General features: G+C 73.7%; 41 protein-coding genes and 1 pseudogene (1 of these 42 only partly in view). 22 read left to right on the top strand and 20 right to left on the bottom strand.

The features are described from left to right. Positions 1-511: pseudogene (locus ABT354_RS07700) on the top strand (DEAD/DEAH box helicase); the annotation flags it as partial. Between the two features lie 140 nt (positions 512-651). Further along, positions 652-1,533 carry an alpha/beta fold hydrolase gene (locus tag ABT354_RS07695; RefSeq protein ID WP_351490415.1) on the top strand — a complete coding sequence of 294 codons (882 nt, stop codon included), beginning with the start codon at positions 652-654 and terminating at the stop codon, positions 1,531-1,533. Positions 1,534-2,005: 472 nt separating this feature from the next. On the opposite strand, the gene ABT354_RS07690 is transcribed toward ABT354_RS07695, so the two are convergent. Then, positions 2,006-2,542 carry an HPP family protein gene (locus ABT354_RS07690; protein ID WP_351490413.1) on the bottom strand — a complete coding sequence of 179 codons (537 nt, stop codon included), beginning with the start codon at positions 2,540-2,542 and terminating at the stop codon, positions 2,006-2,008. 245 nt (positions 2,543-2,787) lie between these two features. On the opposite strand from ABT354_RS07690, the gene ABT354_RS07685 reads away from it, so the two are divergent. From ABT354_RS07685 to ABT354_RS07655, 7 genes are all read left to right on the top strand, one after another. Beyond that, positions 2,788-3,435, top strand: coding sequence for a CGNR zinc finger domain-containing protein (locus ABT354_RS07685; protein ID WP_351490411.1), 648 nt, complete (start codon positions 2,788-2,790; stop codon positions 3,433-3,435). 363 nt (positions 3,436-3,798) lie between these two features. Next, the gene (locus tag ABT354_RS07680) at positions 3,799-4,704 is read left to right on the top strand and encodes a LysR family transcriptional regulator (protein WP_351490409.1); all 906 of its coding nucleotides are present in this window, start codon (positions 3,799-3,801) and stop codon (positions 4,702-4,704) included. 506 nt (positions 4,705-5,210) lie between these two features. Continuing rightward, entirely contained in the window at positions 5,211-5,633 is a 423-nt protein-coding gene (locus ABT354_RS07675) for a cupin domain-containing protein (protein ID WP_351490407.1), read from the top strand. Between the two features lie 113 nt (positions 5,634-5,746). Further along, entirely contained in the window at positions 5,747-6,424 is a 678-nt protein-coding gene (locus tag ABT354_RS07670; RefSeq protein WP_351490405.1) for a cobalamin B12-binding domain-containing protein, read from the top strand. Positions 6,425-6,564: 140 nt separating this feature from the next. Then, positions 6,565-7,854 carry a methylaspartate mutase gene (locus ABT354_RS07665; protein WP_351491121.1) on the top strand — a complete coding sequence of 430 codons (1,290 nt, stop codon included), beginning with the start codon at positions 6,565-6,567 and terminating at the stop codon, positions 7,852-7,854. 119 nt (positions 7,855-7,973) lie between these two features. Next, positions 7,974-10,001 (top strand): FAD/NAD(P)-binding protein, encoded by a 2,028-nt coding sequence (locus ABT354_RS07660; protein ID WP_351490403.1) that lies wholly within the window; start codon positions 7,974-7,976, stop codon positions 9,999-10,001. After that, positions 9,998-11,884 (top strand): AMP-binding protein, encoded by a 1,887-nt coding sequence (locus ABT354_RS07655; protein WP_351490401.1) that lies wholly within the window; start codon positions 9,998-10,000, stop codon positions 11,882-11,884. Before ABT354_RS07660 ends, ABT354_RS07655 begins: the two co-directional genes overlap by 4 nt. Positions 11,885-11,912: 28 nt before the next feature. On the opposite strand, the gene ABT354_RS07650 is transcribed toward ABT354_RS07655, so the two are convergent. Beyond that, positions 11,913-12,824 carry an NYN domain-containing protein gene (locus tag ABT354_RS07650; RefSeq protein ID WP_351490398.1) on the bottom strand — a complete coding sequence of 304 codons (912 nt, stop codon included), beginning with the start codon at positions 12,822-12,824 and terminating at the stop codon, positions 11,913-11,915. A gap of 166 nt (positions 12,825-12,990) precedes the next feature. On the opposite strand from ABT354_RS07650, the gene ABT354_RS07645 reads away from it, so the two are divergent. Further along, positions 12,991-13,143: a DUF8834 family protein gene (locus ABT354_RS07645; protein ID WP_351490395.1), complete on the top strand. Its 153-nt coding sequence runs from the start codon at positions 12,991-12,993 to the stop codon at positions 13,141-13,143. A 135-nt stretch (positions 13,144-13,278) separates the two neighbouring features. Here ABT354_RS07645 and ABT354_RS07640 read toward each other — a convergent pair whose 3' ends face one another. The 4 genes from ABT354_RS07640 to ABT354_RS07625 all read right to left on the bottom strand — a co-directional run bounded on the left by ABT354_RS07640 (position 13,279) and on the right by ABT354_RS07625 (position 16,558). After that, positions 13,279-13,884 (bottom strand): MarC family protein, encoded by a 606-nt coding sequence (locus tag ABT354_RS07640; RefSeq protein WP_351490392.1) that lies wholly within the window; start codon positions 13,882-13,884, stop codon positions 13,279-13,281. Between the two features lie 63 nt (positions 13,885-13,947). After that, complete coding sequence (locus ABT354_RS07635) at positions 13,948-14,820, bottom strand: PHP domain-containing protein (protein WP_351490390.1); 873 nt, start codon at positions 14,818-14,820, stop codon at positions 13,948-13,950. A 288-nt stretch (positions 14,821-15,108) separates the two neighbouring features. Continuing rightward, positions 15,109-15,744, bottom strand: a complete 636-nt coding sequence (locus ABT354_RS07630; protein ID WP_351490387.1) for a DUF6758 family protein — start codon at positions 15,742-15,744, stop codon at positions 15,109-15,111. Positions 15,745-15,880: 136 nt separating this feature from the next. Next, entirely contained in the window at positions 15,881-16,558 is a 678-nt protein-coding gene (locus ABT354_RS07625; protein ID WP_351490384.1) for a suppressor of fused domain protein, read from the bottom strand. A gap of 522 nt (positions 16,559-17,080) precedes the next feature. Between ABT354_RS07625 and ABT354_RS07620 the strand changes: the two genes are divergently transcribed. Further along, positions 17,081-18,196, top strand: coding sequence for a magnesium and cobalt transport protein CorA (locus tag ABT354_RS07620; protein ID WP_351490382.1), 1,116 nt, complete (start codon positions 17,081-17,083; stop codon positions 18,194-18,196). Positions 18,197-18,209: 13 nt separating this feature from the next. Continuing rightward, positions 18,210-18,737 carry a hypothetical protein gene (locus ABT354_RS07615; protein ID WP_351490380.1) on the top strand — a complete coding sequence of 176 codons (528 nt, stop codon included), beginning with the start codon at positions 18,210-18,212 and terminating at the stop codon, positions 18,735-18,737. Positions 18,738-18,808: 71 nt separating this feature from the next. Here the strand turns inward: ABT354_RS07615 and ABT354_RS07610 are convergent, their stop codons facing one another. After that, positions 18,809-19,618: a hypothetical protein gene (locus ABT354_RS07610; RefSeq protein ID WP_351490377.1), complete on the bottom strand. Its 810-nt coding sequence runs from the start codon at positions 19,616-19,618 to the stop codon at positions 18,809-18,811. Positions 19,619-19,829: 211 nt separating this feature from the next. Here ABT354_RS07610 and ABT354_RS07605 point away from each other — a divergent pair, with 211 nt between their 5' ends. Genes ABT354_RS07605 through ABT354_RS07595 form a run of 3 tightly spaced genes read left to right on the top strand, consistent with a single transcriptional unit; the run spans position 19,830 to position 22,890 of the window. Beyond that, a complete protein-coding gene (locus tag ABT354_RS07605) occupies positions 19,830-21,104 on the top strand; it encodes a magnesium transporter MgtE N-terminal domain-containing protein (protein WP_351490375.1) in 1,275 nt (424 codons plus the stop codon). Next, positions 21,085-21,714: a DUF1003 domain-containing protein gene (locus ABT354_RS07600; RefSeq protein WP_502983354.1), complete on the top strand. Its 630-nt coding sequence runs from the start codon at positions 21,085-21,087 to the stop codon at positions 21,712-21,714. Before ABT354_RS07605 ends, ABT354_RS07600 begins: the two co-directional genes overlap by 20 nt. A 42-nt stretch (positions 21,715-21,756) precedes the next feature. Next, positions 21,757-22,890 carry an Mrp/NBP35 family ATP-binding protein gene (locus ABT354_RS07595; protein WP_351490373.1) on the top strand — a complete coding sequence of 378 codons (1,134 nt, stop codon included), beginning with the start codon at positions 21,757-21,759 and terminating at the stop codon, positions 22,888-22,890. 114 nt (positions 22,891-23,004) lie between these two features. On the opposite strand, the gene ABT354_RS07590 is transcribed toward ABT354_RS07595, so the two are convergent. The 5 genes from ABT354_RS07590 to sigE all read right to left on the bottom strand — a co-directional run bounded on the left by ABT354_RS07590 (position 23,005) and on the right by sigE (position 28,293). After that, positions 23,005-23,712 (bottom strand): hypothetical protein, encoded by a 708-nt coding sequence (locus ABT354_RS07590; protein ID WP_351490370.1) that lies wholly within the window; start codon positions 23,710-23,712, stop codon positions 23,005-23,007. Between the two features lie 205 nt (positions 23,713-23,917). Beyond that, positions 23,918-24,364 (bottom strand): sec-independent translocase, encoded by a 447-nt coding sequence (locus ABT354_RS07585; protein ID WP_351490368.1) that lies wholly within the window; start codon positions 24,362-24,364, stop codon positions 23,918-23,920. 124 nt (positions 24,365-24,488) lie between these two features. After that, on the bottom strand, positions 24,489-26,450 hold the full coding sequence (locus ABT354_RS07580; RefSeq protein ID WP_351491117.1) for a S1C family serine protease: 1,962 nt from the start codon (positions 26,448-26,450) through the stop codon (positions 24,489-24,491). A gap of 104 nt (positions 26,451-26,554) precedes the next feature. Next, entirely contained in the window at positions 26,555-27,529 is a 975-nt protein-coding gene (locus ABT354_RS07575; RefSeq protein WP_351490365.1) for an anti-sigma factor family protein, read from the bottom strand. Then, the gene (gene sigE, locus ABT354_RS07570) at positions 27,526-28,293 is read right to left on the bottom strand and encodes an RNA polymerase sigma factor SigE (RefSeq protein WP_351490362.1); all 768 of its coding nucleotides are present in this window, start codon (positions 28,291-28,293) and stop codon (positions 27,526-27,528) included. Before sigE ends, ABT354_RS07575 begins: the two co-directional genes overlap by 4 nt. Before the next feature lie 107 nt (positions 28,294-28,400). Between sigE and ABT354_RS07565 the strand changes: the two genes are divergently transcribed. Beyond that, entirely contained in the window at positions 28,401-29,102 is a 702-nt protein-coding gene (locus tag ABT354_RS07565; protein ID WP_351491114.1) for an O-methyltransferase, read from the top strand. A gap of 211 nt (positions 29,103-29,313) precedes the next feature. On the opposite strand, the gene ABT354_RS07560 is transcribed toward ABT354_RS07565, so the two are convergent. Next, complete coding sequence (locus ABT354_RS07560; protein ID WP_009997451.1) at positions 29,314-29,481, bottom strand: DUF3117 domain-containing protein; 168 nt, start codon at positions 29,479-29,481, stop codon at positions 29,314-29,316. Between the two features lie 320 nt (positions 29,482-29,801). On the opposite strand from ABT354_RS07560, the gene chcB reads away from it, so the two are divergent. Continuing rightward, positions 29,802-30,602, top strand: a complete 801-nt coding sequence (gene chcB, locus ABT354_RS07555; protein ID WP_351490359.1) for a 2-cyclohexenylcarbonyl CoA isomerase — start codon at positions 29,802-29,804, stop codon at positions 30,600-30,602. Here the strand turns inward: chcB and ABT354_RS07550 are convergent. Beyond that, positions 30,587-31,195: a DNA-3-methyladenine glycosylase I gene (locus ABT354_RS07550; protein WP_351490357.1), complete on the bottom strand. Its 609-nt coding sequence runs from the start codon at positions 31,193-31,195 to the stop codon at positions 30,587-30,589. The two genes, chcB and ABT354_RS07550, sit on opposite strands and share 16 nt — an antisense overlap. After that, positions 31,192-31,539 (bottom strand): DivIVA domain-containing protein, encoded by a 348-nt coding sequence (locus ABT354_RS07545; RefSeq protein WP_351490355.1) that lies wholly within the window; start codon positions 31,537-31,539, stop codon positions 31,192-31,194. The genes ABT354_RS07550 and ABT354_RS07545 overlap by 4 nt, the downstream gene beginning before the upstream one ends. A 135-nt stretch (positions 31,540-31,674) precedes the next feature. On the opposite strand from ABT354_RS07545, the gene folP reads away from it, so the two are divergent. Further along, positions 31,675-32,535, top strand: a complete 861-nt coding sequence (gene folP / locus ABT354_RS07540) for a dihydropteroate synthase (RefSeq protein WP_351490352.1) — start codon at positions 31,675-31,677, stop codon at positions 32,533-32,535. A 118-nt stretch (positions 32,536-32,653) separates the two neighbouring features. Here folP and ABT354_RS07535 read toward each other — a convergent pair whose 3' ends face one another. Together ABT354_RS07535 and dapE are read right to left on the bottom strand one after the other, a co-directional pair. Then, on the bottom strand, positions 32,654-33,403 hold the full coding sequence (locus ABT354_RS07535; protein WP_351490349.1) for an LOG family protein: 750 nt from the start codon (positions 33,401-33,403) through the stop codon (positions 32,654-32,656). 68 nt (positions 33,404-33,471) lie between these two features. Beyond that, a complete protein-coding gene (gene dapE, locus ABT354_RS07530) occupies positions 33,472-34,551 on the bottom strand; it encodes a succinyl-diaminopimelate desuccinylase (protein WP_351490346.1) in 1,080 nt (359 codons plus the stop codon). Positions 34,552-34,819: 268 nt separating this feature from the next. Between dapE and ABT354_RS07525 the strand changes: the two genes are divergently transcribed. Both ABT354_RS07525 and ABT354_RS07520 read left to right on the top strand, forming a co-directional pair. Continuing rightward, a complete protein-coding gene (locus tag ABT354_RS07525) occupies positions 34,820-35,806 on the top strand; it encodes a hypothetical protein (RefSeq protein WP_351490344.1) in 987 nt (328 codons plus the stop codon). A gap of 426 nt (positions 35,807-36,232) precedes the next feature. Next, on the top strand, positions 36,233-36,685 hold the full coding sequence (locus ABT354_RS07520) for an ATP-binding protein (protein WP_351490342.1): 453 nt from the start codon (positions 36,233-36,235) through the stop codon (positions 36,683-36,685). Positions 36,686-36,865: 180 nt separating this feature from the next. On the opposite strand, the gene dapC is transcribed toward ABT354_RS07520, so the two are convergent. Continuing rightward, positions 36,866-37,963 carry a succinyldiaminopimelate transaminase gene (gene dapC, locus ABT354_RS07515; protein WP_351490340.1) on the bottom strand — a complete coding sequence of 366 codons (1,098 nt, stop codon included), beginning with the start codon at positions 37,961-37,963 and terminating at the stop codon, positions 36,866-36,868. 282 nt (positions 37,964-38,245) lie between these two features. Beyond that, entirely contained in the window at positions 38,246-38,563 is a 318-nt protein-coding gene (gene fdxA, locus ABT354_RS07510) for a ferredoxin (RefSeq protein WP_351490338.1), read from the bottom strand. 113 nt (positions 38,564-38,676) lie between these two features. Between fdxA and ABT354_RS07505 the strand changes: the two genes are divergently transcribed. Together ABT354_RS07505 and ABT354_RS07500 are read left to right on the top strand one after the other, a co-directional pair. Further along, on the top strand, positions 38,677-39,744 hold the full coding sequence (locus ABT354_RS07505) for a GNAT family N-acetyltransferase (RefSeq protein WP_351490335.1): 1,068 nt from the start codon (positions 38,677-38,679) through the stop codon (positions 39,742-39,744). A 97-nt stretch (positions 39,745-39,841) separates the two neighbouring features. After that, complete coding sequence (locus ABT354_RS07500; RefSeq protein WP_351490332.1) at positions 39,842-40,678, top strand: transglutaminase-like and tetratricopeptide repeat-containing protein; 837 nt, start codon at positions 39,842-39,844, stop codon at positions 40,676-40,678. A gap of 211 nt (positions 40,679-40,889) precedes the next feature. Here ABT354_RS07500 and ABT354_RS07495 read toward each other — a convergent pair whose 3' ends face one another. Then, a protein-coding gene (locus ABT354_RS07495; RefSeq protein WP_502983353.1) for a peptidoglycan binding domain-containing protein crosses the window boundary here: on the bottom strand, positions 40,890-41,057 show its 3' end. Its footprint extends 2,361 nt past the window's final position; only the last 168 of its 2,529 coding nucleotides appear in the window; its start codon lies off the right edge, out of view; it ends in the stop codon at positions 40,890-40,892.

The raw sequence follows: 41,057 nt of genomic DNA, 5'->3' as shown, positions 1-41,057 counted from the left end.
TGCCGAGACCGTCGAGACGGCCGAAGGCACCGAGGCCGAGGCCGTGACCGCGACCAAGCCCCGTCGCACCCGCAAGACCGCGGCCACCAAGGCCGTGGAAACCGCGGAGGGCACCGAGGCCGTCGAGACCGTGGCCGAGGCGAAGCCGCGCCGGACCCGCAAGACCGCCGCCGCCAAGGCTGCCGAGACCGTCGAGACGGCCGAAGGCACCGAGGCCGAGGCCGTGACCGCGACCAAGCCCCGTCGCACCCGCAAGACCGCGGCCACCAAGGCCGTCGAGACCGCGGAAGGCACCGAGGCCGTCGAGACCGCGGAAGGCACCGAGGCCGCCGAGACCGTGGCCGAGGTCAAGCCGCGCCGGACCCGCAAGACCGCCGCGACCAAGGCTGCCGCGACCAAGGCCACCGCCACCGCCGAGGCGGCGGAGGACACCGGGGCCGCGGAGGCCAAGCCGCGCCGCCGGACCCGTACGGTCAAGGCGACCGCAGCCGAGGCACCGGCCGAGGGCTGATCGGCGACACCGGCCGTGTCACCCGGCCCGGTCCCCTCCCCGGGGGCCGGGCCGTCGGCGTTCCCGCCCCCGGGGTCCGGCTCCACCGGCTCCCGGGGGCTTCTCGCGCGCCTCCGGCGACCCGTCGGTAACCTCAGGGCATGAGCAGGCCGCCCACTTTCGTCCCGCCCGCGTGCGCCCGGTCCCGTACCCTGCGGACCTCCCGTGGGGATTTCGCCGTCCTCGACGCACGGCCCGCCCCCGGCACGGAGCGCGGCACCGCCCTGCTGCTGCCCGGTTTCACGGGCAGCAAGGAGGACTTCATCGCGCTGCTGGAGCCCCTGGCCGCCGCCGGCTACCGGGTGGTGTCGGTGGACGGCCGGGGCCAGTACGAGACCGAGGGCCCCGACGACCCCGCCGCCTACGCCCAGGAGGAGCTGGCCCGCGATGTGCTCGCCCAGGCCGAAGCCGTCGCCGGGGAGGGCCCGCTGCATCTGCTGGGGCACTCCCTCGGCGGGCAGATCGCCCGCGCCGCCGTACTGCTGGACCGCACCCCCTTCCGCACCTTCACCGTGATGTCCTCGGGCCCCGCCCGGATCTCCCCTTCCCAGCGGGAGAAGGTACGGATGCTGGGCGACGCGCTCGGGGTGATGGGGATGGCGGAGGTATGGGAGGCGATCCAGGCGCTGGAGCCGTCGGAGGAGACCCCCACCGACGGTGCGGACCTGCGACGGCGCTGGATGCTCACCCACCCGCTCCAGCTGATCACCACGGGCCGTCAGCTCTCCACCGAGCCGGACCGGGTGGCCGAACTCGCCGCGCTCGCCTCACTCCCCAAGCATGTGATCAGCGGGGAGGAGGACGACACCTGGCCGGTGCCGCTGATGGACGAGATGGCGGTACGGCTGAAGGCCCGGCGCACGGTGGTCCCCGGGGCCGGTCACTCGCCGAACACCGACCGCCCCGCCGAGACCTCGGCCGCGGTGGTGGCGTTCTGGGACCTGTATCCGCACGACACCGCCCGTACGTCCCCCGCTTCCTGACACCCCGGCGGGCCTCCGGCGCGGCCTCGGGCGGACGGCCCGCGCGGGAGGGACGTACCGGTGGCCGGGCCGTGAGCCCCACGCCCACGGCCCGGCGGAACCCCCGGGGCGGCCACGGGTGACCAGCCCGACCCGCCCCCTCGGTCCCGGCAGCCCCGCCCCCGGGGCGGGCCCGTGCCCCTGCCCCGGACCGGGGGCGGTACCCACCGGCCCTTCCCCGTGACCGCACGGAGAAGCCCATCGGCCCCGGAGTCCGGCCCGGCCCGACCGCGCGGGGGATCCGGCACCTGCCCTCACCCGAGGACGCCCCCGCGCGGTCCTGGGAGTCCAGGGTCCCGGGGGCGACCCCCGGCTGTCGTCGGTCCCCCGGGCAGTCGGGGGGCACGGTCGGCTGCCCGCCCGTACCGGAACGGGCCGACAGCGCGGACCGCCCGGATCCGGCGGTACGGGAGCGTGCGCCATGGGGCGTCGTTCACCACCAGTAGACGGGGTAGCGTTCGCCGCCGCCCAGCCGCGCCGTGACGATCCCGGCTGCCACCAGCAGCAGGGTGCCCAGGAGCAGCAGCCCCAGAAAGAGCGGCGGGGACGGATCGGTGAGGACGACGAGGACCGCGGTGGCGGCGGCCGGGGAGTGCGGCGTACGGGCCACCGCCATCGCGCCGACGGCCACACCTCCCGCGACCGCCCCGGTCCACAGGGAGTCGCCCGCGAGGGCCACGGCGGCCATGCCGACCAGGGCGGAGATCAGCTGCCCGCCGACGACCCCGCGCGGCTGGGCGAGCGGCAGCCCCGGGGCGGCGAGGACCAGTGCGGCGCTGGCGGCGAGCGGCGGTACGAGCACCGGCTGGTCGAGCACGGTGCCCACGGTGACCAGGAGCAGCAGCGCGCCGACGGCCGCCAGGGTGGCGACGGCGATCACGGGGTACGGCGCACGGACCGGTGCCCTGCTCACCAGGGCGGGGCGGAGACGGCCCCCGGGGGCCGGTGCGGAGCGCGGGATGTCGGACACGGTGGCTTCCCTCTGCGGCGGGCCCTGCCGCGGACGCCCCCGGGGCAGGGGGCCGGGAAGGGCTGGGCTGAGCGGGGCGGTGCCGGGCGGGCTGAACGCGTGGGCGCTGGGGCGCCGGGGACTTCCAGGGTATTTCAGGGCATTCCCGGGGCCTCCTGGGGCGGAAGACCCATGGAACTAATGGAAGCACAAAGCGTCACTCATTAGATACACCTCTCTTTCGGCCAGGCGGGAAGATAGGGACCATGGGCGGCAGCACACAGAGGCGATCACCGGGCTCGGACCCCGACCATCTCCCGCTGACCGGGGAGCCCTTGCCCCTGGAGCTGGTGAACACCACATTTGTCCATGGGGGGTTACGGGGCCGACTCGTGGACGCGCTGGCGGCCCCGGCCGCGCTGACCGGCTGGTTCGGCTCCCGGCGGGCGCTGTTCAGCCCCGCGCTGCGGCCCCTGCTCGACGCCGCCGGGGCGCCGGACGCCGCCCAGGTGGAACGCTGCCGGGAGCTGCGCCGGGCGCTGCGCGACCTCTGTGCCGCCCGGGTCGCGGGCGGCGCCCCGCCCGCCGGGGCCACGGCCGTGGTGAACACGGCGGCGCGCTCGGCCGCGCCCTGGCTGGAGCTGGGCACGGGCCCCGGCTTCACCGCCGTGCCGCACTGGCCCCAGGGCGATCCCGTCCTGACCGCGCTGGGTGAGATCGCGCTGGCGGGGGTGGAGCTGCTCACCGGGGAGCGGGCCGGGCTGCTGCGGGCGTGTCCGGCGCCGGCCTGTGTCCTCTACTTCGTCCAGGGGCATCCACGGCGCACCTGGTGCACCCCGGGGTGCGGCAACCGGGTCCGGGTGGCCCGGCACAGCAGGCGCACCCGGGGCGGCGACACCTCCTCGGCCGGCTGACGCCCCTTCCCCGCCGGACGGCGCTCCACTCCGGTACCGGCCGGGCGCTCCCCTCCGTACGGGCCGGTGCCCCCGCTCCCGCCGATACGGGCGATCGGTCGTAGCGATATCTCCGGACAGATTCGATGTTCTGGTTCACGCACGTGAACCCCGGTACGTGAGCGTACGTTCCCCGTGAGAAGACAGGCAGGGCGTCCGGGGGCACGGACGGCCCGCATCGCTCAGGAAGGGGAGCGCCGCGCGGACCGGGGGCGGACGGAAGGGAAACGAAGAGAAAAGGAAGGGAATCGGATCGATTCGGTATCAGCCCCGGGCGGGCTGATCCTCGCGTGACTGGGGCGATGTGTGACATACGATCTTTCGATGTATCAGCTGCGCACCTTCCGGGAAGTGGCCCGGCTGGGCAGTTTCACCAAAGCGGCCCGGAGTCTGGGGTACGCGCAGTCGAGTATCAGCGCGCACATCCGCGCATTGGAATCCCATGTCGGCTTCAAACTCCTCCAGCGCATGCCGCACGGGGTACGGCTCACCGCGGCGGGCGAGATCTTCCATGATCACGCCTTGCGCATATTCCATGTCATGGACGAAATGGCCAGCGCGCTGAATCCGACCGGCGAGATGGCGGGCCGGGCTTCGGTGGGCGCGTCGGCCCTGTTGCTGGAGTCCCGGGTGGGCTCCCTGGTACGGGAGTGCCGCTACCGCTATCCCCATGTACGGGTCTCCCCCCGGCAGCTGTCGATCTCGGGCGCGACCGAGGCGGTGCGGACGGGAAGCGTGGATGTGGCACTGGTCCACGGTGACCACGGGGTGCAGGAGCCGCTGCCGGTCGGGGTGATGGTCCGGGAGCTGCCGCCCATCGAGGTGGTGCCGGTGGGCCGGACGGCCCTCGCCCGCGCGGGCGACCGTGCCCAGGCCCTGGCCGGCGCCCGGGTGCTGGTGGTGGACCCGGACTGTGTCTCGCACCAGGTGCTGGCCACGACCCTGCGCGAGGCCCATGGGGTGGACGCCCCCCTGGTCGAGGCGGGCTCGGTGGGCGGCGCGCGGGAGCTGGCCCGCAGCGGGTACGGGGTGGCGATGCTGCCCGTCGAGTCGATGTGCGGGGGCGAGGAGTGCTACGGACTGGCCGTGGTGCCGGGGCTGCCCCGGGTACGTCTCGGGGTGCGCGCGCTCTGGTCGGACCAGGCGATGGCGGCGGTGGCGGCGGTCTGCGGGGTCGCGGAACGGGTCGGCAGGGAGCGGCAGCCGGTGGAGGCGGTGGAGTTCGCCTGAGCCGATCGGAACGACACCCGGGAATCCGGGCCTTGCGGCGCGATTCCGCTAAAGTCCCGCTGGAGCGCACCGCGTTCGTTTGATTCCAATCGAATTTCGTTTGAGCCCGGATGTTCCCCGCGGAATTTCCGACCGGACGCGCACGGCCGGAAATCACACCAGGCGGGGAGCCGTGGCGGTCCCTCGTACCGGCTCCCCGCAACCGCCTTTCCGCCGCCCATCGGAGCTTCCGATACCACCGATCGGCGAATGAACGGACCCCGCCCTGTGCAGCGTGCTTAACGTGGTGCGAGGGGTCGGAAGTTCACCGCCCGACGGGTTTCCGCCACGGGGCACCCCGGGCGGACGGCCCCGGGCGGCAGCCGTCCATGACCCCGGCCCGGGGAATCCGGGATGCCGGGGATATCCGGTGCACCCCATGAATCCGGAGTACCCGGGGAGCCGGGTTCGGGGTCCCCGGGAAATCCACAAGGTCCGCACAGCCGAAAGGACGAGGGGAGAGAACGATGACGGAGAGCGCTCACGGCGCCATATACATCGCCAATGTATTCCGCAACGGTTTTGAACTGACCGATCTGGACTGGGTGGCCTGGCAGGAACCGGGACGGGTCGGCGTCGAGCACTGTGTGCTGTGGTCGCCCGGCCCCGGCGAGGTCTCGACCGGGCTGCTCCTGCGCTTTCCCCCCGGCGCCCACGGCGACTTCCATGAACACCTCGGCCAGGAGCTGATGCTGGTCCTCGACGGGGTCCTCGACCACAGCGACGGCATGTCCTACGTCAAGGGCGATCTGGTGGTCGAGGGGCCGGGCACCCGTCATCAGATGTCCAGCCGCACCGGCTGCACCGTGCTGGCCATCCGCACCCGGCCCGCCGAGGCGCGCGAGCCCGAGGGGCCCGTACGGCCCGTGGGTGTCATGGCCGCCCCCTGACCGGCGGGGGCGGGGTGCCCGACTCCACCCGGGCCCTCCGCCCCCGTCTCCGCGGGCCGACCGGCGGCGCGTCAGCGGGCGCCGCCCCACGACCGACCGAAGGAGCATCAGCGTTGTCCACCTCACGACGTCAGAAGCGTTCACGGGGGGCGGCCGACCGCCGTGCCCCGGCACCGCACGCACCGGGCCGGCACCGGTCGACCGAGCCGGGAAGCCGCCCCGGCCCCCTTCCTACCGGACAGCGGGTCCTGGTCTCCAGCGTCTCCTCCGACGCCCACACCTGGAATCTCGTCTTCCTCCAGCTGTTACTGGAGGAACTCGGCCACCGGGTGACCAATCTGGGCTGCTGCGTTCCGGATGAGCTGCTCGTCGACACCTGTCGCCGTACCACCCCGGAGCTGCTGGTCATCAGCAGCGTCAACGGCCATGGCGCCCGTGACGGGGCACGGGTGGTCCGGCTGCTGCGCGCCCAGCCCGATCTGGGCGGACTGCGGGTCGTCATCGGCGGCAAGCTGGGGACCTCTGGCGCGGCTCCGGGCACCTATGAACCGGAACTGCTGGCGGCCGGGTTCGACGCGGTCTTCGAGGACGCGGCGGGGGTCGCCGCGTTCCGCCGCTATCTGGCGCGCGGCGGCGCCGAAGGCCGGACGCCCGGCACCGCCCCCGCCGTCCCGGCCATCTCCGCCGCCTCCGCCGCCTCCGCCGGACCCACTGCCCCCACTGCCTCCGCCGTCCCGGTCGTCCGGGCGTCACGGGCCTCCCGGGCCTCCCTGGGGGCGGAGCTCCGGTGACCGCCGACGGACCGGCCCCGCCCGCCCGCCGCACCGGGCTCCCCACCGCCACCTCCTTCCCCACCGCCCGGTCCGTCCGCGAGACCCCCGCACCCCGCCCCGGGCCACCCTCCGGTCCGCGCCCCGCCGCCGCCGTCCCGCTGGGCCCGTTCGCCACGGCGGTCCGTGCGGCCGGGCTCGCCGGGGAACTCGTCGTCCAGCCCCGGATGGGCTTCCCCGACCTCACCCGGACCCGTACCGGACTGCGGGCCGTCCGCGCCGCCCGCGCCCGTACCGCCGGGACCCTCACCCTGGACAGCTACACCCGTGTCGGCGACTTCGCCTCGGCGGCACGGGCGCTGCGCGAGGGGACCGACCTCAACGGCTACCCGCTGCTCGCCCATGGCCCCGGCACCACCCGGGAGCTGCTGGAGCCCATCGCCCGGGACGGCTTCGCCGTCCAGGTCCGCCATGGCTCACCGCTGCCCGGGGCGATCGTGCGCACCCTGCTCGCGGCGGGCCTGGACGCGACCGAGGGCGGCCCCGTCTCGTACTGCCTGCCCTACGGCAGAACCCCGCTGCGCGCCTCCGTCGATGCCTGGGCCCGCTGCTGCGAACTGCTCGCCGCCCGCCCCGGGAGCCATCTGGAGAGCTTCGGCGGCTGCATGCTCGGCCAGCTCTGCCCACCCGGGCTGCTGGTGGCCCTCTCCGTCCTGGAGGGCGTCTTCTTCCGGCGGTACGGGCTGCGCAGCGTCTCGCTGAGTTACGCCCAGCAGACCCATCCCGGCCAGGACACCGAGGCGCTGGCCGCCCTGCGCGCCCTGGCGGGTGAGCATCTGGCCGGTCTCGACTGGCACGTTGTTCTCTACACCTATATGGGGGTCTTCCCGGGGACCGAGGGCGGGGCGCTGGCGCTGCTGCGGGAGAGCGCCCGGCTCGCCGCCCGCACCGGCACCGAGCGGCTGATCGTCAAGACCCCGGCGGAGGCCCATCGCATCCCCACCGTCGAGGACAATGTCCGCGCCCTGGAGGAGGCCGCCGCCGCGGCCCGGGCGCCGGGCCCCGCCCCCGGCGACCGGGACGACCGGTGCGGCCGCGGCCCGGCCGAGGGGGAGTTCGGTGTGCTGGCCGAGGCGCGCACCCTGGTGGAGGCCGTCCTGGAGCTGCACCCCGAACCCGGCCGGGCGCTGAAGGAGGCCTTCCGGCGGGGGCTGCTCGATGTCCCGTACTGCCTCCACGCCGACAACGCCCAGCGGACCCGGGGCTATATCGACACCCGGGGCAGCCTCCAGTGGCACAGCACGGGCGGAATGCCGATCCCCGCCCGCCCGGCCCCGGGGCTCTCCCGGCCGCGCGCCGACGATCTGCTGGGCATGCTCGCGTACACCCGGGAGCGCTTCGACCGCGCCGCGTCGGAGACACCGGACCCCGCCGCCCCGCTCTCCCCCTGAACACCCGGGCGCCCAGGCACCCGGGTGCCCGAGCACCCAAGGCACCCAAGGAGCCGTACGGGCCACCGTCCCCCGCACCCCCGTCCCGCACACCCCGCGCCTCGCCCTAGGAGACCCCTGTGCCCGGACAGACCGCCGACACCCCTCCCCTCGTCCTGGCGATCATCGGCAGCGGCCCGCGCGGCCTCTCCGTCCTCGAACGGCTCGCGGTCCGGCTGACCGCCGAGGCCGAGGCCGCCCGAGCGGCGGACGGGCGGCCGCCCCGTCCCGTACGGATCCATCTCGTCGACGCCAGTGAGATCGGCGCGGGCCGGGTGTGGCGCACCGACCAGGACCCGTGGTTCACCATGAACACGGTGATCAGCCAGGTCACCATGTACTCGGGCGACCCCGACGGCGGCCCCGCCCGCCCCGGTGCCGGCCCCTCGCTCGGCCAGTGGATCGAGGAGCGCGCCCGCCTCGGCGAGGAGCCGCTCGGCCCCGACGACTACGCCCCCCGGGTGCGCTACGGCCGCTATCTCGCCGATGTGTACGCGACCGTCGCCCGCGCCCTGCCGGACCACGCCGAACTGGTCCCCACCACCGGCCGGGTCGTCTCCGTACGCCCCGCCCCGGGCGGCGGCCAGCTGGTCCGGCTCGCCGGGGCGCCCCGCCCGCTGCCGGCCGACCGGGTCGTCCTCGCCACCGGCCATCCCGTGAACGCCCCGGACGCCTTCGAACGCGAGATGCTCGGCTTCGCGGCCCGCTTCCCCGGGCTGCGCTATCTCCACGGGGACTCCGCCGCCGATCTGGAGCTGGACGAGGAGACCGTGCCGCCCGGCAGCCCGGTCGGGGTCCGGGGGCTCGGACTCTGCTTCTACGATGTGATGCTCGCCCTCACCGTGGGGCGCGGCGGGGTGTTCGCCCCGGACGAGGGCGGGGAGCTGGTCTACCGGCCCAGCGGACGGGAGCCCCGGATCGTCGCCGGGTCCCGCAGCGGGCTGCCGATCCCGGCCCGGGGCCGCAACCAGAAGGCACCCTCGTACAGCCATCGCGCCCGTTTCCTGACCCCGGCGGCGCTCGCCCGCGCGCGCGAGAACCGGCGGGCGGCGACCGGCAGCGGACAGCTGGACTTCGCCGCCGATGTGCTGCCGCTGCTGGTCCAGGAGGTCACCTATGTCCACGCGGTGACCACGGTCCGCGCCGAGCGGGGCCGCGCCGCCGCCGAGGAGTTCGCCCGGACCTACACCCATGAGGCGGGGGCCGAGGCCGCGCCGATCGATCTGCGGGCGCTGGCCCGGCCGTTCGAGGGGGAGTCCTTCCCCTCGCCGGACGCCTTCCGGCGGCGGCTGCTCCGGGCGATGGACGACGATCTCGCCGAGGCGGCGCGGGGCACCGTCGACGGACCGCTGAAGGCGGCGCTGGATGTGCTCCGGGACATCCGCAACACGGTCCGGGAGGCGGTCGACCACGGCGGCCTGCTGCCCGACTCCCACCGGGACGACTTCCACGGCGCCTTTCTGCCGCTGAACGCACTGCTGTCGGCGGGCCCGCCGGCCGGCCGGGTGGAGCAGCTGCGGGCGCTGATCCGCCAGGGGGTGGTGGAGGTGGCGGGACCGGAGACGGTCTTCGGGACGGACGAGGCGGCCGGGGTCTTCCAAGTGGTGTCGCCCCGGGTGGCGGGTTCGGCCCGGCGGGTGACGACGGTGGTCGACGCCCGGATCCCCGGTCCCGATCTGCTCCAGGACACCTCGGAGCTGACCCGGCAGCTGGTACGGGACGGTATGGCCCGGCCCTGGGTGATCGGCGGGCCGGACGGGCGGCGGCTGGTCACCGGCGGTCTGGAGGTCACCCGGGCGCCGTTCCGGGTGGTGGCGGCGGACGGGAGACCACAGCCGGATCTGTACGCCCTGGGCATCCCGACCGAGCACACCCGCTGGTTCACCCAGGTGGGCAGCAGCAGACCCGGCGTTGCCACCCTCTTCTACCGGGACGCGGACGCGGTGGCCGCCGATGTGCTGCGCCCGGCGCCGGCGCCGGCTCCCGCCCCGGCCACCGGGCCCGCACCCGCCGCGCCCCAGGCTCCGGCCGCCCTGCCCGTACGGCGGGCGGCATCCCGGCGGCGGACCCCGCTGGGCGCCCCGGTGCGGCAGGGGGAACCGGCATGACCGCCGCCCCGGACTCCCCCACCGCCCGCTTCCGGGCCGCCCGGGATGTGCTGCTGCGCCACCGCACCGACTGGGCCTCTGCGGTGGCCTCGTTCAGCTGGCCCCGGCTGACGGAGTTCAACTGGGCCCTCGACTGGTTCGACGTCCTCGCCCGGGACCCGGACGGCGGGGACCGGCCCGCACTCCGGCTGATCGGCGACGGCGGCCCGAAGGACGGAAGCCCGGATGTCGGCGCCCCGGGGAGAGACCGGACGCTCACCTTCCGGGAGCTGTCCCACCGCTCCGACCTGCTCGCCACCGGGTTACGGGAACGGGGCGTGCGCCGGGGCGACCCGCTGCTGCTGATGGTGGGCAACCGGGCCGAGGTCTGGGAGACCATCCTGGCCGCGATCAAGCTGGGGGCCGTCCTCGTCCCCACCTACACCACCGCGACCCCGGCGGAGATCGCGGACCGGCTGGAGCGCGGCCGGGTCCGCCATGTGGTGGCCGAGGCGGCGCTCACCGGGCGGTTCCCCGCCGGGGGCGGCCGATGGGGCGTCGGCGTGGGGGCTCGTGTGGGGGTCGGCACAGGGGTCGGCGTGGGCGGGACGGTGCCGGGCTGGACCCCGTACGAGGAGATCATCGAGCGGGCCCCGACCGGGGACGGTACCGGCCCGGCCTTTGTGCCCGACGGCCCCACCCCGGCCCACGCCCCCCTCTTCCGCTACTTCACCTCGGGCACCACCGCCCGGCCGAAAATGGTCGAGCACACCCATGTCAGCTATCCGGTGGGACATCTCTCCGGGATGTACTGGAACGGGCTCCTCCCCGGCGACCTCCATCTGAACCTCTCCGCGCCGGGCTGGGCCAAGCACGCCTGGAGCTCCTTCTTCGTCCCCTGGAACGCGGAGGCGACGGTGGTGGCGCTGGACCACACCCGGGTGGGCCCCGCCGGGGTGCTCCGGGTGCTGCGGACCCGTGGGGTGACCTCGTTCTGTGCGCCCCCGTCGCTCTGGCGCACCCTGGTCGCCGAGGGACTCGGGGGGCCGCCGGGGGCGCTGCGGGAGACGGTGTCGGCCGGGGAGCCGCTGGATCCGGCACTCGCCGACACGGTCCGCCGCCACTGGGGGGTCGAGCTGCGCGACGGCTACGGGCAGACCGAGACCACCGGGCAGATCGGCAATCCCCCGGGGCGGCGGCCCCGGCCGGGGAGCATGGGGCTGCCGCTGCCCGGCTACCGGGTGACCCTGCGCTCCCCCGCCACCGGCCGGGAGGTGCCGGACGGGGAGCCCGGGGAGATCTGTCTGGAGCTGGGGTCCCACCGCCCGCTGGGGCTGATGAGCGGCTATGTCGGCGCCCCGGCGGACGCGACGAACCCGGTGGACCCGCCGGACGCGACCGACGCGACGGACCCGGAAGGCCCGGTGGACCCGCCGGACCCGGACCCGGAAGGCCCGGTGGACCCGGCGCCCCCCGCCGGGCACCACCGCACCGGCGATCTCGCGGTCCGGGCCCCCGATGGCTCCCTGACCCATCTGGCCCGCGCCGATGACATGTTCAAATCCTTCGACCACCGGATCTCGCCCCGGGAGCTGGAGGAGGTGCTGCTGGGCCATCCGGCGGTGGCGGAGGCGGCGGTGGTGCCGGAGCCCCATCCGGAGGGGCGGTGGGTGCCCAAGGCGTATGTGGTGCCCGCCCCCGGCCGGACGGCGGGCGGGGAGACGGCCCGCGCGGTCCTCGCCCGGGTGCGCGACCGGCTGCCGCCGGAGAAGTGGGTGCGCTCGCTGGAGTTCCTCCCGGAGCTGCCCCGTACCGCCTCCGGAAAGATCCGCCGGGCCGGGCTGCGGGACCGGGCCACCGGCTCCGCCCCCCGGGTCCACCGCCTCGACCCCGGGGAGGGGTGAACGGGCGCCCCGGGGCGTCCCGGCCGTCTCAGTACTGCGCCTGGAGGTGCTGCCAGAAGCCGTCCCGCAGCGCCCGGCGCAGGACCGCATGGCCCCGCAGCGAGCGCTGGAGCACCCGTTCCGCCTCGATCAGCAGGTCCTGGTCGACCGGGCCGGGCAGATAGGGGTGGCCGGGCAGCAGCTCCGCCATCGTGTCCCGCCCCCGTTCCCCCAGCCAGGTGGCGGCGATCTGGGCGCCGACGAACCGCACCTCGTCGCGGGAGGGCGGCGGCGCGCCCTCGTTCTCGTAGGTCGTCACCGCCCGGCGGGTGATGTACGGGCGGCAGAACTCCAGATCGTAGGTGCGCTGGCTGTCCACCTCCCAGAGCAGTGGCTCGGCCTGGTTGCCGCCGTCCGCCGCCTCGATGCCCCAGAGGTGCACCCGGGCCCCGTACCCCTGGGCCGCCTCCACCGCCGGGACCAGGTCCTCGTCACCGCCGATCAGTGCGGCGTCGCTGATGGCCCGGTGCCGGGCCAGGGACTCCAGATCGGTACGGATGAGCGAGTCCACGCCTTTTTGCTGGTTGTTGGCGTTGAGGTTGCCGAGGCGCACCTTGACGTCCGGCAGCTCGGCGATGGACTGCTGTTCGGGGGTGTGGATCCGGCGGCGCGCCCCGTCGTACCAGTAGACCCGTAGCAGTCTGCTGTCCGCGAAGATCGAGCGCGCCTTGTCGATGAAGGCGTCGATCATCCCTTCGGCGTCCAGATCGAAGGAGCGCCGGTCCTCCGTTCCGGCCACCAGCAGTCCGGCGGCGGCGTAGACATATCCGGCGTCGACGAAGATCGCATGGGTCGATGGGGTCTTGGCGACCTCGGCGAGCATGCGCTGGAGCAGTTCATTGGTGCGGTCCACCCGGCCGCCCAGCTCGCCGAGGGCGGTCCTGATCTCTGATTCGCTCATACCGGGCCCATTCTCCGGCTGGACCCGCGTACCCGCCAGTAGTTAGATAGGGAAAGATTTTCCTTAGTGTAGGGAATGTTTTCGGGCAGCAGTGATGTTGGACCGGAGGACACCAGCACTCCCCCGGGTTCCGCCCGGCGGGAGGATCAGACGAAGGGAGAAGCGAGTGCGCTTCGAGATCATGCGCCTTGACGATGTCGACGGGACCGCCGTGGACAGCACCGTCGTGGACGCCGCCTCCGTCAAACGGATCGTGCAGCAGGCCGCCGCCACCGGGCAGCGCCTCTACATCCGACCGGCCGAACCCACGGCCCTGTAAGACGCCCCGCGCCGCGCCGGTGACCCCGCCGCGACGCCGCAGGGACGACACCGCCCCCGTACGGAAGGTCTCCGTACGGGGGCGGTGCCATGTCCGGGCCGGAGGCTACCGGGGCACGGCCCCGGGCGGGCGGGCTCAGGCGCCCTGGACCACCTGGGTGATCCCGTTGATGATCTGCTGGACCGCGATGGCCGAGAGCATCATGCCCGCCAGCCGGGTCACCAGGACCACTCCGCCGTCCTTGATCACCCGGATGATGACCAGCGAATAGCGCATGGTCAGCCAGAGCACCACATGAATGGCGAGAATCGCGCCCCAGACCGCGAGCTGCTCCGAGCCCCCGTCGGCGTTCTGGACGGCGAGGATCACCGACACGATCGCACCGGGCCCGGCCAGCAGCGGCATGCCCAGCGGGACCAGCGCCACATTCACGTCCTTGGTCTGCTTGGGCTCGTCGGTCTTGCCGGTGAGCAGATCCAGTGCGATCAGCAACAGCAGCAGACCGCCCGCGATCATCAGCGCGGGGACCGAGACATGCAGATAGTCGAGGATCTGCTGGCCGATCAGGCCGAAGAGGGTGATCACCCCGAAGGCGACGGCGACGGCCTGCCAGGCCATCCGCCGCTGCACCTTCGCGGGGCGCCCGGAGGTCAGGGCGAGAAAGATCGGAGTGACCCCGGGCGGATCCATGATCACAAAGAGGGTCAGAAAGAGGGAGCCGAAGATGGCAGCGTCGAACACGGGGATGGCCTTGCGGAAGAAGTGGTACGGAGGGAGAGCGGTGCTACGGGCGGCGGCTGCCCGCTACGGGCGGCGTCCGCCGGCGCCGGGCACGGGGAACGCCCCGGTCGCCCGGCGGGTGATCTCGCCGTAGATCTCCGGATCCGTGGTGTACGCGCCGAGGGCGACATCCTTGCGGCTGCCGTGGTAATCGCTGGACCCGGTGGTCAGCAGGGAGAGCCCGGCCGCGAGCGCGCGCAGCCGGTCCCGGGTGGCGGGGTCGTGGTCCATGTGGTCGACCTCGATACCGTCGAGACCGGCGTCGGCCAGCTCGGCGAGGGCCGCGTCGGGGACCGTACGGCCGCGCTTGACGGCGCCCGGGTGGGCGAGGACGGCGACCCCGCCGGCGGCCTTGACCAGGCGGACGGCGGTGAAGGCGTCGAGTTCGTGCTGGGGGACGTAGGCCCGGCCGCCGTCGGCGATCCACTCGGGGGTGAAGGCGTCCGAGACGGTGGCGACCACGCCCAGCTCCACCAGGGCGGTGGCGATGTGCGGGCGGCCGACGGAGCCGTCCCCGGCGATCTCGGCGACCCGCTCCCAGACGATGGGGACACCCAGGTCGCGCAGCTTGCCGACGATGGCGCGGGCGCGCGGCACCCGGTCGTCGCGGAGCAGCTCGCGCTCGCGCAGCAGGGTGGGTTCGGCGGGGTCGAAGAGATAGGCGAGCAGATGCACCCGGACCGGCTCGGCGCCGCCGAGGGCGCAGGACAGCTCGGCGCCGGTGACCAGGGTCAGCCCGGCCGGGAGGGCGGCGAGGGCTGCGGCGTGGCCCCGGGTGGTGTCGTGGTCGGTGAGGGCGACGACGTCCAGCCCCGCGGCGGCGGCGTTGCGCACCAGCTCGGCGGGGGTGTCCGTACCGTCCGACGCCGTGGAGTGGGTGTGCAGATCGATGCGCACGGCACAACTCCAGGGGCGGGGTCGGACAAGGGTTCGGTCCAGTGTATCCGGCGGCGCGGGCCCTTCCTCGCCGCCGACCGCCCCTCGGACCTGCGACGGAGCACCGGGGCCGCCGCGCGGCGAGGGGTCCGGAGCGGCCGGACCGAGCGGGGCCGGGGGCCGGGTGACCAGGCCGAGTGACCGGGGGCCGGGCGGCCGGGAGGCCGGAGCAGCCGGGGGAGGCCCGGGGCCACGGGGCCCGGAGCAGCCGGGGCCCGGGTGGCCACGGGGCCCGGAGCGGCGGGAGCCTCAGAGCAGCCGGGGAGAGAGCGCCCCGCAGGGCAGCAGCTCCGCCTCCGCGCCCGCGTCCCGGAGATCGGTGAGCACCAGTTCGTCGTACATCAGCAGGCCCGACTGCTCCGGCCAGACGATCGCCCACAGCCAGAGCCCACGGGCCTCGCCCGCGAAGACGGCCCGGTCGTCGGGGACGGCCCGGACATGCCAGAGCGGGGTCGGCCGGCCGGCGGCCAGCACCTTGGACTGCGGTGGCCGGGAGACATCGATGTGCGCGCCCGGGTCGGGGCCGTCGAGCCCCGCGAAACGCGCCCCGAGGCCGACCCCCAACTCCTCCGCCACCAGCAGCAGTTCCCCGATCCCGCCGAGCGGTCCGGGGCCGGAGCAGACGACCGCCGTCGCCCGGCCCCCGCTGCGGTCGTCGCCCGCGTAGGCGACCCCGGTGAAGAGCCACCCGACCGGCAGCGGCCAGGGCATCCAGACCGGGACCCTGGCCCGGTGCACCACGACACCGAGGGCCTCGACACTGGGCGGGACCACCGGCTGGAGCGGATGCACGGTGCCGTGCACATCACACTGCCAGGATTCGGCGAAGAGACCGGGCGCCCTGACCCGGCCACCGCACTTCGGGCAACTGGGTTCGCCCCTCATAGCGCTTTACGGTCCTACCCCGCCGTCGCCGCGTCAAGGACGATCACCCTTCCGGCGTGTGCCATCGCACACCGTGCGCGTCGGGTTCCGGCCAGTCGCCGCGCGGTCACGCCCGGCGCACGGATCGCGCCCGCGATCACCCCAGGCGCACGGATCCGCGCCGGGGGTCGCGCAGATCGGTTCCCTCCGCCAGCCAGCGCTCCTGGAGGGCCGGTGCGCCGTGCACCCGCTTCCAGGCCGCCTCGTTCGGGGTCATCGGCAGCAGCGGCAGAAAGCGCACCGGGTCGCGCGGGGCGGGCAGTTCCAGATCCGGCACCAGACCGCCCGGCTCGGCGACGAGCACCGAGTGGAAGGGCGCCCCCGGCCAGAGCGGGCCGCCCACGTCCAGCGAGGCACCCGGAGCCACCACCACCCCTTCGACCTGGGGCGACGCGGCCAGCACCGCCAGTGCGCGCAGCACCTTGTCGGTATCGGCGACTCCCGCCCGTACCGTGAGCAGCAGCTCCGCCCGCGGGCCCTCGACCGGGTCGGCGACCAGCGCGGTGGGGTCGCTCATGGGGTGGGCGGACATCCCGAGCGTGGCATAGCGCAGCAGGCCCCGGCCGGGTCCGCGACCGCCCGCCGGGCCCTCGCCGGCGCGCCCCGCCCCACCGTCCGCCCCGCCGTCCGCTCCGGCTCCGGCTCCGGGATCCGTACCGGGGAATCTCAGCACCTCGATCCGGTCGGCCCCCAGAAAGGTCACCGACGCACGGGCGTCGGGCTCCCCCAGCACCGAACCGAGCCTGGATTCGACCAAAGCGAGAACTTCTGCCATCCGGCGAGCATAAGGCGCGGGGATATTGGGCAAACCCCGGGATTGACCCTCCGTCGGCTGCTAGTGTGGGCCGCTGGCCGGGGTGGCGTGCAGAAGCACCCGGGGACGGCAGGCGACAGCGCCGCTCCCGCGCCCCCGGCGACACGACTGTCCCCTACGGGGGACCGGCCGGAGGAGGTGGGGTCCACGGTGGATCGAAGTCGACCGTGTAGTACCAGCCGCTCTTCCGTACCGCATCACCACCGGGCGCTCTGAGCCCCTCCCGTCCCTGGGCGGATCAGGCGTTCCCCACGGCCGTTCCCGCGGATGACCGCCACCTCGGCCGTGGCACCGCCGTTCAGCCCGACGGCATCGCGCACGACGGAAGAGCACTCCCTTTACCCGCTTTTTCTGCCTGTCTGTAGCGAACGCCGTCACCGCGTCCTCGCGGTGCCGCCCGCTTTGCGGACGTCGTTGCCTCACGTCCCCATTCCGGGCTGTGCCACGCCCTGCGCCGACGGCCCTCTCCGTGAGGAGTCAGCCATGTCGATGATCCGTGACCTGCGTGCCGCGGTCCGCCCCTCGCTGCGCAAGAACAGCGCGCCCTACAGCTCGTACGACACCACCCGGGATCCCTCCGCCTCCAGCGCCGTGGTCGACTGCGCCGTCTACCGGGACGGGCGGCGGCTGGACAGCGAGCCGTGTCAGACCCCCCGCGAGGCGATGCTGCGGGTCCGTGAGGGCGGCGGCTTCGCCTGGATCGGGCTGCATGAGCCCACCGAGGAGGAATTCGCCGGGATCGCCGCCGAGTTCGGGCTCCACCCGCTCGCCGTCGAGGATGCCGTCCACGCCCATCAGCGGCCCAAGCTGGAGCGGTACGACGACACCCTCTTCACCGTCTTCAAGACGATCCACTACGTCGACCACGACGAGCTGACCGCGACCAGCGAGGTGGTCGAGACCGGCGAGGTGATGTGCTTCACCGGCCGGGACTTCGTGATCACGGTCCGGCACGGCGGCAAGGGCTCGCTGCGCCAGCTGCGGCGCGGGCTCCAGGAGGACACCGAACTGCTGGCGAAGGGCCCGTCGGCGGTGCTGCACGCCATCGCCGACCATGTGGTGGACGGCTATATCGCGGTCGCCGCCGCCGTCCAGGACGACATCGACGAGGTGGAGATCGATGTCTTCTCGGCCCCGTCCAAGGGCAAGCAGCGCGGCAGCGACCCCGGGCGGATCTACCAGCTCAAGCGGGAGGTGCTGGAGTTCAAGCGGGCGGTCTCCCCACTGCTGCGGCCGATGCAGCTGCTGAGCGAGCGGCCCATGCGGCTGATCGACCCGGACATCCAGAAGTACTTCCGGGACGTGGCCGACCACCTCGCCCGGGTGCAGGAGGAGGTCATCGGCTTCGACGAGCTGCTGAACTCGATCCTCCAGGCCAATCTGGCCCAGGCCCAGGTCGCCCAGAACGAGGACATGCGCAAGATCACGTCCTGGGCGGCGATCATCGCGGTACCGACGGCGGTCTGCGGTGTCTACGGCATGAACTTCGACCACATGCCGGAGCTGCGCTGGGAGTACGGCTATCCCATGGTGCTCACCTCCATCGCCGCGATCTGTTTCACCATCCACCGCATGCTGAAGCGGAACGGCTGGCTGTAGATAGGCTGCGGGCATGACAGAGAACCCCTTCCTCGGCCCCGCTCTCGTCGAGGAGGCCACCAAGAAGTCCGGTCTGATCTGGGTCCGGGGCGAAGGGCCCGAGCGGGCGCTCTGGCATCTGTGGCACGAGGGCGGCGTCTATGTGGTCGGCGACGGCGCCGGTGAGCAGCCGCTGCCGGGGCTCGCCGACGGCGGTACGGCGGAGGTCACCGTCCGCAGCAAGGACAAGGGCGGCCGGCTGGTCGTCTGGACCGCGTCGGTGAGCGAGGTGGCGCCGGGCTCGGCGGAGTGGGAGGCGGTCGCCCCGGAGCTGAAGGGGAAGCGGCTGAACGCGGTGGACTCGGAGAAGGTGCTGGAGCGCTGGGCCACCGAGTGCCGGGTGCTGCGGCTGGCGCCGCTGTCGTCCACGACCGAGCTGCCCGACGGATCGCTGGCGGTGCCGCCGGTGCCGAGCCCGGCGACGACCCGGCAGCCGGTGCCGGCGGCCCTGCCCCGGCTGCTCTTCTCCCGCCGGGGCGCCAAGAAGCGCGGCCGGGTCTGACACCAGGGCCCGGGACTCGGGATCCGGGCCCGGGCGGTCCGCGCCCGGGGTCCCCGGGCCGGGCGGTCGGCTCAGCCGTCGCCCTGGGGGAGCTGCCCCCCGTAATCCACCGTCGCCGCCTTCGGGGGCGCCGCCAGCTCGAAGTCCGCGTCCCACTCGGCGAGCGTCAGCACCCCCTTGCCCCCCGCACGGGCGAACTGCACCGGGTACGGCTTGCCGACCAGGGCCACATCCAGCACGCCCCCGGCGCCGTCGGCCGCCTGGACCTTGATCGTCCGTACCCCGCCGACCTTGGTGCGCTCCCCCTTGCTCAGCGTGCCCTCCATGTCGAGCAGACCTTCGAGCAGCACATCCATATCGGTGAAGCCGTGGAACTCGTTGTACGCGGGATCGCCCTGAGGCACCTTCACATACTTGCCGCCGAGCTTTCCGGCGGCCTCCTGGTCGGCCCGGTCGGACGCCCCGCCCTTGCCGCCGCCCTGCTTGCCGTCGTCCTGGTGCGTCCAGAAGGAGGCGTCCGCCTTCAGATAGAGGTCGTCGCCGATCCGCAGCAGCTCGAAGGTGTCCTTCTGGGAGGTGACCGAGCCGGTGCCGCCGCCGTCCTTGAGCCGCATGTCCAGCTTGAAGGTGCCGCCCTTGCTGACCAGCGTCCCGGAGAGCCGGACCGCCTTCGCCGCGTCGGCGGCGGCCCGCGCCCTGGTCTCGATCTGCGGCGCCGCCAGCTTGCCGACACCGTTCGTACCCTGGTCCGGATCGGGCTTCTCCTCGGCGGAGCACGCGGTGGCGGACAGGGCCAGCCCCGCGCAGAGCGCCAGGGAGAGCACGGCCTTGCGGGCCCGGGGGACCGAGGGGAGGGGAGTCACCGGAGCACTGCCTCTCATCTGCTTGTCTTCTGCTGGGCGCGAGCGCGCAGACCGCAGCGTACCGGTGCCGTGGACCCGCCCCGCCGGGTGTCGCCCGCACCCCCCGTCCGCGCTGTCACCCCCGGTACACACAGCGCCATGGAACGGCACAAGCTAGCCTGAAGCCCTCCAAGGGCATGGAGCACCGCACATCAGGGCAGAGTGACCGGTACGGAGCGGAGGTACGGGCATGGTCGCGAGCGCCCCCCGGATCTTTGTCTCCCATCTCGCCGGAGTGGCCGTCTTCGACCCCAACGGCGATCAGGTCGGCCGGGTCCGCGATCTCGTCGCCATGCTGCGGGTCGGCCACCGGCCGCCCCGGCTGCTCGGCCTGGTGGTGGAGATGATCAACCGCCGCCGGATCTTCCTCCCCATGACCCGGGTGACCGGCATTGAATCGGGCCAGGTCATCACCACCGGGGTACTGAATGTCCGCCGGTTCGAGCAGCGGCCCACCGAGCGGCTGGTCCTCGGGGAACTCCTGGACCGGCGGGTCCAGCTGGTCGACAGCGGCGAGGAGGCCACCGTCCTCGATGTCTCGGTCCAGCGGCTGCCCGCCCGCCGGGACTGGGAGATCGACAAGGTCTTCGTCCGCCGGGGCCGGGGCGGGGCGCTGCGCCGCCGGGGCGAGACCCTCACCGTGGAGTGGTCCTCGGTCACCGGCTTCTCGCTGGACGAGGGCGACCAGGGGGCCGAGTCCCTCGTCGCCACCTTCGAACGGATGCGGCCCGCCGATCTCGCCAACGCCCTGCACCATCTCACCCCCAAGCGGCGCGCCGAGGTCGCCGCCGCCCTGGACGACGACCGGCTCGCGGATGTCCTGGAGGAGCTGCCCGAGGACGACCAGGTGGAGATCCTGGGCAAGCTCCAGGACGAGCGGGCCGCCGACGTCCTGGAGGCGATGGACCCGGACGACGCCGCCGACCTCCTCTCCGAGCTGCCCGAGGACGATCAGGAGCGGCTGCTCGCCCTGATGCGCCCGGACGACGCCGCCGATGTGCGGCGGCTGCTGTCGTACGAGGAGCGGACCGCGGGCGGGCTGATGACCACCGAGCCCATCGTGCTGCGGCCGGACGCCACGGTGGCCGACGCGCTCGCCCGGGTGCGGCGGCAGGACCTCTCCCCGGCGCTGGCCGCGCAGGTCTATGTGTGCCGGCCCCCGGACGAGACCCCCACCGGCAAATACCTGGGGACGGTCCACTTCCAGCGGCTGCTGCGCGATCCCCCGTTCACCCTGGTCGGCTCGCTGGTGGACAGCGATCTGCCCCCGCTGCCCCCGGACACCCCGCTCCGGGCCGTGACCAGCTATCTCGCCGCGTACAACATGGTCGCGGCGCCGGTCGTGGACGAGAGCGGATCCCTGCTGGGGGCGGTGACGGTGGACGACGTACTGGACCATCTGCTGCCGGAGGACTGGCGCGAGACGGAGTTCGAGGAGACCGCCCATGGCCAGGCCCATGGCTAGCGGCGGCGAGCGCGGCGGCGGCTCCGGGCCCGGCTCCGGTTCGGGCTCCGGGGAGCAGCGGGAGGCCGGGCCGGCCGGGGCCAGTGCGGTGAACCGGCCGCGTACCCGGCTCGACGTACCGCGCGCGCCCCGGCGCGCCCTGCTGCCCGCGTACGACCCGGAGGCGTTCGGACGGCTCTCCGAGCGGATCGCCCGCTTCCTGGGCACCTGGCGGTTCATCCTCTGGATGACGGTGATCATCATCGTCTGGCTGGTCTGGAATGTGACCGCGCCGGCGCCGCTCCGTTTCGACCGTTATCCCTTTATCTTCCTCACCCTGATGCTCTCGCTCCAGGCGTCCTACGCGGCCCCGCTGATCCTGCTCGCCCAGAACCGCCAGGACGACCGGGACCGGGTCACCCGGGAGCAGGAGCGCAAGCAGAACGAGCGGTCGATCGCCGATACCGAGTACCTGACCAGGGAGATCGCCGGGCTGCGGATGGGTCTCGGCGAGGTCGCGACCCGCGACTGGATCCGCTCGGAACTCCAGGACCTGCTCCGTGAGATGGAGGAGCGCCGTCCGGCCGCCGTACCGGAGGACGGGTCGAGGCGTGATGAAGGCGACCACTGACGGGCTTTCCGGCGGCGGGAGTCGGCGCCGTACCATCGTCGTATGGCTACGGAAGACGCGGTGCTCGCAGCGCTGGCGACGGTGAACGACCCCGAGATCAACCGACCGATCACCGATCTCGGCATGGTCAAATCGGTTGATATCGGTACGGACGGCTCGGTCGCCGTCACGGTCTACCTCACTGTCTCCGGGTGCCCCATGCGCGAGACGATCACCAGGAGTGTCACGGACGCGGTCGCCCGTGTCGACGGTGTCTCCCGGGTCGATGTCACGCTCGATGTGATGAGCGACGAGCAGCGGAAGGATCTGGCGGCGACGCTGCGCGGTGGCACCGCGGAGCGCGAGGTTCCCTTCGCCAAGCCCGGCTCGCTGACCCGGGTGTACGCGGTCGCCTCCGGCAAGGGAGGCGTCGGCAAGTCCTCGGTCACGGTGAACCTGGCGGCGGCGATGGCGGCCGACGGGCTGAAGGTCGGCGTCGTGGACGCGGACATCTACGGCCACTCGGTCCCCCGGATGCTCGGCGCGGAGGGCCGCCCCACCCAGGTCGAGAACATGATCATGCCGCCGTCGGCGAATGGCGTGAAGGTCATCTCGATCGGGATGTTCACCCCCGGCAACGCCCCGGTGGTCTGGCGCGGGCCGATGCTCCACCGGGCGCTCCAGCAGTTCCTGGCCGATGTCTACTGGGGCGACCTCGATGTGCTGCTGCTGGATCTGCCGCCGGGCACCGGCGATATCGCGATCTCGGTGGCCCAGCTGGTGCCGAACGCGGAGATCCTCGTCGTGACCACCCCGCAGCAGGCGGCGGCGGAGGTCGCGGAGCGGGCCGGCTCGATCGCGGTCCAGACCCACCAGAAGATCGTGGGCGTGGTGGAGAACATGTCCGGGCTGCCCTGTCCGCACTGCGACGAGATGCTGGACGTCTTCGGCAGCGGCGGCGGCCAGCAGGTCGCCGACGGGCTGACCCGGACGACCGGCGCGACCGTGCCGGTACTGGGCACCATCCCGATCGATGTACGGCTGCGGGAGGGCGGCGACACGGGCGCCCCGGTGGTGCTCAGCGACCCGGACTCCCCGGCGGGCGCCGCGCTGCGGGCCATCGCGGGCAAGCTCGGCGGGCGTCAGCGCGGACTGGCGGGGCTGAGCCTCGGGATCACCCCGCGCAACAAGTTCTGAGGGCGCCCCGGGGCCCCGCGGCCCCGAGGCGGTCCCGGATGCCCCCGGGGCAGCGGATGCCCCGGGACGGCGGATGAACCCCGGGACGGCTCCGGACGGCCCCGGGACGGGGTCTCAGCTGTACGGGGTGAGGTCCGGCACCCGGGCGAAGCCGAGGCCGTAGGGGCTCATCCCGCGCCCGTACGCCCCGATGTAGGTGCCGTCCCCGGCGGGCCCGGCGAGGATCCAGCCGAAGTCGGACTCACGGAAGTGGAAGACCGTGGGTTCCCCGTCGACCGGCAGGGAGAGCGTGGACCACTCCGCCCCCTCCAGATCGTGGGCGAGGGTGAAGGCGGTGTCGGTCTGCTGCTCCAGCCAGTCGTCGCGCAGGGAGTGGTCGAGCTGCGGCGGCCAGGTGTGGGCGAGCAGCCCGGAGGCGGCCAGCCAGGCGGCGGAGGAGACGGTGGTGGCGTCCAGCACCCCCGTACCGTCGCCGCTGCGGAGATCGGGCCCGGCGGCGACGGTGACGACGACCGTGAACCGTTCCTTCTCGTCCGGGTCGCTCCCGGAGGGTCCGTTCTGGCCGGCGTGTATCGACGGCTCGTCGCCATGTCCCAGGGAGCCGTGGCGGACCACGCCGTCGGCGGTGCTGACGGCGCGCATCAGCCGGCGCGGGCCGGTGTACGCCTCGTCCAGGCCGTACCAGGAGAAGGCGGCCCCGGTGTACGCGTCGACCGGGGGACGGCGGCCCGCGGTCGCCGCCGGGGTGCGCGGGGAGCCCGGGACGGGGGCGGGGGCGTCGCCGGGCGGATGCTGCTCGGCTGTTCGACTCGTCGTCTCCATCTACCCGGCCGTCTCCTCTGTGTCCGAGGCCCGGACGCGGACCCGCCCCCCTCGGGCGTCCTCGCGTCCTGACAGATGGAGAGAATAACCACCCACTTGGGGCTTGCACCGGGTGACCGCCGCCAGATGGCGTGCACCACCGGCGCGTCAGGGTCGTCGCGGGGGCGCGGGGGTGTAAGGGCTCAGGTCGCGGTGGTGCAAGGGCTCAGGTGGCGTCGGAGTCGTACGGCGGGCGCTCGTCCTTGGCCTCCGGACGGTCGCGCTTGGTGAGGTCGGGGGTGCCGGAGCCGTTCACGGCGGCGGCGGGGACGGTCGCGGCGGATCCCTTGCCGCTGACCGCGTCGGCGACCTCGTCCATCTCCTTGCGGAGGTCGAAGCTGCTGGTCAGCTCGCGCAGCTCGGCCAGCTCGTCGTTCTCGTCGAACTGCTTGCGAAGATAGGTCTTGGGGTTCAGGTCCTCGAACTCGAAGTCCTTGAACTCGGGGCCCAGCTCGGTACGGATGTCGTTCTTCGCATTGTCGGAGAACTCCCGCACCTTGCGGATGAAGCGGGTGGCGTCCTGGATGACCTTCGGCAGCTTGTCGGGGCCGAAGACGAGCACGGCGAGCACTACAAGGGCCACCACTTCCAGTGCGCCTATGTCGTTGAACACCCTGTGACTCCTTGTGTCCTCGTGTCCCTCGGCAGCGGCTTCGGCCGGGGCCGGATCCACGGTACCCGGCGAGTCTTGGGCACGTCACGTGGCTGCGGCGGTGATCGGCCAACCTCTTCGGGCGTCAGCGGTCGGCGGAGGAGCCCAGGGTGACGGTGACGGTCCGCTGTTTGCCGCCGCGCACCAGGGTGAGCCGGAGCCGGTCCCCGGGGCGGTGGGCACGGATCTTGACGATCAGCTCCTCGCCGCTGTGCACCCGCCGGCCGTCGACGGCGGTGATCACATCGCCGGGCCGGATGCCCGCCTTGGCGCTGGGCCCGCCGGGCACCACGGCGGGGGCGTCGTCCTTGGCCTTGCGGCCGACCCGGGCGCCGTCGCCGGAGTACTGGAGGTCGAGGGTGACACCGATCACCGGGTGGGTGGCCTTCCCGGTGTTGATGAGTTCCTCGGCGACCCGCTTGCCCTGGTTGATGGGGATGGCGAAGCCGAGGCCGATGGAGCCGGACTGGCCCTCGGCGCCGGGGGCGGTGTCGGCGGCGCGGATGGCGCTGTTGATCCCGATGACCCGGGCGGTGGTGTCGACCAGCGGGCCGCCCGAGTTGCCGGGGTTTATCGGGGCGTCGGTCTGGAGCGCGTCGACATAGCTCACATCGCTGCCGTCGCCCTTGTCGCCGCCCGCGGTGATGGGCCGGTCCTTGGCGCTGATGATCCCGGAGGTGACGGTGTTCTGGAGGTCGAAGGGGGCGCCGATGGCCACGACCGGGTCGCCGACCTGGACGTTGTCGGAGTTGCCGAGGGGCAGCGGGGTGAGCCCGGAGACCCCGGTGACCTTGACGACGGCGAGGTCGTAGCCGCTGTCCTTGCCGACGAGGGTGGCCCGGACGGTCTCGCCGCCGCTGAAGGTGACCCGGATCGAACCGCTCTCCCCCGCCGGGGCGACCACATGGTTGTTGGTGAGGATGTGGCCCTGGCCGTCGAGGACGAAGCCGGTGCCGGTGCCCTGCTCCCCGCCGCCGCTGACATGGAGGGTCACCACCCCGGGAAGGGCCTTGGCGGCGATCCCGGCGACGCTGTCGGGGGCCCGGTCGCGGCTCTGCCGGGGCGCCTGGTCCAGCTCGACGCGGTTGATCCCGCCGTTCCGCTCGACATAGGCGCCGATGCCGCCGCCGATACCGCCCGCGATCAGGGCCAGCAGGACCCCTCCGGCGATCATCGGACCGTATCCGGCGCGGCGGCGCGGGGGCTCACCGCTCCGGCTGAGCGGCGCGGCGAGCACCTGGGCCCCGGGGGCGCCCCAGGGGTCGTAGTTCGCCCACTGCCCGGCGGGGGCCTGCGGCGGGCCGTCCTGCGGCTGCCCCGGGACCGGCCCGGGGCCGGCGGGATGGGCGTACGGATTCTCCTGGGGGTACGGGCTCTCCTGGGGGTACGGCTGAGGGCCCGGGTACTGCGGCGGCACGGCGGCACCGGGCGGCAGGGGCAGAGCCGGGGCCGGAGCCGACGGCGGTACGGGGCGCTGGACGGGCGGGGCGGGGGCCCAGGGGCCGGGCTCGCCGTACGGCGGTGTGCTGTACGCGTCCGGCTGGTGCAGCGGCTGTGTCCGGTCCCCGGCGGGCAGCGCCACGGGGACGGGCACCGGCTCCGGCAGGGGCAGGGACGCCGCCACGGGGACGGGCACCGGCTCCAGCGGGGTCACAGGCCCCGCCACGGGCTCCGGAACGGCCTCCCCGGGGGCGGGGGGCTCGGTGGACACGGCGGGCGCGGGAACGGGCGCTCCGGCCGCCGCCCCGGCCTTGGTGAGGCTCACGGTGGGTCCCCGCACCTCAGCACCCGAGCCGCCCCCGGCATCGGCGGTCTCCGGGGCCGGCTCCGGCCCCTCCTCCCCGCCGGACACGGCAGGTTCGACTCCGGGTGAGGGCACTGGGGGCGGCGGGCACGAGGACGAGGGGGACGGGGGTGACGGGGCGGAGTCCGGGGCGGAAGACGGAACGGCGGCGGGCGCGGACGGCTCCCCGCCCCCGGGGAGCGGCCCCGTGCCGGGCCGGCTCCACCACGCCGCACGGGCTTCCGTGGTCTTCCCGTCGTCCATGCTCTCCCCGCAGATCGCCGGCCAGTACGGCACCCCACGGGCACCCCTGCGAGGATTCAACCAGGTTCAGGAAGCTCCGCGCAGGGGACCGGGCGCGGGTCGGCTCAACCGTGGCGGTTCAGCGCCGACGGGGGTGCCACGGGGGCCAGGAGATGACTGGGCGCGGGCGTCGCCGACGGGGTGAGCCCCGGTGCGCTGGACAGCTGAAAACCCATCCCCGCAGGACGTATCAGGGGTGGGGCGAAGACCGACACGGGCGGCACCAGACCGGACGCCAGCAGCGGCGGCGGCGCGGGGGACGCGGCGGGCACACCCGAGGCGAAGAGGTCGGAGACCGAGCGGCCGATGGCCCGCTCGGTGGAGCGGACCGGGGCGGTCCCGAGGGGACGCCGGCGCTCGTACTCCAGGCTCCGGGCCCCGGGGGAGGCGGCGGGGGTGCCGGTGGTGGATCCGGTGCCCCCGACGCCGGTGGTGGTCCGGAGGGGGGTGACGCTGTTCCCCTGGCCGCCGCCCCGGGCGCTCTGCTGGACCGAGCCGTCCAGGGGCAGGGTCGCACCGAGGGCGATGGCCGCGAAGGAGACCGCGCTGGCCGCCACGAAGGCGAACCGGCGGCCCCGCCAGGACTGGGCCGACCGCTCGGCCTCGGCCCGCCCCACCTCATGGATGCGGAACCCGCCCGGCCGGGGCGGCAGTACCGGGGCACCCCGGTGCCCCCCGGGGACATAGCCAAAGGTCTCCGGGCGCCTCTCACCGGGTCTGCCCGACGGGGCGGCCGCCCCCGGGAAGACCGCGTCGATGACCGGGCCACCGCCGAAGGGACCCCCGCCGTCACCGCCGGGGCCGCCGCCGGGCAGCCCCTGGAGCCGCGCCAGCAGCCCCTCGGACGGCGGCGGGGGCGCCGCCTGGGCGAAGACATCCTTGAGTCTTCGCTGGGCGTCCGCCTCGGCCTTGCATTTGGCACAGGTCGCCAGATGGGCGAGGACCCTGTCCCGCGCGTCGTGTTTCAGCTCGCCGTCGACCAGGGCGGCGAGGCGGTCCCCCAGATGCTGCTCGGCGGGGGTCAGGCCGTATCCGCTCACGCCGGTCCGCCCTCCCCCGCCAGGCCGACCGCACCCGCCAGTGCCCGCTGACCGGCACGCGCCTCGGGAGAGCGGTGCTTCAGCGCCTTGCGCAGATGGGAACGACCCCGGTGGATCCGGCTGCGGACGGTGCCCAGCTTGACACCAAGGGTGGCCGCGATCTCCTCGTACGACAGGCCCTCGATGTCACAGAGGACCACGGCGGCCCGGAACTCGGGCGCCAGGGTGTCCAGCGCCTGCTGGACATCGGCGTCGAAGTGGGTGTCGTTGAAGACCTGCTGCGGGGAGGGCTCCCGGCTGGGCAGCCGCTCGGCCGCGTCGTCACCGAGGGCGTCGAAACGGATCCGCTGCTTGCGGCGGACCATGTCGAGGAAGAGATTGGTGGTGATCCGGTGCAGCCACCCCTCGAAGGTGCCGGGGGTGTAGGTCGACAGCGAGCGGAAGACCCGGACGAAGACTTCCTGCGTCAGATCCTCGGCGTCGTGCTGATTGCCCGTGAGTCGGTAGGCGAGACGGTAGACGCGACCACTGTGCGTGCTGACGATCTCCTCCCAGGACGGAGGTGTCCATGCCTGGGACTCTGCCTCCGATGCGAAGGTCGCCGTGGCTGCGGAGGCGTGCTTCCAGGAACGGTCAGCGTTGTTGGTCACGGATTTCGGCTCACCCGGTGACCTGAGAAAGCGCGTCAGCACTCTCCTGCGATCCGCAGGTGCAGCCGCACCTCCCCTGTCGGCTCTGGTGGTGTCCAGCGGAGCCCCTACCATAGCCACCTCGCCCGTTAGCTCCGGATAAGAATCTTTACGCGCATTTGGGGATCGCCCCCGGCTCTCCGTCATCTCTTCCCCCCGCCTCTCTCAACGCCCGGTCCCATCTGCGGGTTCCCGGGGCCAGCGGATACAGTCAACGTCGCGTTCAACTACGGGGACAGGAGACGCCCATTACCGCGAACCGGCAGACAAGCTGGGCGTTCGCCGACGCCTTTGTCGCCGAGGACGACGCGCTGTACTGGGCCCGCGAGCGGGCCCGGGAGTCAGGGGTGCCCTCGGTCTCCCCGGGCACCGGCGCCGCACTGCGACTGCTGGCCGCCACCGCCGACGCCAAGGCCGTGGCGGAGATCGGCACCGGCACCGGCGTCTCCGGGATCTATCTGCTCCAGGGGATGCGCCCGGACGGGGTGCTGACCACGGTCGACCCGGAACCCGCCCGGCAGCAGTTCGCCAAACAGGCGTTCCGCGCGGCGGGCTTCGCGGGCAACCGGGCGCGCTTCATCCCCGGCCGCGCCCTGGATGTCCTGCCCCGCCTCGCGGACGGCGGCTACGACCTGGTCTTCTGCGACGGCGACCGGGCCGAGTCCCTGGAGTACCTGGCCGAGTCGCTGCGGCTGCTGCGGCCCGGCGGCCTGGTCTGCTTCGAGGGCGTGTTCGCCCGGGGCCGTACGGTCGACTCCGCCGCCCAGCCCGTGGAGGTGCTGCGCCTGCGCGAGCTGCTGCGCACCGTCCGGGAGAGCCCCGAGCTGGTGCCCTCGCTGCTGCCGGTGGGCGACGGCCTGCTCAGCGCCGTCCGCCGGGGCTGAGCACCGCCCGGGGCCACCGGGGCTCCGGCGATCCCTCCCGCCCCGCCCTCCCCGGCAGCCCCCGCGGTCCCGGCAGCACCTGAAGCACCTGAAGCACCTGAAGCACCTGAAGCACCTGAAGCACCTGAAGCACCTGAAGCACCTGAAGCACAGCAAACCGCCCCGGCGCCAAAAGGCACCGGGGCGGTGAGATCTGTGGTGGGGCTCCGCGTCAGCCGACAACCTTCTTGAGGGCGTCACCGAGTGCCTCGGCTTCGTCCGGTGTCAGCTCGACGACAAGCCGACCGCCGCCTTCGAGCGGAACGCGCATGACGATGCCCCGCCCCTCCTTGGTCACCTCGAGCGGGCCGTCGCCCGTCCGCGGCTTCATGGCCGCCATGCTCGTTCCCCTTCCTGAAACCAGCTCATCCTCAGCCGACGGCCCCTGGGTAGGCACGCTTCACCGGCATCGAACACATTGCTTCCAGGTCATTATCCCGCATCGCGGGACCCGATGACCAACATCGGTCGGCATCGCTTAGGCAACGCGCTCCCGCAAAACCACCCAATTCGGCGATCTGCCTGCGATACTTCGCCTCCCTTCGGCGCCCCCGCGCCCGCCCCCGGGCGCCGTTCTGTTTGACGCAGCTCACATGCCCCGCGGCGGACATCTGGTCCATGCTGAGCCCGGACAGGACCACCGATCCCAGGGGAGCTGACATGGCGGACTCCGTGCTGTACCAGGTGAGTGACGGGCTCGCGACGATCACGATCAACCGGCCCGGTGCCATGAACGCCCTCGACATCGAGGCCAAGGTCGCCCTGCGGGACACCCTGGAAGAGGCCTCCAGCGACCCCTCCGTACGCGCGGTTCTGCTCACCGCGACCGGGCGCGCCTTCTGTGTCGGACAAGATCTCAAAGAACACATCGGATTGCTCGAAACTGCCCGTGAAAACGGCTCGGGCACCCTCATGAACACCGTGCGCGAGCACTACAACCCGATCATCCGGGCGCTGACGACCATGCCCAAGCCCGTCGTCGCGGGGGTGAACGGGGTGGCCGCCGGGGCCGGTCTCGGCTTCGTGCTCGCCGCCGACCACCGGGTGGTGGCCGACTCCGCGACCTTCACCACCGCCTTCAGCGGCATCGCCCTCACCGCCGACTCCGGGATCTCCTGGACCCTGCCCCGGCTGGTCGGGCAGAGCCGCGCCGCCGATCTGCTGCTCTTCCCCCGGTCCTTCTCCGCCCAGGAGGCACAGGAGTGGGGCATCGCCAACGAGGTCGTCCCCGCCGGGGAGCTGGCGGAGCGGGCCACCGCGGTGGCCCGGAAGCTGGCCGAGGGCCCGACCCTCGCCTACGCGGCGATCAAGGAATCGCTGGCCCACGCCAGCGGCCACTCCCTGGCGGAGACCCTGCTGAAGGAGGAGGAACTCCAGGCCAGGGCCGGTGCCTCCGAGGACCACGCCATCGCGGTGGCCGCCTTCCTCGCCAAGGAGCGGCCGGTCTACCGGGGGCGCTGACCCTCCTGGGCCGGTGCCCCCCGGGCCACACAGCCCGCGAGATGGTCGTCGACCAGCCCGCACGCCTGCATCAGGGCGTACGCCGTGGTGGGGCCGACGAACCGCACCCCACGCCGCTTCAGCTCCTTGGCGAGCGCCTTGGACCCGTCGGTCACCGCCGGCACGTCGGCGAGGGTCCGGGGCACCGGCCGGCCCGCCGGGTCCGGGGCGTACGACCAGATCAGGGCGTCCAGCTCGCCGGCGGCCCACCCGGCGAGGGTCCGCGCGTTGGCGAGGGTGGCGTCGACCTTGGCGCGGTTGCGGATGATGCCCTCGTCCGCGAGGAGCCGCTCCCGGTCCGCGTCGGTGAAGGTGGCCACGGAGGCGATCCGGAAGCCGTCGAAGGCCCGGCGGAAGCCCTCCCGGCGCCGCAGGATGGTGAGCCAGGAGAGCCCGGACTGGAACGCCTCCAGACAGAGCCGTTCGAACAGCGCGTCGTCCCCGTGGACGGGCCGCCCCCACTCGGTGTCGTGGTAGGTCACATAGTCCTCGGTGGAGAGCCCCCAGGGGCAGCGGAGGGCGCCGTCGGGCCCCGGCACCGGGCCGCCGGTCATCGGTCCCGCTCCTCGGCCGGGCCGAAGAGACCCGGCCCGCCCGTCGCGGTGGCCTGCGCCCCGGCCAGCGCGCTCTCCAGCTCGGCGATCCTGGCGTCCCGCTCGGCCAGCTCGGCACCGAGCCGGCTCAGCACATCGTCCACCTCGGCCATCCGGTAGCCGCGCAGCCCGACCGGCAGCCGCACCGCCTCCACATCGGCCCGGCCCACCGGCCGATGGGCCGGGAGCCGGTCCACCAGCCGGTCGGGCGCGGCGTCGGGCAGGACCTCGCCGTCGCCGCCGATCACGGCCAGTGTGACCGCGCCGACGACCACGACCATCGTGATCAGCAAGAACAAGAACACCTGACGACCCTCTCCCCGGGCTCCCGGCACCCGGAACTCCCGGCGCTCCCGGGCACAACCCTTGCCCGGTCGATCGTGCCACGCCGGTCGGACAGTTAGGGTCGCAGCCGGACGACCAGAGGAGGAAAACCGCTGATGCTGCGGCTGGGACAGCGTGAATTCGACACGCACGAGCCGGTGATCATGGCGATCGTGAACCGTACCCCGGACTCGTTCTACGACCGGGGCGCGACCTTCCACGACGAGCCGGCACTGGCCCGGGTGGAGCAGGTGGTCGCGGAGGGCGCCGCCATCATCGACATCGGCGGCGTCAAAGCGGGCCCCGGGGACGAGGTCACCGCCGAGGAGGAGGTGCGGCGGACGGTCGGCTTCGTGGCCGAGGTGCGCCGCCGCTTCCCCGATGTGGTGATCAGTGTGGACACCTGGCGGCACGAGGTGGGCGAGGCGGTCTGCGCGGCGGGCGCGGATCTGCTGAACGACGCCTGGGGCGGGGTGGACCCCCGGCTGGCGGAGGTCGCCGCCCGGCATGGCGCAGGCCTGGTCTGCACCCACGCGGGCGGCGCCGAGCCGAGGACCCGGCCGCACCGGATCGCCTACGACGACGTGGTCGAGGACATCCTGCGGGTGACCCTGGGCCTGGCCGAGCGCGCGGTGGAGCTGGGCGTACGGCGCGACGGGATCATGATCGACCCGGGCCATGACTTCGGCAAGAACACCCGCCACTCGCTGGAGGCGACCCGGCGGCTGGACGAGATGGCGGCGACGGGGTGGCCGGTGCTGGTCTCACTGTCGAACAAGGACTTCGTCGGGGAGACGCTGGACCGCCCGGTGAAGGAGCGGGTGATCGGCACCCTGGCGACCACCGCCGTCTCGGCGTGGCTGGGGGCCCGGGTCTACCGGGTGCACGAGGTCGCGGAGACCCGGCAGGTCCTCGACATGGTCGCCACCATCGCGGGCCACCGGGAGCCGGCCGTGGCCCGCCGAGGGCTGGCCTGACCCCCGTACAACCAGGCTGACCCCCACACAACCAGGCTGACACCCGGACAACCGGGGGCGGCGGGCCGTACGGGAACATCCGCACGGCCCGCGCCGTCTCCCTGGCCGGCAGGACCCGCTAGCGCTCGGTCTCCTTGGTCACCAGCGAGACCGCCTCGTCCACATCGTCCGTGACATGGAAGAGCAGCAGATCGCGCTCGGACGCCTTGCCCTGGCCGACCACGGTCTCCCGCAGCCAGTCGACCAGACCGCTCCAGTACGCCGACCCGAAGAGGACGATCGGGAAGCGGGTGACCTTCCCGGTCTGGACCAGCGTCAGCGCCTCGAACAGCTCGTCCAGGGTGCCGAGCCCACCGGGGAGCACCACGAACCCGGAGGCGTACTTCACGAACATCGTCTTGCGGACGAAGAAGTAGCGGAAGTTCACCCCGATGTCGACATGCTGATTGAGCCCCTGCTCGAAGGGGAGCTCGATACCGAGGCCGACCGAGATGCCCCGGGCCTCGCGCGCCCCTCGGTTGGCCGCCTCCATGGCGCCGGGCCCGCCGCCGGTGATCACCGCGAAGCCCGCGTCCACCAGCGCCCCGCCGATGCGGATGCCCGCCTCGTACTCAGGGGTGTCGGGCTTGGTGCGCGCCGAGCCGAAGACGCTGATCGCCTTGGGCAGTTCGGCCAGCGCGCCGAAGCCCTCCACGAACTCCGACTGGATGCGCATGACCCGCCAGGGGTCGGTGTGCACCCACTCGGAGTCCCCCTCCGTGTCCAGCAGCCGCTGGTCGGTCGTCCCGGGCTGGACCTGTTCCCTGCGGCGCAGCACCGGCCCCTGCCTCCGCTCCTCGAACTCCCGCGCATCCTGGGGGTTGCCCATGCCTGCTCCCTCCGCCGAACTTGTGCAGGACCCAAGAGTAGGCGGGTCAAGGCGACATTCGGGCGAACTCAGGACGTCAGCCACTCCCGCAACCGGGTCTCGCAGTGGGTGATCCGCTCCACCACGACATGCTCGTCGCGCTTGTGGGCGTAGAGCGGATCGCCGGGGCCGTAGTTCACGGCGGGCACCCCGAGGGCGCTGAAACGGGCCACATCGGTCCAGCCGAACTTGGGCCGGGCGCTCCCGCCGACGGCCTTCATGAAGGCGGCGGCGGCCGGGTGGCCCAGGCCGGGCAGCGCGGCGCCGGAGTGGTCCTCGACCGTGATCTCCTCGACCCGGCAGTCCGCGAAGACCTCCCGGACATGGGCGAGCGCCTCGGCCTCGGAGCGGTCGGGGGCGTAGCGGTAGTTGACGACGACGACGCACTCGTCGGGGATGACATTGCCCGCGACGCCGCCCTCGATCCGTACGGCGTTGAGCCCCTCGCGGTACTCCAGGCCGTCGATGACGGGCCGGCGGGGCTCATAGGCGGCGAGCCGGGCGAGGACCGGGGCCGCCCCGTGGATGGCGTTGGACCCCATCCAGCTCCGGGCGGAGTGGGCGCGCTCCCCGGCGGTCCGCAGCCGGACCCGGAGGGTGCCCTGGCAGCCGCCCTCGACCTCGCCGTCGGAGGGTTCGAGGAGGACGGCGAAGTCCCCGGCCAGCCAGTCGGGGTGGGCCGCGGCGACATGCCCGAGACCGTTGAGGTCGGCGGCGACCTCCTCGTTGTCGTAGAAGACAAAGGTGAGGTCGCGGTTGGGCGCGGGCACGGTGGCGGCGATCCGCAGCTGGACGGCGACACCGGACTTCATGTCGCTGGTGCCACAGCCCCAGAGCACCCCTTCGGCGTCGAGCCGGGAGGGCACATTGTCCGCGATGGGCACGGTGTCGATGTGTCCGGCGAGGACGACCCGCTCGGCGCGGCCGAGGTCGGTACGGGCGACGACATTGTTGCCGTGCCGGTCGACCCTGAGGTGGGGCAGGGCGCGCAGGGCCCGCTCGATGGCGTCCGCCAGGGGCTTCTCCTCGCCACTGACGGAGGGGAAGTCGACCAGCGCGGCGGTGAGCGCGGGCCCGTCCAGAGTGAGGTCCAGCTCGTTGTGGGGCATGACCTCGACCCTAGCGCGGGCCCAGGACGGCCTGTCGGGGCCGTCCGGGGCGCCCGCGCACCGCCACTTCCGGACAGCCGGTGGGTGCGGTGTCCGCGCCACAGGAGGGGCTGTACGGGGCGGTACGGGGCTCCGCGCGGCACACCCGGGCGCCGGGCGGCTCCCCAGCGGGGCACGGCGGCGGGGGCGCCGGTGGGGGGCGGCCGTACCCCCGGCGACCTCGCCGTACGGTGCCGGCTTCCGGGTACGTCCCTTGTACGGTGGCAGCGTGCCCGAGACCGTCCCCACCCCCCGGCGCAGCCGTCGGCTGCGGTACACGGCCGCGCTCACCGCGCTGCTGGCGCTCTCCGGCTATCTCGCGATGCAGCACTATTCGGACACCGGGTCACCGCGCTGTGTGGTGCGCGGCGGGCCCGGCGACGGCGCCCCGCGCTATGGGCTGAGCACGGAGATGGCGGCGAACGCGGCGACGATCTCGGCCGTGGGCACCACCCGGGGGCTGCCGGAGCGCGCGGTCACCATCGCGCTGGCGACCGCGCTCCAGGAGTCGGCGCTGCGGAACATCGCGTACGGCGACCGGGATTCGCTGGGGCTGTTCCAGCAGCGGCCGTCCAAGGGGTGGGGGACGGCCCGGCAGATCCAGGACCCGGTGTACTCGGCGGGGAGGTTCTACGAGGGTCTCGCCGAGGTCCCGGGGTATTCGCGGCTGCCGCTGACGGTGGCCGCCCAGCGGGTCCAGCGCAGTGGCTTCCCGCAGGCGTACGCGAAGCACGAGCCGGACGCCGCCCTGCTGGCGGCGGCCCTCACGGGGCGCACGGCGGCCTCGCTGAGCTGTGTCCCGGCGGCCCCGGCGGGGGCGGGCGACCCGGCGGAGGTACGGCGGGAGCTGGTACGGGAGTTCGGCCGCGAGGTGCTGCCGGAGGGCGCCCCGGGGCCGGGCGGCGGGACCCCGGCGCGGGAGATCGTTCTGCGGGTGCCCGCCCCGGACGGGGAGCGCCCGGCGGGCGGTGTGTCGGGGCGGGCCGCGCCCCGGGACAGCGGCGGACGGGACGGCGGTGGACGGGACGGGGCGGGCACCCGGCGCGGCTGGGAGCTGGCGCACTGGGCGGTGGCCCGCGCGGACGGTCTGCGGATCGCCGAGGTGGGGTACGCCGGACGGGTCTGGAGCGGGGACGACGCCCGCGCGGGCTGGCGCCCGGCCGCCGCGACGGTGGACGAGGACCGGAACACCGTACGGCTGCGCGTCGCGGGCTGAACCGGCCGAGCCGACCGACCGGGCCGACCGGGCCGAAGCGTGTCACGGGGCGCCGCTTCGCGGATCGGACCGAACCGTAGACCGAACCGCATCGCATCCCTGTACGACGGCTCCCCCCGGAGAGGGAGTGTGCCCCGGCCCGGCGGAGTCCGGGGCCCCGGCCCGCCCCCCGGCCCCGGAAACCGGGCGCACCTTGCGGGGTGACGTTTCTCCATGGCCAGGGAGTCGGACACTTATGCCCATTTTTATCCGGGTCTGATAATGCGACGCATTACCAACTCTTTACCTTGGCGCACCGCAACTTCCCCGGCCCCCCGAGCGGTTGTCACTGCGTCCGAGCACCCGGACCGGCGTCCCCCGGAAGCCGGAGCCGCTTCGGACGACAGACCAGTCCCTGTTGTCTCACCTCTTGTCTCAAGGAGCAAAATGTCCCTCCCCCTGACCCGTCGGATCGCCCGTGCCGCGCTGATCGTCGCGGCGGGCGCAAGCCCCGTGGTCGGTGCGGCCGGCTCCGCAAGCGCCGTGGACCTCCAGGAGTCCAACCCGCTGGGCGCCGTCTCCGCCATGGACGGCCAGAACCTGGGCGGCACCGTGGACGGCGCCGCCCGGCAGGCCACCGAGCTGGCCGGAAACACCGGCGGCGGCGCCGTCGAGCAGGCCGTCCCGGCCGCCGGCAAGGCGGTCGGCGGCGCCGGTGGCACCGCGGCCCCCGCCGCCCAGAAGGCCGCGGGCGACACCGCGGGCACCGCCGGGACCGTCATCGGCGACGCCGCGAACACCGCCACCGGCACCCTCGGCAAGGGCGCTCCCGCGGGCGGCGCGCTGCTCGGCGGGCTGCCCACCGGTGCCGTCCCGGCCCAGACCCTGCCGCTGCGCTGACCGGCGCGTACCCCCGTACCCTCCGTATCCCCGCATCCCTGCTCCACCGACCCCCCGCCACCGGCACCGGCCCCGGATCCAGCGATTCCGGCAGGCCCCCGGTGAACGGCTCTGGGCCCGGAAGCCATCGCCTCCGGGCCCAGAGCCCTGTTCGTCCCCGGGGCCGCGCCCCGGCCGGGATCAGCCGCCGAGGCGCTTGACCGCCGCGTCGACCCGCTCGTCGGTCGCCGTGAACGCGACCCGGACGAAGCGCTCCCCCGCCGTGCCGTAGAAGTCACCGGGCGCCACCAGAATGCCCAGCTCCGCCAGGTGCGCCACCGTCTCCCAGCACGGCTCGTCCCGCGTCGCCCACAGATACAGGCTCGCCTCGCTGTGCTCGATCCGGAAGCCATGGCCCGCCAGGGCCCCCCGCAGCGCCGCCCTGCGGGCCGCGTAACGGACCCGCTGCTCCGCGACGTGCGCGTCGTCCCCGAGGGCGGCGACCGTGGCCGCCTGGACGGGCGCCGGGACCATCATTCCGCCGTGCTTGCGGATCTGGAGCAGCTCACCGAGGACCCGCTCGTCCCCGGCGACGAAGGCGGCCCGGTACCCCGCCAGATTGGAGCGCTTGGAGAGCGAGTGGACGGCGACCAGACCCTCGAACGAGCCACCGCAGACCTCGGCGTCGAGGACCGAGACCGGCTCCGCCTCCCAGCCCAGCTCCAGATAGCACTCATCGCTGAAGATCAGCACGCCGTGCTCGCGCGCCCAGGCGACGATCCGGGTCAGCTCGTCCTTGCCGAGCACCCGCCCGGTGGGGTTGGACGGCGAGTTGAGCCAGAGCAGCCGCAGCCCCGCCGGGTCCAGCTCGGTGGGGTCGTCGTAGACCACCGGGGTCGCCCCGCAGAGCCGCGCGCCGACCTCGTACGTCGGATACGCCAGCCGGGGGTAGGCGACCCGGTCGCCCGCGCCCAGACCCAGCTGGGTGGGGAGCCAGGCCACCAGCTCCTTGGAGCCGACGACCGGCAGCACCTGGCGGTGGCCGACGCCGGTGGCGCCCAGCCGGCGCTCCACCCAGCCGGCGAGCGCGTCCCGCAGTGCGGTGGTGCCCCACACCGTGGGGTAGCCCGGCGAGTCGGCGGCGTCGACCAGGGCCCGCTGGATCAGTTCCGGGACGGGGTCCACCGGCGTACCCACCGAGAGGTTCACGATGCCGTCCGGGTGGGCCTCGGCCGTCGCCTTGTAGGGCTCCAGCTTGTCCCAGGGGAAGACGGGCAGACGGGCGGAGACTGCGGACACGGGCTTTCTCTTTCTTGTCACCGGTTCTTGTCGCCGGTTCTTGTCACCGGGCTGGATCACCGGGGGCGGGGGACGGACCCGGGCCGCACCGGCCCGGACACCCGTCCGGCACAGGACAGCGCGCGCGGGGCGCGCGGGGGAGCCCCCGAACCACGGCGGTCCCGTACGGACGACGACCGTACGGGACCGGGAGCGGCACCGGCACCAGGGGCCGGGAGGGCTGCTGCGGGACTCCGCCCTCCGGGGCCGCCGGCCGGCAGCCCCGGGGCAGAGCCCGGTGGACTAGCCCTGCGGCGGCAGGGAGGCGATGAAGGGGTGGTCCCGCTCGATCAGGCCGAGCTTGGAGGCGCCACCGGGCGAACCGAGCTCGTCGAAGAACTCGACATTCGCCTTGTAGTAGTCCTTCCACTCCTCCGGGGTGTCATCCTCGTAGAAGATCGCCTCAACGGGGCAGACCGGCTCACAGGCACCGCAGTCGACGCATTCGTCCGGGTGGATGTACAAGGACCGGTTGCCCTCGTAGATGCAATCGACGGGGCACTCCTCGATGCATGCCTTGTCCTTGACGTCGACACAAGGCTGCGCGATGACGTAGGTCACGCTGTCGTTCCTCCTCGGTAGGGCTGCTGTGCGCGGGAGCGCGGCGTCGTCGATGCCCACCCCTAGTATCTCCGTTCCTGAGGACGATCCGAACAGGAGGGGCTCGCGGAGCTGTGGAATTCACCGGCGCAGGACGGCTCGAAGTCCGAATCACCGCCCATGACGTGGGCAAACGGGTATCAATCCGGCGACTGACGGCTCCGGGGGGCGAGGGCGAGCGGTTCACCGACACCGTCGGGGTGCTCACATCCTGGGACAACGGTGTGCTGCTGATCACACGAAAGAGTGGCGAGACCGTCCCCGTCGCGGAGGCGTCCCTGGTAGCGGGGAAAGTGGTGCCCCCCGCACCCGCCCGCCGACGGGGGCCCGCCGCGGATTTCCGGGAGCTGAGCCGGGCCGCCGACCGCGCCTGGCCGCCCCAGGAGCGCACCCGTGTCGGGGAGTGGGAACTCCGTGCCGCCGGGGGCTTCACCCGCCGGGCCAACTCCGCCCTCACCTCCGGCGATCCCGGCCTCCCCCTGGACGAGGCGCTCTCCCGGGTCGTCGACTGGTACGGCGAACGGGGACTGCCCGCCCGGATCCACGCCGCCACCGGCGCCGCCGGGACCCAGGAGCCGCTCTGCGCGGCGCTGGAGGAGCGCGGCTGGCGGCGCGAGGTCTCCGTCGAGTTCCGTATCGCCTCACTGGCCCCGCTCGCCGACCGGGACGCCGATGTCTCCCGGGTGGCGCTGGACCGCTCCTTCGACGACGCCTGGTTGAAGCGCTACCGGGGCACCGCCGGCGCCACCGCCTCGATACGGGCGGTCCTCGGCGGCGGACCCTCGCTCTGGTTCGCCTCGGTGGCGGGCGAGGGGAAGGGCGAAGGGGAGGGCCGGGGGAAAGGCCAGGGGGAGGGCCGGGGGAAAGGCCAGGGGGAGGACCGGGGGGAGGTGCCGGCCGCGATCGGCCGTTGCGCGGTCGACGGCCGCTGGGCCGGTTTCATGGCCCTGGAGGTCGATCCCGCCCTCCGCCGTCAGGGCCTCGCCGGGGCCATGACGACCGCACTCGCCCGCCGCGCCCTGGCGGAGGGGGCCTCCGCCGCCTGGCTCCAGGTCGAGACGGACAATGAGGGGGCGCGCGCGCTCTACGACCGGCTGGGCTTCACCACGCACCACCACTACCACTACTACCTGGCGCCCTGACCGGCCGGCGGGCGACCGCGGGCACGACGGTGGCCACCGGGGGCGCTCCCCGGCGGCCATCGGTGGACGGACACCGACAGACGGGTACGAGTGGCCTATGCACAACGACTCCTCCGGACACCGGGAGCGCTTCGCCGACGAAGCACGGTCGGAACGCCCCGACCTCGCCCGGCTCTGTCTGCTGCTGGCCGCGGTCGCCGACCCGGCCCAGGACGACGCGGCCCTGGACGCCGCCGAGATCGAGCTGGACCGGCTCGCCGGGCTGCTGCCCTACGGCCGCAAGACCCCCGGCGGCTGGGCGGATGCGCTGGCCGCGCTCCTCGGCGAGGAGTGCGGCTTCCACGGCACCCCCGCCGACTACCAGCGGCTGGACTCCTCCCTCCTCCCCGAGGTGCTGCGCCGCCGCCGGGGCCTGCCGATCCTGCTCTCGGTGGTCTGGATAGAGGTCGCCCGGCGGGCCGGGGCGCCCGCCTACGGGGTGGCCCTGCCGGGTCACTTCGTGGTCGGCCTCGGCGACCCGGACCACCCCGAGCGGGTGCTCGCCGACCCTTTCGCCGGCGGCCGGCCGCTGACCGGGGCCGAGGCCGACCACCTGGTCGCCCGGACGGCCGGGGCTCCCCTGGAGCCCTCGGCGTTCGCCCCCGCGAGCACCCTCGACGTGGTGCTGCGGATCCTGAACAACATCCGCGCCTGGGCCGCGGCCCGGCCGGAGCAGTCGGCGGTGGCGCTCCGGGCGGTCGAGCTGTCGCTGCTGCTGCCCTCGCACCCGGCGAACCTCCGGTACGAGCGCGCCCAGCTGCTCGTCCAGCGGGGCGACTTCCTCACCGGGGCGGTGGAGCTGGAGGCGTACGCGGATGTGGTGGAGGCGGTCGAGCCCGCGACCGCGAGAACCCTCCGGGGCCGGGCGCGGGCCGCCCGCGCGATGCTCAACTGACCGTACGGCGGCGGACCGTGGACCCGTGGGCGACCGGCGGCCCGTGCGGAGCGCCTCCGGGGCGGCGGCTCCGGGGCGGCACCCCGGGTGCGGCACCTCCGGGGTCGCGGCTCCGGCCCGGGCCCGGAAAGCGAACGACGCCCCGTTCGCCCGAAAGGGGGTGAACGAGGCGTCGCGCGCTTGACACGGCCCGCCGGGGCCGCGCCGGGGGTCACTCCAGCTCGATGTCCACGATCCGCTCCGCGGGCGTCTTGCCCCGCAGCGCCGGTCCCATCGCCTGGGCGATGTCGTCCGCGCTCAGCTGGTGCTGCTTGCCGTCGCCCTTGGTGATCATCACTCCGGCGAAGAGCGTCCCGGCCACCTCGGTGATGGCCTCCTT

It is taken from the genome of Streptomyces sp. NPDC000594 (assembly GCF_040299965.1).
Classification (GTDB): domain Bacteria; phylum Actinomycetota; class Actinomycetes; order Streptomycetales; family Streptomycetaceae; genus Streptomyces.
This window is presented reverse-complemented; position numbering and strand designations above follow the sequence as displayed.

What these genes read in the sequence shown, in the direction of transcription:
- ABT354_RS07500 (WP_351490332.1), top strand. Translation starts at nt 39,842, where the DNA reads ATGCACAACGACTCCTCCGGACACCGGGAGCGCTTCGCCGACGAAGCA.
- sigE (WP_351490362.1), bottom strand. Translation starts at nt 28,293, where the DNA reads ATGGTAGGGGCTCCGCTGGACACCACCAGAGCCGACAGGGGAGGTGCG.
- ABT354_RS07520 (WP_351490342.1), top strand. Translation starts at nt 36,233, where the DNA reads ATGTCCCTCCCCCTGACCCGTCGGATCGCCCGTGCCGCGCTGATCGTC.
- dapE (WP_351490346.1), bottom strand. Translation starts at nt 34,551, where the DNA reads ATGCCCCACAACGAGCTGGACCTCACTCTGGACGGGCCCGCGCTCACC.
- ABT354_RS07580 (WP_351491117.1), bottom strand. Translation starts at nt 26,450, where the DNA reads ATGGACGACGGGAAGACCACGGAAGCCCGTGCGGCGTGGTGGAGCCGG.
- folP (WP_351490352.1), top strand. Translation starts at nt 31,675, where the DNA reads ATGCTGCGGCTGGGACAGCGTGAATTCGACACGCACGAGCCGGTGATC.
- ABT354_RS07630 (WP_351490387.1), bottom strand. Translation starts at nt 15,744, where the DNA reads ATGAGGGGCGAACCCAGTTGCCCGAAGTGCGGTGGCCGGGTCAGGGCG.
- ABT354_RS07680 (WP_351490409.1), top strand. Translation starts at nt 3,799, where the DNA reads ATGTATCAGCTGCGCACCTTCCGGGAAGTGGCCCGGCTGGGCAGTTTC.
- ABT354_RS07625 (WP_351490384.1), bottom strand. Translation starts at nt 16,558, where the DNA reads ATGGCAGAAGTTCTCGCTTTGGTCGAATCCAGGCTCGGTTCGGTGCTG.
- ABT354_RS07620 (WP_351490382.1), top strand. Translation starts at nt 17,081, where the DNA reads ATGTCGATGATCCGTGACCTGCGTGCCGCGGTCCGCCCCTCGCTGCGC.
- ABT354_RS07550 (WP_351490357.1), bottom strand. Translation starts at nt 31,195, where the DNA reads ATGACCGGCGGCCCGGTGCCGGGGCCCGACGGCGCCCTCCGCTGCCCC.
- ABT354_RS07685 (WP_351490411.1), top strand. Translation starts at nt 2,788, where the DNA reads ATGGGCGGCAGCACACAGAGGCGATCACCGGGCTCGGACCCCGACCAT.
- ABT354_RS07615 (WP_351490380.1), top strand. Translation starts at nt 18,210, where the DNA reads ATGACAGAGAACCCCTTCCTCGGCCCCGCTCTCGTCGAGGAGGCCACC.
- ABT354_RS07650 (WP_351490398.1), bottom strand. Translation starts at nt 12,824, where the DNA reads ATGAGCGAATCAGAGATCAGGACCGCCCTCGGCGAGCTGGGCGGCCGG.
- ABT354_RS07600 (WP_502983354.1), top strand. Translation starts at nt 21,085, where the DNA reads ATGGCCAGGCCCATGGCTAGCGGCGGCGAGCGCGGCGGCGGCTCCGGG.
- ABT354_RS07605 (WP_351490375.1), top strand. Translation starts at nt 19,830, where the DNA reads ATGGTCGCGAGCGCCCCCCGGATCTTTGTCTCCCATCTCGCCGGAGTG.
- ABT354_RS07655 (WP_351490401.1), top strand. Translation starts at nt 9,998, where the DNA reads ATGACCGCCGCCCCGGACTCCCCCACCGCCCGCTTCCGGGCCGCCCGG.
- ABT354_RS07595 (WP_351490373.1), top strand. Translation starts at nt 21,757, where the DNA reads ATGGCTACGGAAGACGCGGTGCTCGCAGCGCTGGCGACGGTGAACGAC.
- ABT354_RS07610 (WP_351490377.1), bottom strand. Translation starts at nt 19,618, where the DNA reads ATGAGAGGCAGTGCTCCGGTGACTCCCCTCCCCTCGGTCCCCCGGGCC.
- chcB (WP_351490359.1), top strand. Translation starts at nt 29,802, where the DNA reads ATGGCGGACTCCGTGCTGTACCAGGTGAGTGACGGGCTCGCGACGATC.
- ABT354_RS07560 (WP_009997451.1), bottom strand. Translation starts at nt 29,481, where the DNA reads ATGGCGGCCATGAAGCCGCGGACGGGCGACGGCCCGCTCGAGGTGACC.
- ABT354_RS07675 (WP_351490407.1), top strand. Translation starts at nt 5,211, where the DNA reads ATGACGGAGAGCGCTCACGGCGCCATATACATCGCCAATGTATTCCGC.
- ABT354_RS07590 (WP_351490370.1), bottom strand. Translation starts at nt 23,712, where the DNA reads ATGGAGACGACGAGTCGAACAGCCGAGCAGCATCCGCCCGGCGACGCC.
- ABT354_RS07695 (WP_351490415.1), top strand. Translation starts at nt 652, where the DNA reads ATGAGCAGGCCGCCCACTTTCGTCCCGCCCGCGTGCGCCCGGTCCCGT.
- ABT354_RS07535 (WP_351490349.1), bottom strand. Translation starts at nt 33,403, where the DNA reads ATGGGCAACCCCCAGGATGCGCGGGAGTTCGAGGAGCGGAGGCAGGGG.